The sequence below is a fragment of the Pseudoalteromonas luteoviolacea genome (genome assembly GCF_021654285.1).
Classification (GTDB): domain Bacteria; phylum Pseudomonadota; class Gammaproteobacteria; order Enterobacterales; family Alteromonadaceae; genus Pseudoalteromonas; species Pseudoalteromonas luteoviolacea_J.
Genome location: NZ_JAKFZS010000021.1, coordinates 1 through 57,671 on the forward strand (window position 1 = coordinate 1; position 57,671 = coordinate 57,671).

Here is a 57,671-nt window from a genome sequence, read left to right on the forward strand (position 1 = left end):
TTGAGATTAGCGCAAGGGCTTTTTTAAATTAATCGAGGGCAACGCGTCCAATCGAACAAATAAAAAACAAGTAGGAAGTTATTTAAACAAAACCGCTTGAAATTAATAAGCCGTACCCTCGAAAGGATACGGCCTGAAAAGAGTCAAATGAATACTGGATTAAAACTTGTATTCAATACCAAGACCTAAGTAATCTTCTTCCGTTCCAGCATCTTCATCAACTGAAGAATAGAAGGCATATAGTTTTGCCGCTTTCGCAAGCTTATGGTCAATACCAATGCTAATACCATCTACGTCTTTCGATGCGGCAGCATCGAAGTCTATCATTTGATACTGAATCTTAACTGTGTTTGCGCCAAAGCTATATGCAGCATTTAATAGGAAACCATCAGCAGTACCTGTTCCATCTACTTTTTCTTGCTTTTGGTACATAGCACCCAGTTTTAAATCATCTGTCGCTTTATACTGACCTGATAAACGCAGTGCATCATACCCTTTTACTTCACTGTCACCGGCAAGCGCAACATAGAACTTAGACTTTTTAAGCTTAGAATCACCATAAGTAATTGCGCCTGAGTAGCCATTTTCGCCATCAGTACCATCTTCCGCAATAAATGTACCTAACACTTTAAAGCCGTTGTAACTTGCAGATTTAAATGAAAGTGAATCCCCTAGGCGGTTTTCACCTTTCCAAATATTTTTAATATCTGCTTCTAAGTCATTAAATTGATCAAGCTTACCTTGAGAAAGTTTAAATGCAGTGTCATTTCGACCAATCACAACTTCACCATATTTGCCTTTTAAACCGACATATTGGTTACGAGCTGTAATATTGTCATCATCCCCTTTTGAGTCAGCATCTGATACATCAACTTGGAATTCTAACTTGTAGATTACTTCAAGTCCTGAGTCTAACTTTTCAGAACCTTTAAAACCAAAACGTGAAGCATTGCTTTTTACTTCAGTAAATGAGCCGTCCCCTTCATCAGAAGATTGTACCGACAAGTTCGCTTTACCATATACATCAACATCGGCATAAGCATTCAAAGATAGACCACTAAGAATCGAAAGTAGTAATGCTGATTTGGTCAGTTTCATGTGTATTTCCTCAATATCGCAACACGTAATTTATTAGACAGGCGCAGTCTGCCAGCACTAAGTGACAAAAATATTACACACAAAATAAAAATGACATTTTATTGAAACTGAAAATTCAGCTCCGTGTCATAAATGGGTAATCTTAAGTAAAACACTAAATTGAGTTTACTCCGCAATCGAAGCTAATAGATTTACGACTGTTTCTATGTGCTTTAATTGCTCATTCCCTTTATGATAGGCAACATAAACATCTCGAAAGCTACACTCCACAGACTCAACAAAAAACAGCTGCTGTTTTTGTATGAAATCTGCTGCGAGTAACTTAGGCAAAAATGCTGAACCACCACATTGCAAAATCAGCTCTAAGGCAATACGACCAGTGCTCGTGCGAAAGTAAGGCGGCATTGCCCCTTCACACCGCTTAGTATGCCAAAGTGAAAACGCGTTTCCCCAATCGACATAAACATACTGCTTGCCAAAAAAGTCATCTTTATTTGTATATTTAAAAGTACTGACTGGAATTATAGACAAATTTTTAACTTGTCTAACGATTAATTCATCTACCTTTGGAGGGTCAAATAGCACAGCTATATCTAAAGCTCGCTCTAACAGTAACCGGACACACTCTTGCTGAGCTTTCACTTCTGCCACCAATGACACGTCCGGCATTGACGAGACAATCTGGTTAATACCAAAATGTAAATAGGCATCCCACACATTAGCCGTACCAGAAAGTGAGAGCTGTTGTTGCCCATTATTTGCCAATGCCACATCCATTTTTGCTCTATGCATTGCAGTTAAAAGCATCTTTGCATGGGATAAAAACCTTTTCCCAGAGGCGGTCAGCTGAATGTTATTCCGCTGACGTACAAATAACTCAACACCTAGGTTCTGCTCCAACTGCCTAATTCTAAAGCTCACAGCAGATTGTGTGATATACAAGTTTTCTGCTGCACGCCCAAAATGACGAGTTTGTGAAACTTCGACAAAAGTTTTTAATAGTTCCTTGTCCATTCCCCTACCTTTCTATCAAAAATATTCGTTTAAAAAAGCCGCTTTGTTGGTTCATACTTTTTTAAACAATGTGAGGAAAACATCATGGATATGACTATAGCTGAATTAAAAGAAGCTTTTGCTGCACCTAAGCCCTTTTATGATGATAAGAACTTCCCCCGGGGATTTTCTAGAAGTGGACACTTTACATTATTGGAATCAGAGCTTTTGCAACAGCACGGATACCTCTTGACGCAGTTACTTCAGCAAAAACTTGAACCTAGAAACACGGCTCAACAGCAGTTTGTTATTACATTTTTAAATCAGAAGCAGCCGACTAACCGCATCGAAAAAGTTTGGGCAAAGTATTTAGACTTAACGACCCGCAAGCATAAAGTACATACCCTAAGTATCCAAAAGCCACTTGCTCATGTTCAAAATAAAATCGAACAGCAAGAGGTTGAACCAAGCCTTGAGTAGCTTTAATTAAAAATAGAGATACTCTATTAGAATTAGTAAAAGCACTGTTTGTTGGTAGAGTTTCTTGAGAATGTCGATTTTTAATTTAGGTCTTTAGATATGAATCTTAATTTCTTCATTGCTTTTTTGGCACTTTCAGTTAAAACTGAAGTAAAGAAAAGCTCTTAAGGTTGTGCATGTGTTGAGAAAAGTGCTGATAATAGAAGACACACCAACTATCGCAAAAGTCCAAAAACACATCGCAAGTTCAGTCGGGTACGATGTTGATGTGGCCACTACGCTGGAAAGCGCAAAACGACTCATCAACGACCACAACTATTTTTGTGCTGTTGTAGATTTTGTATTACCCGATGCAGCTAACGGCGAAGCCATCCCCTATACAGTCAAAGCAAATATTCCTACAATCGTGATGACAGGAAACTTGGAATCAAGTACCCGAGATACGGTTGATAAATACCCAGTCATTGATTACATCACCAAAGAAAACAAGCAAGCTTATCAGTATCTAAAAAGGCAACTACAACGGCTACCTCGAAACGAGCAAGTAAAAGTACTTGTCGTTGATGATTCAGCTGCCACTAGAAGACATATTAGCTCATTGTTGCAAAGGCATAAGTATCAAGTTTACGTCGCCGAAGATGGAATAAAAGCGTTAGCAACTTTGAATGATCACCCTGATATAGATGTCATTATTACAGATAATGAGATGCCAAATATGCGCGGTGAAGAGCTTTGCGCAGAAATAAGGCGCTTATATAGTAATGATGATAAAGCAATCATTGGTATTTCAGGCACAGACAATGCCTACTTATCGGCGCGTTTTTTGAAAAGCGGCGCAAATGATTATTTACGCAAGCCTTTTAACCCAGAAGAGTTTTACTGCCGGTTGAGCCAAAACGTAGATATGTTGGAAAACATAGCGACAATTCGGCGCCAAGCTAACACAGATTATTTAACCCAATTACCAAATAGGCGATATTTTTTTGAGCACGCCAGTAAGCAGCTAACGATGAACAGCCGTCAAAATCATGGCTGTATGCTAGCCATGGTTGACATTGACTTTTTTAAAAAAATAAATGACCAGCACGGACATGATGCTGGTGATAAAGTACTGCAATCTATTGGAGAGTGTTTCGAAAAGTTCTTTGAACATGATTTATACGCAAGGCTCGGAGGAGAAGAATTTGCAGTATTATTTCGTTCACAAGACAGTGAAAAAAATACTCAGCAATTAGAACAATTCAGACTATTTTTAGAAAAAAATAGTAGCTCTTTGACGCCTTACCACATTCCATTTACTGTCTCAATTGGTGTTGCAGACAAAGTAATCGAAAGCATCGACCCCTTAATTAAAATTGCAGACGAAAAGCTTTATGTCGCGAAAGAATCTGGGCGAAATCAAATAGCCTTCTAATCACTAATTGTTGTGAACTAGAAGGCTGAATATTAAAAAAAGTTTATTTCTTGAATGAGCTAGCCGACTTACTTGCTTTCAACGAATCAAAACTAAAGAGTAACAACGCACCCCAGATAAAAGCAAAAGTCACCGCTCTTTCCATATCAAATGATTCACCATAAAAAACAACGGCTAGCATAAGCATTAAACTTGGTCCGATATACTGGAAAAAGCCCAGTGTAGAGTATGGCAGCCTTTTTGCCGCAGCTGTGAAGCTGAGCAATGGCAATGTTGTTACCACACCAGCGGCAATAAGTAGCAAGTTTAGATCTAAACTATTGGCAAACATATCGCTTGTCGGGCTAGGCATCATAACAAACCAATAAATAGCTGCTATTGGGAGTAAAATGGCTGATTCAATCAACAATCCGGGTAAGGACTCCACTGCCATTTTTTTCCTTAAGAGGCCATATATTGCAAAAGAGCATGCCAGCGAAAAAGCAATATAAGGGAAAGACCCAAAGCTAATCAATTGCACCAAGACCCCCGTAGATGCAAGCAATACGGCAACCTTTTGAGCAGCTCTTAACCTTTCAGATAAAAATAGCATACCAAGAAAAACATTTAATAGAGGGTTAATATAATAACCTAAGCTTGCATCAAGCATGTAACCGTTATTAACCGCCCATATGAACAGTCCCCAGTTAAAGCCAAGTAATAATGCGGTAACTGTAAGCATCATTAAGAGCTTAGGGTTAACCAAAATACTACGCACTTTACGCCAATTATTTCGAACCCCTATTACAACCAAAACGAAAAGAACGGACCATACGACACGGTGCACAAGGATTTCGAGCGCGTCAACTTGTTCGATAGACTTAAAATAGATAGGTGCTAAGCCCCACATAATAAAGGCGAGTGTTGCATATATATAGCCTTGCTTCGCCTGCGAATCACCAGTCATTTCACTTCCCCAATTACCACCCATATGAGATGAAGGCGAGCATTATACAGATATAAAGAGGTATCACCATGCTGGTTTAAAATTAACACTAACTAGGTAAGCATTGCGTTCTTTACAATGGTGTATCGTTCTCCTGCCATCAAAACTCCTTCTGTACCTTTGGACATATACATCCCTGCAATTAGATTTGATTAAAAGTCCCGCAGGCCGACTTAAGAATAATCATAAAAGGAAGACAATTACACTAAAACACTCTAAAATGCGCGCAATGGAAACGCTAGCAACTCAACAATCGTTAACGCCCAAATCGGTGCTGAAAGAGTATTTCGGCTACACCACATTCCGTACGGGACAACAAGAAACTATCGAAGCATGCCTCAGTGGGCGTGACAGCTTAGTATTACTTCCAACTGGCGGAGGTAAATCTCTATGCTATCAAGTTCCAGCGCTTATGCTACCTGGGGTAACTATCGTTATCTCTCCCCTTATTTCTCTTATGCAAGACCAGGTAGCTCAATTACAAGCGCAAGGTATTGCCGCTGAGTTTGTGAATAACAGTGTTGAGTGGCAGCAACAACAACAAATCTATCAGCGACTGCACGCTGGTGAAATAAAACTGCTTTATGTTGCCCCAGAAAAAGTATTACAAAGAGAGTTTTTAGAACGCTTAAGTAGCTTACCATTAGCCTTATTTGCTATTGATGAAGCGCACTGCGTATCTCATTGGGGGCACGACTTTCGACCTCACTATTGTCGGCTCAATGAGTTAAAGCAAGCATTTCCAACCGTACCCACCATGGCATTGACTGCAACAGCTGATATGGCAACCAGAAATGACATTGTCCAGCAGCTGCAATTAAACAACCCATTTATTCATACAGGCAGTTTTGACCGTCCAAATATACGCTACACAATTGAAGAAAAGTTCAAACCACTTTCTCAGTTAATGCGATATTTAAAAACTCAAAAAGGTCAGAGCGGGATCATTTATTGTTCTAGCCGAAGACGAGTAGATGAAATCGCTGAAAAACTGTCTGAAGGTGGTTTTAACGCTGCTGCGTACCATGCTGGCATGGACAATGAACAACGTCAATTTGTACAAAATGCATTTGCACGAGATGATGTACAAATTGTCGTCGCAACAGTTGCATTTGGCATGGGGATCAACAAACCCAATGTACGATTCGTCCTGCACTACGATATTCCTAAAAGCATAGAATCTTATTATCAAGAGACTGGGCGAGCAGGCAGAGATGGGCTTGCAGCAGAAGCCATCATGTATTTTGACCCGGCTGATATCGGTCGAGTCAGACGATTCTTCGAAGATATCCCTGATGAGCAACGACGTAAAGTCGAGCAACAAAGGTTTAATGCCATGGCTAACTTCGCTGAAGCGCAAACTTGCCGTCGACAGATATTATTAAATTATTTTAGTGAATATCAAAGAGAGCCTTGTGGTAACTGTGATATTTGCTTGAACCCACCCAAACACTTTGATGCCACCATCGTTGCACAAAAGGCTTTATCTTGTGTATACCGAGCGGAACAACGTTTTGGGCTAGGCTATGTCGTGGACTTGTTACGCGGCGCAAACACTGCGCGGATCCGTGACAATCAACATCACAATCTAAGTACATACGGTATAGGTAAAGACCAAAGCAATGAATATTGGCTGAGTGTGCTAAGACAGCTTATACACCATGGCTTATTATCTCAAGACATTACACAAGGCGCGACTTTAAAGCTTACAGAAGCAGCCAGAGCAGTATTAAAAGGCGAGTATGTATTAAATTTAGCTGAACCAAGATTGCAAGCCAGTCACGTATATCAAGATAAACTCGCTCAGTTTAATTATGATAGGAAGCTCTTTGCTAAACTTCGTAGTTTACGAAAAGAACTGGCAGATCAGGATGATGTGCCACCTTATGTAGTATTTAATGATAAAACACTTGCAGAAATGGCTCAGAAAATGCCAACGGATGACAGTGACTTCTTAAAAGTGTCAGGAGTCGGTTTTACCAAACTCACGAAGTATGGCGCGCCATTTATGCAATTAATCCGCAATTATTTAGCCGCAGAATAAGCAGAGGGCCGCATGACAAATATCATTCAGCTAGATGATGAAAATACCTTGCAAATTATACCGAGTTTGTTTCCAGATAGTGATGACTTTGAATTATGGGGAAGTGTCTTTCTTGCAATTGACAAGTTGCAAACGATAGAGTTTAACGAAGGTGCAGATCGTCACCAATGGCGCTTTTCTTATTCGCAGCAATCATTTTCACTCAACTTTGAATACTACAGCGAAAGCATTTGGATCACACCAGAGGGTACTGAAGCAACAAGACTTTTACCTAGCCTCCGTGAGTATTTTTGCTTGAATTTACAACAATAAGATAGACTTGCCTAAGCAGGTATGCCTAACATGAGCCATACTGATTATAACAATGGCGTTAGGCGTATTTATGGTGATATTCAGGTTTTGCTTTTTTGTCTTTTTAATAAACTCTGCATCGAGTGTAGTCATAACGGCCGTGGCAAATGAGAACTCGACATCAAAAAGCCACTGTACAACACAAAAAAAAGTACCGCATAACTACAGCTTAGAACTCAGCTCTGAGTATTCCTTACCAAAAAAAGAAAATGCTAAGATCAGTGCCATTGAACTTCATCAGCTCAATGTCTTCGATACTTCAATACCAGAAGAAGACAATGCCTTATTTAGATTTGCAAATAGAGCGCATATTACAACCAAGCCGGATGTAATAAAAAGCGTCTTATTATTTAACGAACACAGCGACTATGATCCACAGCTTTTAATCGAATCTGAGCGGTTACTTCGACAGCAATCTTACTTATATGATGCGAGAGTTTTTGCTGAAGAAGACTGTAATGGAAACATGATAGTTACTGTGGTGACACGCGACCTTTGGACTCTGTTACCTGATCTGAGTTTTAGCCGCAGCGGTGGTGAGAATTCAAGTCGCATAGGCTTTAGAGAAAGCAACCTATTTGGCTATGGTAAGCGGCTATCATTGACACACATAGAAGATGCGGACCGAAGCGGTTATTTATTTGTTTACGATGACCCCAATATATTATCTTCTCGGTACCAAGGGAGGTTAGAATATTCAGACAATGACGACGGTGAACGCCATCACATTGGCGTTAACTATCCATTTTTCTCAACATATACACCAATCAGCTATGGCGTCTTTAACTATAGTAACAAACGTATTGAACCTCTGTATGAAAATGGAGAAACAGTCTCTGAGTTTGAACAAGATTCGCAAGTTAGTCAGGTTTATTACGGTATTGGTGAAGCCATGCATACTAATTGGACACGCAGAATCATTTTTGGCTACCGAGAACAACAAGATGCATTCAAAAAAATACAAGAAACTAACCTACCGATTGCAGAGCAGCGAAAACTCAGTTATCCCTATTTCCAAGTGCAGTGGCTACAAACTGACTATATTAAAGTCAGAAATTTTGACTCGATTTACCGCACTGAAGATTTAAATTTAGGCTGGAATATAAATACACAAGTTGGTTACTCAGATGAATCAATTAGCAATGACGATACAAGATGGGTATTCAACACAACACTCAGCAAGACCCACTACACCAGCACAAAAAGCCTAATGAGAATGCATTTTATCCTAGATGGGTACTGGAACCTCGAAAGTGATGAAGCGGAAAACCTCATTACACAACTCAATTTAGAATATCACTTCAATTCCGGTAACTATCAATCTTGGTACACTCAACTTAATATCACACATGGCAAACACCTCACAGAGGATAAACAACTAACGCTCGGTGGTGAAACTGGCCTAAGAGGATTCCCTGCACGATACTTACAAGGAGATAGACGTATCATTTTAAACATCGAAAAAAGATACTATTGGGAGTATGACCTTTTCCAGCTATTTAAAATTGGCGGTGCTGCATACTTTGATATAGGTCGTGTCGATGGGAAAACCTTATTTAACGCAAACCATAAGTTTTATAAAAACGTTGGGTTTGGTATAAGGATGGCACCGAGCAGAGCAAACTCAGGTTTAGTTTTGCATTTAGATTTAGCGGCCCCTATAGACAAACCTGAACGGGTTGATAACTTGCAGTGGCACTTTACGGTGAAAAATCGATTTTAAGATTAAGAAAATAGATACAATGCAATTTTACTGGCGCTCTCGACAGGGATCGAACCTGTAACTTAGCTTCCGGAGAGCCACGTGATATCCATTTCACCACGAGAGCACAGTACTTTAAGCGGTTCCATGATAATCACATCTCTATTGAAATACCAGCTCCGACGTGTTCGTATGCTCATTTATTAAACTAAATATGAAAAAACATTACTAACTACGCCAAAAGTCATATATTTAGCTATGATTAAAGTTCAAAAATAATAAATGTAATTAGATCTTAGTAGTTAAGCTACCAACATCATCTTGAGGATTTGTATTATGACCCCTATGACCACTGAGCAAGTTGCTGAATTTTTAAGTGTAAAAGTGGAGCGTGTAAGGCGCCTGGCAAGAGAAAACTTGCTCGTTGCCAAAGAACATGATGACAATGGAGAGCCAATTTTTGACAAGGAAGATGTTGAAAAGTATAAAGAGTTAGCCAAGAGACTAGGCGGGATATAACCTTCAATGCCTCGTTAAGCGTTCTCCTTACGGGGCACAATCTAAATTATGTCTATCACACCATGTAATAAATTGCTTCTCGACCATAATAGACTCATCTGTCATTTCTCTCTCTTTATACCAGGCAATACAAAGCAACAAATAAACACCTATATATACATCTAGCTTATTCTCAGCATAGCTAGGTACTGAGGCGCTATTAAAAGCGAAATACCGCGCTAACACCTCTGATAACTGGCTAGAAGATAAATCAAAAGAACAACTTAACGCTGCCAAGTCAAAATACAGATCATTTGCTTGCGCGTATTCAAAATCAATAAAACGTAGACCAGCAACCGTATTCAAGACATTTTCTTTGACTAAGTCATTGTGACAGTAACGTATCTCTGTCGGAAAAAAGCACAGCTGCTCAATTAAATAATTTCCAACCTGCGAAAGAGAAAGCCGTGCCGATGCTCGTTTAACTTCTGCTTGTAAATCTAGTGGATCCATTTCTGTGCAAGAGTAACGATGAACTTCTGTAAGTAACTCAATTAGATCACTTTGAAATATAACCGGCCCCTCCACCGATGTTAAATATTCAAATACAGCGACCCTTTCTCTCTCATCTATGTATATCACTTTTTGAGTCAATCCTTGCTGCGCAAAGCAATTTTGCGCAGCAAGGGCTGTCATTGGGATTTCGTTGTCAAAAGCTTTCAATAAACACGCATTATTATCTACTTCAAAATAGAAGTTGATATTGCTAAGTCCTTTATCCAATTTGTGAATACGCGCAATACTTTTTTCAGGAAACAATTTTCGCAATACGGCCAATGCGCAGTTTAAATCAAAGCTGCGCAAGAGGTTTTCCTTCTCTATTGCTATGCTCTTCGTACCACTTCATATAACCCCAACATGCCATAAAGGTATAAAAAACATATAAAGCAAGCGTTGGGTAATACCCTTTAAGGTAATAAAGGTACATTGATGCAGCATCAATAACGACCCAATACAGCCAATTTTCTAGGACTTTTTTGGCAACAAGATAGGTTGTTACCACAGCAAAACAAGTCGTAAAGCTGTCCAAATAGGGCAAGTCAGCATGGGTATAATTGTCTGTCATATACCCCATAAAAACCGCGATACAAGCCGTTACAATAATTATCTGCAAGTGTCGAAAGAATGACCAGGAGACTATTTTTGACTCAGTATTTTTATTCCCTGAACGCCACATCCACCAACCTACAAAGGCCATAACCAAATAGTAAAAATGTAACAAAGACTCCATGAGTAATGCACCATTCCAATACATTATGGTGTATATGAATGTACTAAAAAATGCGGCAGGCCAGCACCAGATATTTTCTTTTATCGCCAATAGCAAATAGAGTATCGATAGTACAACTGCAAGATACTCCCAATTGGACATCGCAGTAAACCCAGCAAGTGTTTGAGTGATAAAGTCCATTACGCCTCAGGAGATAAGTCGCCAGAAATAAACTTACAAACGAAGATGCATTTTCCAAACTGCTCAAACGATGCTCTCATTTCAGTCTGTATGACAGACATCACCACATCATAATCCCCAAAAACCTGCGTCGACATTGTATTTGTAATTACTTTTAAGTTTTCGTGTTGATTAAGACGCTCAATAAAAGATTTAATAAATGGAATATAATCAGAATGAAGTGGGTACTTACTAATTTCAACAGAGAGTTTCATTGAGAATCCTAACTTTAAAAATCAAATTAAATTGCTCAGCAGTTTACATGTAAAAGCGTTACAGAGGAAAATTATCTCACCTTTTGCATATTCAAATTAGACGCATTTGTCACAAAACTTCTTGGAAAGTAGTTAATCCAGTCTTGTTGGTAGATAATCAGCCCTTGCCGATTAAAACGCAGTACTGTTGTAAAGCGCCATGGACCAAGACTCTCCCCACCATAAACAAATGGATTAAATTGACCACGTAAAACAACCGTTTGTTCTTCCACAGATATGATGGTTTGCTCAATGGAAATGGTTTTGTTCGAATCTAAGACCTTAATAGGCTCTTTATCCCAATTGAAAAAGCTCGCTAACTGGCGCTTATTCTGTACTTTATGTCCATACATCATATCTTCAAGCACCACACTCTCAGCATAAAGCGATAAAAAATACTGAAAATCACTTCTTGCTTGGTAGGCCTTAATATAATCCTCAGTCAACTTTGTAAGCCGAGAATGATTGAGCTCTGTGGGTGTGCTAACACAACTCGTAAGCTGGAGCAGTAAAATTAAAAACACAATACGTGTAAACAATTGCTTTCCCCTCTAGCATATTAATTACAATATTTAAGCATAAAAAAAGCGCCTTTCTAGCGCTTTCTCAATTATGCTCCGACGATACCTAAAGGCGTTGCTGTTTTCCATTGCCCCCGAGTAAAATCAGGAATTGAAACAGATTCACTGCGATTAGCGACAGATTGTGCAGATAACGGAGAGATCACCGACCATGCTGCGCCATCATAGACATCTTGATCAAGCGGTTCACCGTTCCTCAGGCAATAAATCATTCGCCAAAACATCAAAAAGTCCATGCCACCATGGCCCCCATTACGCTCAGCTTCTTTGCCCATTTTAACCCATAGCGGATGGTCATATTTACCATACCAATAATTCATGTCTTCATCCCAGTCGTGGAATGAACCTCTTCCACCTTGTTCTAGCGCTATTCTGTTCGGGAAGCCAGCAAAAACACCATTGGTCCCTTGGATAAGGTTGTGACGAGAGTATGGACGAGGAGTTGTCGTATCGTGTTGAACAACAATAGAGCGGCCTTTAACGGTTTTAATCATAGTGGTATTCATATCACCACAAATGTAATTTAATTTATTACGCTGATGATCTGTAGGGAACTCTCTTTGAGCATAGGCTGCACGGCCTAATGCAGGTGAACTCATTGAAGTTAAGTAATCAAACCTGTCACCACGGTTAATATTCATGTACTGAGAAACAGGTCCTAACCCATGAGTCGGATACAGGTTTCCATCCCTTCTTGTGTGCCACTCAGTGCGCCAAGAACCAGTCTTGTGCTCTAACTCTTTCATTTGCCAACGTAGCTCATGTATGTAAGCTGCTTCACCGTGCAATAACTCGCCAAAAATGCCTTGGCGAACCATATTGAGCACCATCAGCTCATCTCGGCCATAGTTGACGTTTTCCATCATCATACAGTTTTTCTGTGTCCGCTCAGCGGTATCGACAATTTGCCACATCTCTTCAACTGTCAGCGCTAGAGGCACTTCAACAAATGCATGTTTACCGCTTTCCATTGTGTCTATGGCCATTGGTGCATGCCATTTCCAAGGAGTTGAAATGATCACAATATCAATGTCTTCACGTGCTAACATCTCTTTATAAGCAAACTCACCAGCACCATACAACGCTGGCTTTTTAAGGCCTTTATCCGTTAAAAACTTTGCAGAGCGTTCCAAAACTTCCTGATGTGTATCACAAAGTGCGACTATTTCAGCGCCATCAATGTGGCTCATGCGCTTAACATGACCATAACCGCGCTGCCCGACACCAATAAAAGCAACTCTTACAATATCCATTTTGGGGGCTATAAGGCCAATGACAGACTTGCCTTTTGGGTTTGTTGCTAATGTACTTTGCCCGTTAGTTTGTGCACAGCCAGCTACTACACCTGCTGCGGCTGCAACACCTGCGGCCTTTAGAAAATGTCTTCTGTTAATATGCGTCATCAAAAATCCTAAATTACAGCTTTATTTATTATTTATTGTTTTTAAGTACCGACAGTCTTCTCAGCACAGCGCTCTCTATCTGCATTTTACTTAAAATATTTGTCACAATGACAACGCTATCTTATGCGACGACAAGAAGCAAAGAGATGCGACTAAATAAATAGAAGTTCATCAACTATCGGGAATGAGCTTATAAAGTAAATGAAGCTGTTAGTAATAAACTATTGATAAGAACGATTTCTAACGCAAAGATTAGGTATGGGGGCTTTTAGTAGAAAAACCTGATGACAAAGTCACCAGGCATAATTAATACAGTTGCAAATTAGATTAGCTGATCAAGGCACTTAATAATTTCTCCTTGCGTAAAATGTCTTGGTAAAGCGCAAACTGGTTTCGTGCTCTTTCTAGGTTATGCTGTTCATGCTTTGTTGCAAAGTAATTATCACCGTCCAGATAATCCGTTAAGAAACGAATACCAATCATCAAAGGCATCACTTTAGCGCCTAAAATTAAGCTTTCCCTCTCCACATCTGTTAGCTTGTCAGAAACTTCAGCTATGTAGCCTTTGACAATTGCTTCAAAAATTTCAATGCGTACTACTACATTATCTAAGTTGGTAGAGTCTTCAGCCTCTGGAGAGCAAAAAGTTCGTACCATATCACCAAAATCATATAGCCAATAGCCAGGCATACATGTATCTAAATCAATAACTGCTTTGGCTTTATTGGTAGTAGCGTCAAACAACATATTATTAATTTTAGTATCGTTGTGACAAACGCGAAGTGGTAGTGCCGTTTCAGTCTGTTTCACTTCCTCTGCAAGATCAAATTGTGATTGGCAAAACTCGATATCTTTTAAGCAGCTTGAGGCTCTGCCTACAGGATCTTGCTTAATAATTGCTTGCAGCTTTTCAATTCTCATAGCCAAATTATGAAAATTAGGAATAACAGGGAATAACTGCTTGGCATCAAAATCATTTAAAGCATTAGCAAAGCGACCAAATGCACCGGCAGCTGTCTGGGCTTTTACGACACAATCAACAACATCTTCACTATAGCTCTTACCAATAAACTCAAGTGCTCTCCAGACTTCTCCTTGATATTCAACAAGGAAGTTTCCAGAATGTGTTGGCACATGTTTGATTATACCAAGCTCGTAAGCGCCGACCTTTGACTTAGCAACTAAGTGCTGCTCAATTAGACGCGCATTATCAACTAGCTGTGCAGGTTCAGGAAATACAGCAGTATTGAGTTTTTGAACCACTAGAACGCGTTCACTATCTGTTAAAAGCATTGTGGTATTAATGTGGCCACTACCTATAGGCTTCATCGAGATCTCATCACCACACAAACCATACTGTATTGCCAAATGCTCTGCGATCGAACGATATTCCATACTAACCCTATAAACTGGCTTTTTAACTAAACTTGCGGCTAATTCATCCGTGACGTAGTTCATAAATTTTTCCTGCGACACTATCTAATTCTTCTTTGTAAGTAACACCAAACCACCTATCTTTCGCGATATATACTCGGACGTTTGTTTGGTTCAAATTAATCATATGCTGAATACAATCGGGAAGATAATACTCCTTTTTGACATCGCTGTCATGAGATTCTAAGAATAGTTCAAACTGCGACTCTAATTTATCAAAAAGTGATTGAGTGACTCCCCAACAAGTCATCGAAACAAGGCTATTCTCATGAATTGGTGTTTCTAGATTGTCATAAACACCTATATAACCCTCATCGGCCTGACGTATATTTAAATACTCATGCACTTGCGTAAGGTAGTTTTCAGACAAAGCACATATACCTCGATTAACACCACCCAGTTCCGACATCGTCTGTGATATAGGATAGGCTACTATCGCCATTTCGCTAGTATTTTGATCTATATTACAAAAATGCGTGAACAACTGGGTGTAGGCACTTGCACCGTAATAGTCATCAGCAGTAATAACTATCGCGCTACCATCAATGAATGGTTTTGCACACAGCAAAGCATGCCCTGTTCCCCATGGTTTTGTGCGTTTATTTGCCATATTGCTAAATCGCGATGGCACCATATCAATTGATTGCTCAACCAAATCTACTTTCATAGATTTTGGTAGCCTAGGCATAATAACACGCTCTATTGCGGGCCTGACTGTTTCATTTATCACTAAAACAGCATGACGAACACCGGCTGAGTAGGCATCCTCTATACTGAGCTCCATGATTGTTCTACCTATTTTAGGTAGTTCAGCAATTTGCTTACCGCCGCCAAAACGGGTACCTAACCCGCCAGCTAGGACAACCAAAGTGGGTAGTTCTGCGCTTGTCATTTAAATTTAATTCAAAGTTGAAAACTAACGCGCAGTCTACCTAGCTTTTTTACAAAATTAAAGCAATTGCAAAAATTGCATTGTTCCAAAAACATTTTTTTCGGTAACGTGAATTATTTTATAATTAAAATTATTTTTTATATGTACTGACAAAAATACTTTGTCTCTAGATATTCATCGATGCCCTCTATGCCACCTTCTCTGCCCAAGCCAGACTCTTTCATTCCCCCAAAAGGCGCTGCGGGATTGGAAATTGCACCTTCATTAATACCGACCATACCAAAGTTAAGCGCGTTAGAAACACGTGAAACTTGCTTCATGCTTGAAGAATAAACATATGCAGCTAATCCAGCATCAACTGCATTTGCCAGTGAGGTAACTTGAGACTCAGAATCAAACTCAATAATACTAACTACAGGTGCAAATATCTCACTGTGGAATATTTTCATATCTGGAACAACCCTATCTAGTATCACTGGCGACATAAAAGCTCCAGTTTGCAGTTCTTCAGTACTTTTAACAATACAGTTTGCACCTGCAGCAATCGCATCTGCCACCAATTCACTGGCTTTTGCTTTCGCAGCCTGATTAATTAGTGGCCCAATATCTGAGTCTACAATTAAACCATTGCCAACTTTTAGGGAATCAACACGGCGTATAAGTTGTTCTAGAAACTCGGCTTTGATGTCACGATGAACAAACACCCGATTTGCTGCAATGCAGGTTTGCCCAGCATTACGGAACTTCGCAATCATTAGCCCGTCAATGGCAGACTCAATATTGGCACTTTCAAAGACAATAAACGGTGCATTACCGCCAAGCTCTAACGAAGCACGCTTCATAGTATCTACACATTGAGCATAGAGTAACTTGCCCACATGAGTTGAGCCTGTAAAAGTGAGTTTTCTAATGACTTTTTTACTATTTAAATGCTTAATTAATTCCTGTGGATTATCATTCACTAAAACTTGAAATGCGCCCTGCTCTATTCCTGCTTGAAGCGCTAACCTTGCCAATTCAATGGCACTTAATGGAGTCAACTCTGACGGTTTTAAAATAAAGCTGCACCCCGCAGCATAGGCAGGTGCGACCTTTCGGGTCACCATAGCCAAAGGAAAATTCCATGGCGTTATCCCAAGCACTACACCAACACCTTGCTTATGGGTGGTGATTTGATGATTCGGTGTGTGCGCTGGTATGACAGTGCCGCAAACCCTTTCTGCCTGTTGAGCAAACCAGCGTACATAGCCCGCCGCATATACAACCTCAGCCTTGGACTCTTGTATCGGCTTACCTTGCTCTAAAGTTACCAATTCAGCAAGGCGAGATTGGTTGTCCATGATCAGTTGATACCACTTATAGAGTATATTGCTACGCGCTTGAGCTGTTGTTGTTTTCAGTTGTTCAAGGCATTCGCTGGCAACCTCTACAGCAAAGTCGGCATCAACTGTATTGACCTGCGTTACTTTAGCCAATAACGAATCATCAGCAGGGTTGCGCACAGATAATAGCTCATGACTATGATGCTCTGTTCCATTGATGAGCGAGTACGCGGTTTGTCCTTTTTTAAACATCATTTTATGCTCCAAACAAAAAAGGCTGTAGTGGTTAGCTACAGCCTTTTAAAACAGTCTTTATGAATTAGTGCTCTTCATTCACGATATTCAGATTATACTTTGGTATCTCTACCACTAAATCTTCATCATTAATGACGGCTTGGCAACCTAGGCGCGATTCTGGCTCTAAACCCCATGCCTTGTCCAGCATGTCATCTTCCAGCTCATCACTTTCTTCCATTGAGTCAAAGCCTTCTCTGATAACAACGTGACACGTTGTGCATGCACATGACTTTTCACATGCATGAGGAATGCTGATCCCATTTTTTAACGCGACATCTAATACTGTATCGCCAGATTTTGCATCAATTGCCGCGCCCTCAGGACAAAGCTCTTCATGGGGTAAAAAGATAATTTGTGGCATATTAAACCTCGTCTACTGACTGACCTTGCAGTGCCTGTTTGATTGATACATCCATGCGGCGAGATGCAAATTCACTACTTGCTTCATCTACCACTTCAATTGCATGCTTAATTGCATCTGGATCAGACGCATTTTGGCGTTTGTCATCTAACATCGCCATAGCCTCTCTCAGGCTATTTAATTCTTGTTCATTTAATAAAGCTGATTCTGTTGCCAAAGATGCTTCTAACGCTTCAAGTACTCTGAGCGCTTCAACTTGCTGCTCTTTGAGCATACGCGCCTGCATATCCTCTTTAGCAAAACTCATTGAATCTTGTAGCATTTGAGCAACTTGGTCATCACTTAAACCAAATGATGGTTTAACTTGGATATCTGCTTGTACACCCGTCGACTTCTCACTTGCTGAAACGCTCAATAAGCCATCGGCATCGACTTTAAAAGTCACCCGAATGTGCGCAGCGCCTGCAGCCATCGCCGGAATGCCTTTGAGGCTGAATTTCGCCAGTGAACGGCAATCATCAACCAACTCGCGCTCACCCTGCAGGACGTGCAGTGACATCGCAGTTTGGCCATCCTTAAACGTCGTGAACTCCTGTGCACGCGCGACTGGAATTGTTGTATTGCGAGGAATGATCTTCTCTACTAAACCACCCATGGTTTCTAAACCTAAAGATAGCGGTAAAACATCCAATAACAGCATATCTGAATCAGGTTTATTACCCGCTAAGATATCAGCTTGAATGGCCGCACCAATTGCAACCACACGATCGGGGTCAATTGACGTTAGCGGTTCTTTTTCAAAAAACTCACCAACTGCTTCGCGAATAACTGGCATACGCGTTGAACCGCCTACCATCACTGCTTCTAAGACTTCTTCTTTGCTCACATCCGCATCTTTTAATGCTCTACGACAAGCGCGTAATGTCTGTTTTACGAGTGGCGCAACAAGCTCAGCAAATTGACCGCGCGTAACAGAAACTAGATGCTCTTCAGCGCGAAGTTCAAGTTTTACATTGACCGTTTCATACCCACTCAACGCTTCTTTACAGGCTTTCGCTTTTTGAATAAGCAAGCGCAGCTCTTGTGGTGTTAAATCACTCAGCTGTAATATTGACTTAAAATGTTCAACAAGCACTGCGTCAAAGTCATCACCGCCTAAGCTTGAATCACCGCCCGTTGCCAGTACTTCAAAGACACCTTGATTTAAGCGTAGAATTGAAATATCAAAGGTACCACCACCTAAGTCATAAACAGCAATCACACCTTCCTGGCCAGAGTCCAAACCGTAAGCGACGGCAGCAGCTGTTGGCTCATTTAATAGGCGTAGCACTTTTAAACCTGCGATTTCTGCCGCATCTTTGGTACTTTGTCTTTGCGCATCATCGAAATAAGCAGGTACCGTAATTACGCTTCCCACAATTTCTTGGCCTGCAAAGCTATCAGTTGCTCTTTGATGCAATGATTTTAGAATTTCAGCTGATGCTTGAATTGGATTGATTGGACCTGCCACAGTGTTTACAGCCAGTGCACCTTGGTGCTCCACGAACTCATATGGCAAGTTTTGATAACGAGAGGTTACTTCTGAAACAGATTTACCTAAAAAGCGTTTCACTGAAATAAGCGTATTTGTTGGGTCTTCTACAGCAGCTTGCTGCGCTTGTTGACCAACAGTAACGCTGTCTACATGATATCTAACAACAGAAGGCAACATGGCTTCGCCATTAATATCCGCTAGCGCTCTGGCTTCACCACTTTGTACTGTGGCCACCAAAGAGTTAGTAGTACCTAAGTCGATACCTATTGCCAATTTATGTTCGTGAGGTGCCGCGCTCTGCCCCGGCTCAGCAATTTGCAATAATGCCATAGTACTCTTTTAACTTAAGTGGTGACGCTAGATCAATCGAAAAGGCTATCTTCAATGCGAGACAGCTCTTCGCGTAATTTATATATGAATTTTAACTTGCGGATATTATCAGCTGCAACTTCTAATACAGCAATATCTTGGCTCACAAGCTGTTCTGCAAGTTGCGCACTATATTGCGTATCTAACTGCTTAATCTGCACTTCGAATGCTTCAATTTCATCTTCAGGGTCGCTGCTATGCTGAATGTCTTCCAGTGCTTCCCTCAGCTCCATTTGCTGCATTAAAAATGCAGGGTCTTGCAATGTTTGCTGCTCAGCTCGAATGTCGACACCTTGCTCACTTAGCATATACTCAGCGCGCTTAGCTGGATGCTTTAACACAGCTAGAGCATCATTGATCTCAGATGTCTTCTGTACAGCCACTAATTTTTCACGTTCACTTTTTCCTGCAAACTTATCAGGGTGGACTGCGCGTTGTAATTCTAAATAGCGTTGATTTAACAGGGTTAAATCAACGTCATAGCTCACTGGTAAATTAAATAATTCAAAATATCGCATAAGGACCTAATACAGCAAAGCCCTACCAAGGCAGGGCTTTAGCAAACTATCTATTACAGATGGTTAAACGGTGAAGCTTTCACCACAGCCACATTCGTCTTTCTGATTCGGGTTAATAAACTTAAACCCCTCATTGAGACCTTCTTTGGTGTAATCAAGCTGAGTACCGTCAATATAAACTAAGCTTTTTGCATCAACGATGATTTTAACGCCCATTTCTTCGAACACTTCATCACCTTCCGCAAGCTCATCAACGAATTCGAGTACATACGCAAGACCTGAGCAACCAGTCGTTTTAATACCAACTCGCAGGCCTAGACCTTTTCCTCGGTTTGCAAGGAATGTCTGCACACGATTTGCAGCTGCTTCAGTTAATGTCACTGCCATAATTTATCTCTTACTTCACTTGCTTATTTTTATAGTCTGCAATTGCAGCTTGAATTGCATCTTCTGCAAGGATTGAACAGTGGATTTTTACAGGCGGTAGCTCAAGCTCTGCTGTAATATCTGTGTTCTTGATTTCAGCAGCTTGGTCTAATGTTTTACCTTTCACCCACTCTGTTACTAGAGAAGATGAAGCAATCGCACTGCCACAACCATATGTCTTAAACTTTGCGTCTTCAATAACACCTTCATCAGACACTTTAATTTGTAGCTTCATCACGTCGCCACAAGCTGGCGCGCCAACCATACCAGTTGCTACATTAGGGTCGTTTTTATCCAACGTACCTACGTTACGTGGGTTTTCCACGTGGTCAATTACTTTATCACTATATGCCATAACTCTTTCCTCACTAACCGCTTATATACTTGCTACAGTCCATACAAGCTGTCTTGTTTAATGGTGTGCCCATTCAACTGAATCTAAATCAATACCGTCTTTAAACATTTCCCACAGAGGAGACATTTCTCTCAAACGACCAATTGAGTCTTTGATAAGTTTGATGGTGTAATCAATTTCTTCTTCTGTAGTAAAACGGCCAATACTGAAACGAATTGAGCTATGTGCTAACTCATCGTTACGGCCTAGTGCACGAAGTACATAAGACGGTTCAAGGCTTGCAGACGTACAAGCAGAACCTGATGATACTGCAATATCTTTTACAGCCATCAGAAGTGACTCACCTTCAACATAGTTAAAGCTGATGTTTACAATACCTGGTACAGATTGGTCGACAGTGCCATTAAAGTACACTTCTTCCATATCCATGATGCCATCGATCAGACGCTGACGAAGTGCGCTGATGTGTGCATAATCTTTTTCGAAATCTTCTTTTGCAATACGAAAAGCAGAACCCATGCCTACAATTTGGTGTGTTGCAAGAGTACCTGAACGCATACCACGCTCATGACCACCGCCATGCATTTGTGCTTCAAGACGTGCGCGAGGCTTACGACGAACATATAATGCGCCGATACCTTTTGGACCATACGCTTTATGGCCTGAGAATGACATGAAATCAACTTTAAGCTGCTTCATATCAATCGCTACTTTACCTGCGCTTTGTGCACCATCAACGTGGAACATAATTTTACGTTCACGACACATTTCACCAATTGTTGCGATGTCTTGAATAACACCTAGCTCGTTATTTACGTGCATGACACTGATTAAAATTGTGTCTTCACGAATTTCGTCTTCAAGCTTTTTCAGATCTAACAGGCCGTTTTCTTCAACGTCCATATAAGTCACTTCAAAACCTTGACGCTCAAGCTCACGACACGTGTCGATAACCGCTTTGTGCTCAGTTTTTACAGTGATGATGTGCTTGCCTTTCTTCTGATAGAAGTTCGCAGCACCTTTAATTGCTAGGTTGTTTGACTCAGTCGCACCAGATGTGAATACGATTTCGCGCGGGTCAGCATTAATTAAATCAGCGATATCATTACGCGCTTGGTCAATAAGTTCTTCGGCCTGCCAACCAAAACGGTGTGAACGGGACGCAGGATTACCAAAGTTACCATCCATTGTCAGGCATTGCATCATTTCATCTGCAACACGCTGATCAACCGGCGTGGTTGCAGCATAATCTAAATATATCGGTAATTTCATTTCTTTCTCCGCTAGACGCCAATTATAATTGGCAACTCACTTGAATATTATCTAATTGCTTCATCGCATCGCTTACGTTTCTATCCTGACGTGATGCAACTGATTGCACATCAGAGTTTGAAACAAGCTCGGCAAGGGAAATACTGTTTAAAAATTCTTCTATTCGCACACTTAAATCGGACCATAGCGTGTGTGTCAGGCAACGCATACCGCTTTGGCAACCACCGCCTTCACCGTGACATCGAGTTGCATCAACAGACTCATCCACCGCATTAATCACATCACCAACAGAAATCGTGTGTGCATCGCGCCCCAGTAAATAGCCACCACCTGGACCTCTCACTGAGCTCACGAGTCCATTTTTACGAAGACGTGCGAATAATTGTTCTAAATATGAGAGAGATATTTCCTGACGTTCAGAAATATCTGCCAGAGGCACAGGGCCAATATTGGCATGCAACGCAACATCGAGCATTGCAGTTACTGCATACCTGCCTTTTGAAGTCAGTTTCATACGCGCCTCTAGGTTACCTTCATCAAATGTCGCAAATTGTAATTACCTGACTAAGATAGTCAAGTATTAACGACATCTATTGCTTATAAAATAAGTTACTACTTACTCAGTGTCTTTACTCAAATACCTGACTAATTTAATCAGGTATTATTGGTATTGTAATTACCCGAGTAATTTAGTCAAGTATTACTGTGATGAAAGTATCTAATCTTGATGCACAACTTTATTTTGTCGATTTATTCACCGAGCTCAGAATACCACGTAGGATATTCAACTCTTGATCTTCAGGTCTTGCACGATTGAATAGGCGTTTTAGTTTGGTCATCACCATGCCAGGATGCTGCTTAACAATGAAGCCAGTATCGTTTAACGTTGATTCAAGGTGCTCATAGAATAAAGCCATTTGCTCTGATGTTGGGTATTTCGTATCGTCTTCTTCAGGCTTAGCATCTTGCGTATCTAAGAAGGTCATGCGCGTTTCATACGTTAATGTTTGCACTGCCATAGCCAAATTCAATGAACTATACTCAGGATTCGCTGGAATACAGACGTGATAGTTACATAACTGCAACTCTTCATTGGTCAAACCGCTATTTTCTCGACCAAACACAAGTGCAACAGGACCGTCAATAGACTCTGCGACCAACTTCTGTGCACACTCTCTTGGGTCTACCATCGGCCAAGATAAAGTACGAGAACGCGCGCTAGTGCCTATAACTAAACTACAATCCGCAATAGCATCTTCAAGCTTATCGACAGTGACAGCATCGCCAAGTACATCTGTTGCACCCGCAGCCAACGCGCTCGCGTGACTATCTACCTCGCAAGCAGGATCTACTAAGTACAATTTTGAAAAGCCCATGGTTTTCATTGCGCGCGCAACTGAGCCAATATTTCCAGAGTGTGAAGTGTTCACAAGTACGATTCTAATATCTTGTAATGCCATGCTATTTATCTCAGACAAAAATAATGTCGTAGTTTACCATAGGATGACAGGATCAAACCACCAAACCATTTGAACAAAAAAACACCAATCTTTTTATTGCAAAGTTATTTACTTTATCGAGAAAATCGCTAGAATACGCCGGCTCAGAAAATTTAGTTCTTTTACAATTCAAAGGTAATGCTATGCATCCAATGTTAAACATTGCGGTACGCGCTGCGCGTAACGCGGGTAAAGTGATCTTACGTGCAACTGAAGATCTGTCTCAAGTTGAAGCGACTCAAAAAGGCACAAACGACTTCGTGACAAGTGTTGATACAGAAGCTGAACGTGTGATCCGTGACACTATTTTAAAATCTTACCCAGATCACGCAATCGTTGGAGAAGAACTTGGCCACACAGATGGCAAAGATAATGATTACCTTTGGGTTATCGATCCACTTGATGGCACTACTAACTTCATTAAGGGTATCCCTCACTTCGCAATCTCAATTGCACTTAAAGTTAAAGGCCGTGTAGAACAGGCTGTTATCTATGATCCAGTTCGCAGCGAATTATTCACCGCTTCTCGTGGTCAAGGCGCACAGTTAAACAACAAACGCATTCGTGTCACTAAAAGCAACGAACTGGCTGGTAGCGTATTAGCGACAGGTTTCCCATTCAAACAAAAGCACCACTTAGATGCATACACAGAAGCATTTAAAGCGCTATTCATTCATACAGCTGATATCCGTCGTGCTGGTTCTGCCGCGCTAGATATGGCATATGTTGCAGCTGGCCGTATTGACGGTTTCTATGAAATTGGTCTTAAGCCATGGGATACAGCGGCGGGTGAGCTGTTAGTAAAAGAAGCTGGTGGCATGTTAATGGACTTTGCAGGTGGTGCAAACTACAACAACAGCGGTAACATCATTTGTGGTGCACCGAAACTGTGCCAAGCAATTGTTAAAGAGATCCGCCCTGTACTAACAGAGTCTCTACTTAAGTAAGCAAACGCATTCTTTGAATACAAAAAACCCAGGCAACGCCTGGGTTTTTTATTTACAAATAAAACGTGTTATTTGATTTCAACGCGTTGTGAGCGCATCACAACGTCATCATTCAATTCAATACCAATACCCGGCTCTTCCGATACTTTAAACACACCCTTTTCTGGCTGTGGATCTTGAAGGCACAGTTCTCTGTTCCACTTTTTAATTGCATAAGTATGGTGTTCATGGATTAAGAAATTCGGAATGGCTGTTTCTAAATGCAATGACGCTGCGGTTGCAACCGGGCCACCACATACGTGCGCTTGAATGCGGATATCAAAAATATCAGCATAGTCACATACTTTCTTCGTTTCAGTAAAACCACCACATAAACCAATATCAGGTTGCAATACATCAATGCTTTGATCTTCAAAGTAAGGTCTTACATCCCAGCGATTATACAAACGCTCGCCGCCGGCAATTGGTACAGCCGTTTTATTAGCAACTTTAGCGTGTAGTGAGTGGTTTAAGTAGTTCACTGGCTCTTCGTAGTACATGCAGTCAAACTCTTCTGCAATTTCTGCAATTTGAATTGCCGATGTTGCACCTGGCAAACTGTGACATTCAAAAATAATGTCCACTTCATCGCCAACCGCTTCGCGAATGGCTTTCATACGTGAACGATACAGTTTCATTTCACCACGAGAAATCAGCTTAGTACGATCGTAATATGTATTACCATCTTTATCATACATGATAGGGTCAACTTTCACCGCGTCATAGCCTTCAGCCAATGCTTTGTGTGCCGCTTCAGCATATTCATGTGGCTGTACAAGTGCTTTGAATTCATCATCCCAATCAAACTGTAGCTGTGATGCGTAAGTACGTAGTTCAGGGTTTACTTTACCACCTAGCAACTGATAAACCGGGAGCTTTAATGCCTTACCTTTAATATCCCAAAGCGCTGTATCAATCGCACTCATCGCTGCATACACCACAGGTCCGCCACCCAGTCCCCAAAAGCTCTCTCTCAACATACGAGACCACAAAAGCTCAGTTTGGAATGGGTCATGGCCAATCAAGAATGCTTCTGCCATCTCTTTAATCATACTTGCAGCAGCACTATGACCTAAGTCGTAAGCAAGTCCAGCTTCACCCACTCCTGAGATCCCTTCATCAGTGTGAATTCTCACAAAGACAGGGGTCCAAGCTGGTCTGTCTGGACAATGTATATCAAATACTTCGACGCGATTTACTTTCATTATGACTCCTATTGAGCAAAGCCCGGATCTAAGCGATATGCTTTTCTCAGCATTGCTGGCCAAGCAACTTGACCACCGGTACTGCCGCTGTGCACGACTTTAGCTTGTTTGTATATATTATCTTGAATTGGTTGTGGCACTTGTATCGCTGGGTGACCTGTCGACATAATTGCGACTTGAATTTCACACGCACGTTGTAAATCAAAAAAGCGCATGAAGGCGTCACCAATTGTTGGTCCCACTGTTAAACCACCATGGTTGACTAGGAGCATGTGATTAGTATCACCGAGATCCGACTGCAAACGAGCTCTTTCATCATCATTCACAGCAAGTCCCTCATAACCATGATATGACAGTGATGGCAACGAGAACATGCTATGCTGGCTCAATGGCTGCAGTCCACCTTCAAGACTAGCCACAGCTATCGTCTCTTTGGTATGCAAATGAATCACACAATGCGCATCCTCTCGAACTTCATGAATTGCACTGTGAATTGTGAAGCCCGCAGGATTTATTTCAAACGGTGTATCATCAAGAATATTGCCTTGCAGGTCTACCTTTACAAGATTAGAGGCAGTCACCTCATCAAAACTTAAGCCAAACGCATTGACTAAGTATTGATCAGTCCCGGGTAATCTGGCTGACATATGAGTATAAATTAAATCACCCCAACGGAAATGTTCTACTAAACGATAGCAAGCTGCAAGATCAACGCGTAGTTTCCACTCTTCTTCACTTACTTTTCCCTTTAGCTTTAACTCGGGTAACTCGAACATCACGGCTCCTTATACTCAACATGGTGATTTTAGATGTTTAGAAGTCTAAATCACAAAAAAAAATAGTTCAACACACAGGAGTCATCCTGCGTAAATTAATTCGGTACGAAAAAGCCACCCAAAGGTGGCTTTTATATTGATCCTAAATTTGAATCACTTATTTGACTGTTGATAGATACTCAGCAATTGCTTCAAGTTCAGCATCAGAGACACTTGCCACCATGGCCTTCATCGCAGCAGACATCCCATTGCTGCGTTTACCAGATTTAATGTCTTTCATCTGCGACAACGTGTACTCTTTGCTTTGCCCATTGACCTTTGGATATAGTGGCATAATAGGCGCCTTACCTTCTGCCCCATGGCATGTTTGACACATTTTAGCCGTGTACAAAGCCTTACCATCTGCCGCTGCCACATTGCCAGATGCCAACATAGTTACAGTCGTTACCGATGCGAACACAAATTGCTTTATCTTCATCATATCATTTCTCTTTTTTGACGGTTATTTAACCAGTGTAGTAGACCCAAAGCCGCTCTACACAATTACTTATTCGGATTTAAAAAATGAACCGAGTCAATAAAGAAAAATGAGATAAATAAACTACCAGACTAAGTCATCAGGGACTTCGAAATCCGCATACGGATCATCATCGTCCTTTTTATCACTGGCGTCTTCTACATGGAAAACAATATACTTTTCATCGACTTCGGCAATTTTTCTCGCAGGCTCATCTTCCAGTACATAAAACTGACTTTCCAATACACAAATGGCCAAGCGGCCTTTGGATAAAGCTTGCTGTGTCGACTCATTAACATCTAATTCCTTTACCTTATTTTCGAAAGTGAAGTTAAATGTGCGGTCGCCCCTAATTTCTTCTTGGTTATGATGCTCAAGAATTTGCTTCACACGAGCAACTTGCTCACGTTCTTTTAAATCATCTTGCTTTGCTTTATTCAGCGCTTCTGCTTTTTGCTGCTGTGCAAGCTTGGTCTGCTCAATATGCTTTTGCAGATCCGTTTGGTCGCTCGTTGCGCCTTTTTTCTTTTTCTTCTTTTGCTGTTTGCGCTTTTCCGTTTTAGCAACTTTCATTTTGTGCTCAGTTGTCAAACCGGCTTTTAACAGCTGATCCTGTAGAGAACCCATCATGTCACTCCATCAATCTAAACTTGCCGCCATTTTAATACCAAACTGGGCAAATCTCTAAATAATTTCTCTCATGACGCAGTAAAACAACCTGACAAATACAGAAAACAAAAACCTTCCCTTGCCCTCTGCCCACTAATCTACCAAGTTCATCGAAGTAATTTATGATGTATAACAAGTTTTTACTTCTTTTTAGAGCAAAAGCGTCGTCAAAAGTAGATAATAATATTGCACTCAAATTAAGAAACTAGAACATGCCCATATTTCATTTGCTATCGTGCTCAATCGTTGTATTTTTTGTGTTGTATGCCCCACAACCGTTATTGGCCATGTTCGCCGAACACTACCAAGTCAGTCCAGCCAAAGCAGGGCTATTAATGACAGTCACCATGCTACCACTTGCTGTAGCGCCTATTTTCTATGGTCTGGTTTTAACTCGGCGATGTAAGTTAACAATGTTGCGATACACCATGCTTGCGCTTGCAGTATGCTGCCTCGTCATTAGCGTCACTCAGCAATTCGAAATCTTCTTATTCATGCGATTTATCGAAGGCTTACTGCTTCCGGCGGCACTCACATCTATGACGAGCTACATTGGCCAAACTTGGCAGGGACAAAACCTTCGAGAAAAAATGACATGGTATGTGGGTAGTACCATAGTTGGTGGTTATGCAGGGCGCGCATTAGCAGCAAACTTTACTAACTGGTGGGGATTTGAGAGTTTTTACCTGTTCAATGCAGGGTTACTGATCGTGCTCGCGTTGATGATCCGTCCCACACCTAAAGAGCAAAACGATACCAAGCCAATTATCTCTCCAAAAGACTATCTAAAGCCGTTAAAAACAACTCAACTACTGCGCTTGTACAGCGCGGTATTTTGTATGTTTTTTTGTTTTTCAGCCTTACTTAATTACTTACCTTTTATTTTAAGTAATGAATATGACATAAAGGACCCATCTACCATAGCTTGGGTTTACAGCGGTTATTTAATTGGCGCAATTATCTCTATGTTAACGCCTTTTTTATCCAAGATCTCACGTAACAATTGGCTGATTTTAAGCGTCTTATTCGCCGTATATTCAACAAGTTTACTGATTATGCAGTGGCGTAATTTAGATACATTTGTCGCGATGTTCACATTGTTTTGCGCCTGTATGTTCATGATACATGCAAGCGCTGCGCCTTTGGCCAATGAAATCAGTACAGCCAATGCTGGTGTCACTAATGGTGCGTATGTATCATTTTACTACTGTGGTGGTGCACTGGGCACTTTTGTACCCGGCTTCATTTATCAACTTTATGGCATACACGTCTTTTTATTGAGTTTGTTGCTTGTCTGTATAACCGGGGGCTATTTAACATTGCTCAATTACCGTTCTGGCAAAGTAACCCAGCTAGGCTCGTGACCACTGTTTTGCCAAAAGACTTTTAAATCTTCCAGCGTTAGTACCCATGTTTTGTCATTTTCAAATGGGTGGCACTGCCATTGCTCAGCTTGAGTTAACTCCCTATCAAGCCATAATTCGACCTGCTTATGCTCATCATTGAGTGTTGCCAAGGCGGAAACACAGCCGGGCTTCACTTTTAAGTATTTTTCTAACCGCTCACTAGAGCAAAACCCCAACCGAGATATACCTTGTTGTTTTGACAGTGCTTTCAAGTCTAATTGTTTGTCGGACAATGTAATAACTAAAAAATGGCGTTTACCATAATTATCTCTCAGGAAAAGGTTTTTTAATCCTACCCCAGCTCTTTCAAGACCAATCTCTTTTGCTATGGTGCAATTAACCAAAGGCACATGTTGATAGCTAATATAGTCAATACCTAGCAGTGCTAATTGCTCAGCAAGCAATTCAGAGTTAGGTAAACTCACAAGCAATGCCCTCGCAATTGCACACTGCGTTGACGCCAGTACACATTGTCAATATTGTAACCTGCCTGACAATAGGCTTCGTCTTTTAGTGCTTGCTGTAATAGGCTGACCGCCTTATCTTCTAAAGCTAATTTTAACTCCGGCGATTCCTCAACCCGTTTAAACTCTGAGAATTTTTCTAGCTGTTTTTTTGTAATTGGTTTGTTTTTAGCTAATTCCATCTGCGGTGTGCGTTTTACCGTAACGACGAAAGCAAATTCCGACTGCCCGTTTTCATTCTTACGCTTATGCAAAGTTTGCTTTTCAACTTCGAAGGCTGGCTTTGGTACAGAGCTACAAGCTACCAAAATAGTTGACAAGAGCAACAAAAATAGACGACTCATAATTTTCCTATCCATAATTTTGCCCCAGTGTACCAAAGCTGGTCGTATTTTTGAGTTTTTTAAGAAAAAAACTTGACGCGAAGTGCAAAAGCCTTTAAATTTCGCATCGTCCAAAAGACATGTTGGGGCTATAGCTCAGCTGGGAGAGCGCCTGCCTTGCACGCAGGAGGTCAGCAGTTCGATCCTGCTTAGCTCCACCAATTTTTCTTTTAGACATTCCCAAATAAAGTGGGGCTATAGCTCAGCTGGGAGAGCGCCTGCCTTGCACGCAGGAGGTCAGCAGTTCGATCCTGCTTAGCTCCACCACTTTACTACCCTCTTATATTTCCAGATCCATTTACCAAATATTTTTCCGTCGTTAAAGACTCAAGACCCATTGGACCATAAGCGTGTAACTTGGTTGTTGCTATGCCAATTTCTGCACCTAAGCCTAATTGACCACCGTCACTAAACCGTGAAGACGCATTGACCATCACCACGGATGCATCCACTTGCGCTTGAAACTGTTGAGCCGCTTGCGCTGAGCTTGTGCAGATCACTTCTGTATGATGGCTACCGAATTGGTCAATATGCGCCAAAGCGCCGGCTAAATCCTCAACTATGCGAACTGCAATTTCAAGCCCTAGATATTCTTGACCAAATTGATCGTCAGCTAGGATATTTACACAGCTAAAATAAGCAGCCGAAGACTGACAAGCATGTACCTGAACCCCAGCCTGACTTAATACCTCACGCACTTTTGGTAAAAATATTGGTGCAATAGATTGATGAACTAACAAGCCTTCTAATGCATTACATACGCCTGTTCTTTGTGTTTTGCCATTCAGTAACAGCGCAATCGCCATGTCGAGATCAGCATCATTATCGACGTATAGATGACATACACCTTTAAAATGTTGGATCACCGGAATAGAGCTGTGTTTTGTCACAAATTCAATCAGTCCTTCACCACCGCGCGGGATCACCAAATCGATATCGTCTTTTTGCTGCATCAGCTCAAGCAGCAAAGCCCTATCCGGATCTGGTACAACCGTGATCAACTCAGTTGGCAAATCATACTCTCTCAGTACACTATGCAGCGTGTTAGCAATGGCTAACGAGCTGTTCAATGCTTCTTTGCCACCTCGTAATATTACCCCATTGCCAGATTTGAAACACAGTGCGCCCGCATCCGCGGTCACATTCGGTCTTGCTTCATAAATCATGCAAATAACACCAAGTGGTACACGCATTTTTTGCACTTCAATGCCACTTGCTTGTTTACCAAGTATTCTCTTTTCCCCCACGGGGTCTGGTAACTGCGCGACGTCCTCTAGCCCTGATGCCATATCTTCAATACGTGTAGGGTTTAAAGTGAGACGATCTATCATTGCTGTGGACAAGTGATTTTCACTGGCCGCTCGCAGGTCTAACTCATTGGCTTGCTGAATTTCACATTTACTTGCTCTAATCGCCGCAGCCATCGCATGCAGGATTTTATTCTTCTGCGCTGTATCCAATATAGCGAGCTTTTTCGCAGCAATAGCAGCATTTTTAGCTAAATTTGTAATTAACGTCATTCTCTTTTCTCTCATTCCTAGTACTTGAATGTAAGTATTTCAAACCCATTACACCCTCATTGATAATACGCATGTTCAAAGCTTTGGGTAAAGTGAATATTGTTTAAATGGTGCCCACTGTATAGATTAGTTCTAGCTTCTATCAAAGACATGAAACATGATAAAAAATCACTCAATTTTAATAACTTATTCTCTTTTTTGACTTATTTACTATGATATAACCGAGCTAACACTATACTAATATTCAATGAGCTAACTAGGCTGGAGAGTTTATGTCGGCTATTTATATTGCCGCGATTGCCATATTTTCTGTATTTGCCCAATGGCTAGCATGGGTCGCTAAAGTACCCGCAATCTTGTTTTTATTATTAACAGGCTTATTACTCGGCCCGGTATCCGGGGTGTTAGACCCTGACCAATTACTCGGAGACTTACTCTTTCCCGTAGTCTCTTTGTCTGTCGCCATCATTCTTTTTGAAGGCTCATTAACACTCCACTTTAGAGAGCTAAAAGGCATTGGCAAGGTGGTTCGAAACTTGTGCTCAATTGGCATGTTGACCACGTTTATCATCATTACGGCCTGTGCTATCTATGTATTAGAACTTGATTGGCCTGTGGCTGCAGTCCTCGGTGCTGTTTTAGTTGTTACAGGCCCTACAGTCATTGCACCAATGCTCAATGCCATGCGTCCAACCAAGGATATTGACAGAATTTTACGCTGGGAAGGAATAGTCATTGACCCTATTGGCGCATTATTCGCTGTGTTAGTATTCGAAGCTGTCAGCTTGGTTGGCAAAGATGGGGTTTTTAGTCACACCTTAATGGCTTTGTTTTCTACGCTCAGTGTCGGGCTCAGCGTAGGCATTATTTCTGGCTGGTTCACTAGCTTAATCATTCGCAAAGAGTGGTTGCCATTTGAGCTGCATAAATTTGGCATATTGGCGTTAGTGCTTATGAGCTTTACGTTATCAAATCACTTAAGCCATGAATCAGGATTACTTGCAGTCACTATTTTTGGAATATGGCTTGCTAATCAAGATGATTTAGAAATTGACGCTGTGCTTGAATTTAAAGAAGACTTATCCATGATCTTAATCTCTAGCCTATTTATTTTACTTGCAGCGCGCTTAAAGCTTGAGGAACTCATGATGTTAGACAGCGGCATCTTTTGGTTCCTAGCAGTGGTATTATTTGTCGCAAGACCACTGAGCATTGCCGTATCAACGTTTAACAGTGATATTCCTTTCAAATCTAGGCTCATGCTTGCCTGGATTGCACCTCGCGGTATCGTGGCGGCCGCAGTCGGCTCAGTCTTTGCTCTGAGCATGGCGCAATCTGGTCATCCTGATGCAGCAAAGATAGTGCCTTTAATTTTTACTGTCATCATAGTCACAGTGATCCTGCAAAGTCTCACTGCCACACCATTAGCTCGCTTACTCGGTGTTAGGCAACCAAGTCCAAATACGTTGCTCATCATAGGCGCTAATCACGTAGCCAGAGCCATTGCATGCGGACTAAAAGAGCAAAATATCGATGTCTACTTATCAGATCCCGCTTGGGAAAACTGCAAAATGGCAAGAATGGATGGATTACCTTGCTACTATGGAAACCCGCAATCTGAGCATGCAGAGCGCTATCTACCCTTGACCAGCCTCCACTCTGTATTGGCTTTATCACCCAACAGACACCATAACGCACTCGGTGTGCAATACTTTTCGCATCTGCTCGATGAGCAAAGCGTTTACTCATTAAAGTCTTCAACTAATCATGCAAAAGCCAATAAGGACAGCGCAACCTTTTTATCTCGTCAAATATTATTTGGAGATACTGGGAATTACGCCAAGCTCAGTAGCCTAATGGCAAAAGGCGGCAAAGTCAGTGCAACTCGATTGTCAGAGGAGTTTAGCTGGGAGCAATATTTAGAAGTGAATAAAGAGGCAATCCCACTCTTTATTATTTCTGAGCAGAAAAAAGAAGATGATCCGCTGTCTATTAGGCCTTTTACGTCTGAAGATAAAAAGCAACCAGAGCAAGGTGACAGAATTTTGGCTTTGCAGCCGCCAAAAATGTCAATTTTAAAGGACTCAGTAAATAAAGAAGTCTCTATTGGAGAAAAGCTCAATAGCTAAACTAATTCAACATTCTCGCTCGTTTGATCACACTCTCGGGCATTTTTTTTGCCAATTTTGCCAGTGCCATTTCAATTTGCTTATGTATTGCTTTATCAGCAACAACCGCGTGAAATAGCCAACGATAAGCATCCTCATAATCTCTCGGGCTGCCAAACCCTTGATTAAATAACCCCACCAAACGTAGCTGCGCCTTTAAGTTACCAAGTGCAGCAGCTTCACGTAAATACACGATGGCCATGGCTTTGTCTGCTTGTACAAGTTGACCAACATCATAATAGCGCCCTAATTGCTCCAGTGCTGCCGCTAAGCCTTGCTGAGCAGCTTGACGCATGTAATATAGCCCAAGCTCCACATCACGCTCAACACACACAGCATACGCTAACATATCACCATACAAAAATTGATACGAAGGCAAGCCCATTATTTCTGCTCGGGCTTCAATATCTTGTACTAATTGGCAATCATCTGCTTTTACTCGCTGTAGATGTTGGTTATTGTTGATTAAAGTGATCAATTCATCTTGCGTATACAAAGGAACAGCTTCAATTTGTTCATTGGCCAAAGCGTGTCCAACGAAACTGAAACCTAGCATTAATAGAGGGAGTCGAAGTGTTTTAATCATAACTTTTAGCATTTAATATGAGTCTAAAAATATGAATACAAAAAGCGTACCAAATTATCATCGGTAGCTTATTTCAGGCATAAAAAAAGCTGCCGTAGCAGCTTTTTTAACTTTAATTATTCACCGAATGGGTTGCGAACAATCATAGTCTCTACACGGTCTGGACCTGTTGAAATGATATCAATTGGTACACCTGTAATTTCTTCTAAGCGCTTGATGTAATTGATTGCAGCTTCAGGAAGCTGTTCAACAGAAGTTGCACCAAACGTATTTTCGCTCCAACCTGGCATCTCTTCGTATACTGGTGTTACCTTCTCGTAACCTTCAGCAGCTAATGGCGTTACGTTAGTAACCGTACCATCTTCAAGCTGGTAACCAGTACAAATCTTAATCGTCTCAATGCCATCAAGTACATCTAGCTTTGTTAAACAGAAGCCTGTGATGCTGTTGATTTGAACAGCACGGCGCATTGCAACGGCATCAAACCAACCAGTACGACGCAAGCGACCTGTCGTTGCACCAAACTCATGACCTTTTTCACCTAAGTGCTTACCAACTGGGTCTTGTTTGTCTAGACCATCGTAAAGCTCTGTAGGGAAAGGACCTGAACCTACACGTGTTGTGTAAGCTTTAACAATACCAAGTACATAGTCTAGGTTTAGAGGACCAAAACCAGCACCTGTTGCTACACCACCTGCCGTTGTGTTCGAAGATGTAACATACGGGTATGTACCGTGGTCGATATCAAGCAATGTACCTTGTGCACCTTCGAATAAGATGTTGTCACCTTTTTCACGAGTCTGGTCAAGCAGCTCAGTTACATCAACAACCATTGACTTAAGGATCTCTGCAATTTCCATCGCATCATCATATGTCTTCTGGAAGTCAACTGGCTCAACTTTGTAATAGTGCTCTAGTGAGAAGTTGTGGTACTCAATCACTTCTTTAAGCTTTGCAGCGAATTGCTCAGGGTTGAATAGGTCGCCAACACGAAGGCCACGACGCGCAACTTTATCTTCATAAGCTGGACCGATACCACGACCAGTTGTACCAATTGCTTTGTTGCCACGTGCAAGTTCACGCGCTTGGTCTAGCGCAACATGGTAAGGAAGAATCAGAGGACATGCTTCACTGATAAGAAGACGATCACGCACTGGTACGCCACGCTCTTCAAGCATGTTAACTTCTCTCATTAACGCATCAGGAGCTAGTACTACGCCGTTACCAATCACACACTTTACGTTGTCACGTAAAATACCTGATGGAATTAGGTGTAATACAGTTTTCTCACCATTAATAACCAAAGTATGGCCTGCGTTGTGTCCACCTTGATAGCGTACAACTAAAGAAGCCTTATCCGTAAGTAAGTCAACAACCTTACCTTTACCTTCGTCACCCCATTGGGTGCCTAATACAACGACGTTTTTACCCATTGCAATATCACTTAGAAAAAATTAGGCGCAGATTTTACCAGAAAAGGCAGGTGGAAATCACCCTGTTTCGAATGATTTTTCTTCAGTCAATTTGATATTAGATAAAACTGTTTGAAATAAATACAAAAAAGCCCGACATAATGCGGGCTTTTTATTTCAGTTAAATGACATTACAAGCACAAAGATTACTTACTGTCCTTTTGCTTCATGTAGTCAAAGAACTCACTATCAGGCGAAAGTACCATCACATCGCTCTTGCTTGTGAAAGTTTTCTTATATGCTTCTAATGAGCGGATAAAACCGAAGAACTCAGGGTCCTGGTTGTAAGCTTGCGCATAGATGTTTGCAGCTTCAGCATCCCCTTCACCTCGTACAGTACGTGCATTACGCTCAGCATCTGCCAACATAACCGTCACACGTCTATCAACCTCTGCGCGAATTGTTTCAGCTTTCTCTTGACCTTCAGAGCGATGCTCTTTTGCAACAGCAGTACGCTCAGCACGCATACGCTGGAAGATAGAGTTACTTACTTCATTTGGTAAGTTAATCTGCTTCACACGTACATCCAGTACTTCAATGCCTAGCTCTTGTGCACTCTCTGATGCCTGAACAAGTGCTTCGGCCATCAGCTCACTACGCTCACCAGATACAATCTCTTTAATGGTACGAGAACCAAAGTTTGTTCTTAGGCCGTTGTTCACTTTTTGCTTAAGTAGTGTTTCTGCGTATTGCTTATCACCACGCGCACGCAAGTAGTAGTTAGAGAAATCACTTACGCGCCACTTTACATAAGAGTCGACGATAAGGTCTTTTTTCTCACTTGTTACAAAGCGGTCTGGTGCGCCATCGAGCGTTTGAATACGCGCATCTAAGTGACGAACTTGGCTAAAGAAAGGCACTTTAAGGTGTAAGCCTGGTTCATACACAACCGCGTTATCTGAGCTGTCTTTTTGAACCTTACTGAATAATAATACAATCGCTCTTTGACCTTCAGTCACGACAAAGACTGAAGAGAACCCTAACAGGGCGAGAAGTATCAAAAAGATAAAACCAAAATTTCTCATCAATTATCTCCCGCTGTTAAAACGATCTTGTGAAAATCTATCACTGCTACTATTCACACTGCTATTTTGAGACTGACCCAGCGTTTGACGTAACTGGTTAATGTCATTTCGACTTGGCAGGGTAACAGGTGAAGACGATTGAGATTGCTGCATGATCTTATCAAGTGGCAAGTACATCATGTTATTGCCGCCTTTCACATCAACAATCACCTTAGAACTACGGCCTAAGATTTCTTCCATCGTTTCGATATACAAACGCTCACGCGTTACTTGCTTTGCTGCTGCATATTCAGGTAATAGCTTTTCAAAACGAGCTACCTCACCTTGCGCTTCTAGTATAATACGCTCTCTATAACCTTCAGCCTCTTGAGTCATGCGCGTCACTCGACCACGTGCTCTTGGCTCAATCTCTCTTGCATAGGCCTCTGCTTCACGGATGAAACGTTGTTCATCTTCTTGTGCAGCAATTGCATCATCAAATGCATCTTTAACTTCTGCAGGTGGGCGAGAGTCTTTAAAGTTAACGTCTGTGACGATCAAGCCAAGGTTATATGGCTCAATAATTTCGTTTAGCTCGTCCCATGTACGTTGACGAACAAGTTCACGACCGGTTGTCAGTACTTGGTCCATGCGAGAGTGACCTACAACATAACGTAGTGCACTATCTAGCGCTTGTTGTAAACTGTGATCGGCATCTGTAACGCTGAAGCGATACAAAGTCGGGTCGACTACACGGTACTGAACTTCAAACTCAACACTAACCACGTTTTCATCTTCAGTTAGCATAAAGCCTGATGCTGACAAAGAACGTACAGCCTCGATATCAATTGGAATAACACGTTCAATGAAGGTCATTTTCCAACGTAAACCTGGCTCAGCGATACGGTCAAATTGACCGAACTGAAGTACGATGCCTCGTTCAGCTTCTTTCACGGTGTAAATACCGCTTAGTGCCCATACAATTAAAGCAATGATGAAGATGAAGGTGATCCCTGCACCACCAATGCCGTTTTTATTATTTCCTGGCTTGCCGCCAAATATTCCGCCGAACTTGTTGTTAAACTTGCGGAATACCTCGTCCAGATCTGGTGGCCCTTGATCTCTCCCACCGCGATTTTTCCACGGGTCGTTATCATTGCCATTATTACCCGGTTCGTTCCAGGCCATAGCTATACTCCATTGTTATAAAATGAATTAAATTAAATCTAACAAAATTTGCCGCATTCTTATAGCGAATTAGGCTGAATTAGTAATTTTTTCAACTTTGAGCAATAAACTGCTCTATTTCCGGCCCCTGCTCTTTTTTCAACCGCTCCCAATCAGCTTGAGGCAGTCTCACATTCAGCAGCCAGTTACCTAACTCGTCATAACTCTCATCACAAACCGCATTCAGATTGAATAGCGCCCCGCGTAATTTCCCAAAAGCAGGAGGCACAACAAGCTGATTGCAAAACATCTTTTTTGCAAGCAACTCAGAAATTGCCTGTGACAGTAACTCAATACCTGTATTAGCCTGCGCAGATAGCCACACTCTAATTGGTACGCCATTTTCATCTCTATCGATCTTTGGTTGGATCTCTTCCACTAAATCTATTTTGTTATAAACCAATAGCTGAGGGATCTCATCGGCTTCAATTTCTTCTAAAACCGATTGTACCTGTTCAATGTTCTCTTTTCTTCTTTGATCAGCAACATCAACAACATGTAGTTGTAAATCTGCTTCACGTGTCTCTGTTAATGTTGCTTTAAACGCTGCAACAAGATCGTGAGGTAGATGTCTTATAAAACCAACAGTATCAGCTAAAATTACTGGCCCAACATCATCGATGTCTAGCTTACGCAGCGTAGGGTCAAGTGTCGCAAATAGCTGGTCCGCTGCGTATACGTCAGAGTTAGTAATTCGATTGAACAGCGTGGACTTGCCTGCATTCGTATAGCCAACCAGTGATACGGTCGGAATTTCATTTCGGCTTCTTGCTCTGCGCCCCTGCTCTCGAACCACGGCTACTTTATCAAGCCTTTTTCGAATACTCTTAATGCGTTCTCTAAGTAGTCGACGGTCCGTTTCTAACTGTGTTTCACCAGGGCCTCGTAAGCCAATACCACCCTTTTGCCTCTCTAAGTGCGTCCAACCTCTGATCAGGCGTGTCGAAATATGCCTTAGCTGAGCTAGCTCAACCTGCAACTTACCCTCGTGTGTTCGCGCACGCTGTGCGAAAATATCTAAGATAAGGGTCGTTCTATCAAGCACACGACAGCGACAAACATGCTCTAAATTTCGCTCTTGAGAAGGACTAAGTTGGTGATTAAATATAATGACGTCTGCTTTATAAGTTCTGACAATCTCGGCAATTTCTTCTGCTTTACCCGTACCAACAAATAGCTTGGGATGCGGTGCTTGACGGCTGCCTTGCACAACCGCCACGCTACTAACACCAGCAGAAGATACTAGCATTTCCAATTCTTGCAGATCTTCTCGATCTCCTTCGTTAGGAAACTCTATGTGCACTAAGACTGCCTGTTCGCCGGCTTCATAACGGTCAAACAAGCAATATGCTCCTAATATCTATTAAAAATTTCCATCTTCGTTTTGTTCTGCGCCTTCATTTCCTTGTGTATTCTGGAAATTAACAGCTCTAGCAGGAACAACCGTTGAGATAGCATGTTTGTAAACCATTTGGTTTACGGTATTTTCAAGTAAAATCACAAATTGGTCAAAAGACTGGATTTTGCCTTGTAATTTGATGCCGTTAACTAAAAAAATTGAAACTGGAATGCGCTCACGACGCAAGACATTCAAAAACGGGTCTTGTAACGATTGGCCTTTTGCCATTTTCTTATCCTTCGTTCTAGGTGTTATTATGTTGAGTTAGTTGAATAAATTAAAACAAATTATTGGTTCAACTACTATTAGCTTAGCGAACTTAAAATTCGTTGCAAGTTTTCTTGCTCTCCGGTCTCTAGCCAAGTTACATTTGGCCAACTACGAAGCCAGGTCAACTGTCGCTTTGCAAGTTGTCTGGTAGCGGCTATACCTCTGAATACCATTTCATCGTAATCGCATTCACCGCTTAAATGTTCCCACATTTGCCGATATCCTACACAACGGATAGAAGGCAAATCTGGATGCAAATCATCTCGATTATATAGGGTCAAAACTTCGTTTTTAAACCCTTGATCAAGCATTATTTTAAATCTTTCCTCAATTCGCTCATGCAATATTTTACGATCATTTGGCGCAATGGCAAACTGATAAAAAGTATAAGGCAACTCAGGTTGTTTTTGCTTTTGCAATAACGACATGGGCTTGCCTGTTATACGATACACCTCAAGCGCGCGATTAATTCGCTGCGAATCATTTTCAGAAATTTTCGCAGCTGCTTCTGGGTCTATTTGCACAAGCTCCTCATGCAAAGCTGGCCAGCCCTTTTCTGACGCTTCTTGCTCAAGCTTTGCTCGAACAACTTCAGATGCCTCAGGTAAAGGAGATAGTCCTTCTATGAGTCCTTTGAAATACATCATGGTGCCACCGACCAAAACGGGCACCTTGCCTTGTGCATGAAATTTGTCTATCAGCGCAATCGCATCGCGGCGGAAGTCTGCAACTGAGTAACTCTCTCGAGGGTCGATTAAATCTATCAAGTGATGAGGTGCTTGAGCGAGCTCGTCTGCGTCAGGCTTTGCGGTACCAACATCCATACCCTTGTATACTAGCGCAGAGTCAACACTGATAATCTCAGTATCTAAATGCTTACATAGCTCAATGGCCAGTGCAGTTTTTCCTGCTGCGGTTGGCCCCATCAGCGTAATAACGGGTTTATTCTGCAAACTAATACCCTTTTGGTAATAAATCTAAAATATATTTTGGCTCTATTTTAACGGCTTTTGCCATAATTGCTGCTCTGCTTTTTGGTTTTTTTAGCATTTTTTCACGTACTTTTAGAAAATGCTGCGATGCAAAATAACCTTGTGGTGTATTTTTCAACAGCCACTCAACCCAAAAGTCTAAATTATCTAACGCGCTCTGATGCTCAACACATGTCTCAACAAGCAGGGAAATACATTGACCAACATCCAAGCTATATAAGCTCACGGGCAACTTTTTCACCATCACATGCGAGCCTTGAAAGCTCAAATCAAAGCCTAATAACGTCAACCAAGAGTCCACTTTTTCTAAGCTTTGCGCTTCTTGCTTATCTTGGCTTACTCTCACAGGCAACAGCAAAGCTTTACCTAATAATGTACCGTCCGTTTCGATTTGCTCCAGCCACAGCGATAAGAGACCTTCACGCGTATGACCAACCAATAGCGTGTTTTCATCTTGTAGTAACACAGCCCCTTCCGGTAATGCCATCCAGTGCATCTGTGTAATACTCTGTTCTGTGTCGCCTTTTAAGGCTTGGATATTGTAAGTCGACTCAGCGTTCTTAACAGGACGATTGTCAGCTTCAGTTGTGAAAGCTTGATAAAGCTGATTTACATTAACTTGCTTCGTCTGACCAGCAGATGACCCCAAATCACTGCGCGGCGCATGATAATTTGAGCGACTAGCTCCATTCGTTTGCCTTACACCGCTCTCAAAGTGAGCCTCACTTGAACTTGGCATTGAAATATTAGGGGTAGGTGTTGCTGATGCTTCTTGTCGCAGCGGTGTCCGGTAGGATTGATGCTGTTCTTCTTGATGCGTTGCAATGTTTGGCTCATTGAGCGTAAGACTAGGCTCAGGTCCTACCTCATCATCGATATGGGTATAGGGCAAAACTGAAGATCTGGGTTCTACAACTTGCTTTACAGCTTGAACAATAAAATCATGTACTAATCGAGCTTGATGGAATCTCACCTCATGCTTAGCTGGATGAACATTCACGTCAACCTGTCTTGGATCTAATTCGACGTAAATTACAAACCCAGGTGTCTCTGGACTACCCGTCGCCTCTTCAAAAGCTTGTCTGATCGCATGCAAAATCAGCTTATCTCGCATCATGCGACCGTTCACATACGTGTATTGTGGCTGTGTATTACTACCAAGAGGCAATACCCACCCATATAGCTCTAACCCTTCATAGCCGGACTCAATAAAGCTTGCTTCGCGCTGAAATACTCTCCCAGCAACTTGCGCAACCCTTTCGATACTTCGCGGATCTTGTCTCGCCCGATATTGACGCACCACCTTTTGGTTATGTGTTAGCGTAATAGCCACGTCAAAACGGCTCAGCGCGATTCTTTTAACCAATTCATCAATATGGCTAAACTCTGTTTTTTCCGTACGCAGAAATTTCCGACGAGCCGGTGTATTAAAAAACAAATCTTTGACTTCAATGGTGGTACCGTTTGGGTGCGCTGTCGGTTGAACTTGCACAGCCATATCCCGCCCTTCCGCACACGCTTGCCATGCTGTATCTTGAGCTTCAGGTTTAGAGCTCAATGTAAGTCTTGATACGGAGCTAATCGACGCAAGTGCCTCACCTCTAAAGCCCAAAGAAGCAATCGCTTCAAGATCGTCTAAATTCTTGAGCTTGCTGGTTGCGTGTCGAGATAATGCCAGCGCCAATTCATCTTTGTAAATTCCTGAGCCATTATCTCGAATCCGAATGAGCTTATGACCGCCTCGCTCAATTTCAACTTGAATGCGGGTAGCGCCAGCATCAATGCTATTTTCTACTAGCTCTTTAACCACGGACGCAGGACGCTCAACTACTTCACCTGCTGCAATTTGGTTAGCCAGCCTCGCTGGTAAAATCTCAATAGCCATGTTTTACGCCCTGGGAATAGTCAGCACTTGACCAATATGTAATACGTTATTCTTCAATCGATTAGCACGCTTTAGTGCTGATACTGTGGTGCCATATCTCGCCGCAACAACGCTCAATGACTCCCCTCGCTTCACTTTATGCTTTAAAGGCTTTTTCTCTTTCAATCGAGCAAATAAAGAGTCATCGGGCGGATTCTTCTGATAGTAGCGCTTGATGGCCGTAAATACGGCATTGGCCAATCGCTGTTGATGATAAGCCGTTTTTAATTGCTTTTCTTCTTGGGGGTTCGAAATAAACCCTGTTTCCACCAAAATAGAAGGGATATCAGGTGACTTTAGTACCCCAAAGTTTGCAGCTTGCGGCCGCTTTTTATGTAACTTGGCAACTTTCTGTAACTCGTCCACCACTTTTTCAGCGACCTGAAACCCGGTTGTCATGGAATGATCCATAGACATATCGAGCAACGTTTTAGCTAGATACTTTTCATTTGCGGTGTTTTTGATCACCCCGGCAGCGCCACCCAGTAATTGAGATTGCTTTTCCCTATTCTCAAGCCACTTACCAATTTCTGAATTGGCACGACGCAATGACAAGGTCCACACAGAAGCACCTCTTGGACGAGGGCTAGAAAATGCATCCGCATGAATTGAGACAAAGAAGTCTGCACGTTTCTTTCGTGCTTTTGCTGTGCGGGTATTGAGTTTTAAAAAGTAATCCCCTGAACGAGTCAATTGCGCCCTCATTCCCGGCTGTTTGTTAATTAACCTTTCCAGTCGCTTGGCTATTTGCAGCGTAATATGCTTTTCGTACGTGCCTGTTGGGCCAATAGAGCCCGGATCTTGCCCGCCGTGGCCAGCATCAATGGCGATAATGATATCTCTGTCACGCTTACTATTTCGTTTTGTACTCGCTGCTTTAGTTACTGGCGGCTTTTTTTGTCCATATAAATCAACAACTAACCTATCAGAACTCTTGCCTGTGGGGGCCAAGGGAAAAATGACGGGCTTTGTTGGGCGACTTAATTCAAATACAACCCGTGTACTAGTGCGCTTTTTTGGTGAGCTATAACGCATCTTTTTAATAACACGGTGTTTCTTTGGGATCGCTGGTAATGTGGGAAGTCGCTTTGTATTCTCAAAGTCAATCACCAGGCGCAGTGGCTTTTGCAATACAAAGTAGCTGAACTCAGGTTTTTTTGATAAATCAAACACCACCCGCGTACTTTCAGCCGATGGGCTAATTCGCACATTTTTTATGGTGTTTTTTGCAAATGCCTGTGCTGCAAACGCCAGCAGCACAAACATTGTAACTAAATAGCTATATTTAATGATAACACTACGCATAACTACCAATGGTCAGTAATACCTGTAGCCCACGTTCATTATGCGCTTTTAAAGTCACCTTTCTCGCATCACCATCATAAGCAAGAAAGATATCAATATCTGGTTCAGGAATAAAACCTTGACCTTTTTCTGGCCACTCAACAATACATACCGCATCAGCAGCAAAGTAATCACGGATCCCCATGAACTCAAGTTCCTCAGGGTCGCCTAAGCGGTATAAATCAAAATGGTAAACTGACTTTTCAGGTAATTCGTAGGGCTCTACAAGTGTATAGGTTGGACTCTTTACATTGCCCGTATGCCCAAGCCCTTGCACAATTCCTCGAGTCGTGGTTGTTTTACCAGCACCTAAATCACCATGCATATAAAACACCGCACCTTCCACAATTGAAGATGCAAGCTTTTTACCTAACTCGACAGTCGCTTCTTCATTGGCCAAAGAAAGCGTTAAAGTACTGTTTTGGCTCATCCCATAATACCTCTAATATGGACAAATAAATCACTTGCTAACGTACCGAGCTGCCCATCTAGAGCTGCCTGCTCAGCTGCAAGGCCATGAATATACACACCAAGCGTCGCCGCTTCAAATCGGCTTAAGCCCTGTGCTAATAAACCAGCGATTATACCAGATAATACATCCCCCATCCCAGCACTAGCCATGGCAGAGCATCCTGAGCGGTTAATATTTATTCTCTTTCCATCAACAATTAAACTTCCCGGACCTTTTAAAACAATACAAGCCGCATATTCTGCACTAAGTTGCTCAGCCATCTCGAACCGTTTAGAAGTATTAAAGGTTGAATTTCCCAACAGGCGTTTTGCTTCACCAAAGTGAGGCGTTAATATCGCACGATGCCATGGCAGATGGGACTGAGCAAGTAAGTTGAGTCCATCCGCATCACAGACAACTAATCCTTGATATTTTTTAACCGCAGCATACATTTTTTTCGCCCATGCATCTTGACCAAGCCCTGGGCCAATCACGACGACATCTGCTTTATTAAGTAGAGCTTCCAATTCCGCTGCGACCGCAACACCATGCACCATTAATTCATAGCGGCCATGTAAAACAGCAGATTGATTTTCAGGGTGTGTCGCCACACTTACCAAACCAGCCCCCGTCCTTAAGCAGGCTTCTGCCGCTAATCGAATAGCCCCTGCCATGCCTTTTCCGCCACCCACAAGTAATACATGGCCACATTGGTTTTTATAACTGTCATCCGCTCGAACAGGACGTAAAGAGCGTAAGTATTTGCCACCGGGGTAACAACAATTAGTATGAGATAGTTCAGCAAATGCATCCGCAATGCCTAAATCCGCTAACAATAACTCACCACATAGGCTCGGTGCATTGCCAGTCAACATGCCTTGCTTCAGCGCAATAAATGTCAACGTTGTATCTGCTTGAAAGCTATCTGGAGATACCTCTGCCGTTGTGCCATTCACCCCACTTGGGATGTCAACCGCTAACTTCCACGCTTTACTGGATTTAAAATGGTTGAATGCTTCTTTAACCTGCTCAGGTAAAGCTCCTCGAAACCCTGTGCCAAATACCGCATCAACAATGGCATCATAGCTGTGGTCAATGCACGAGCGTAGCGACACCACACGACCACCACTGCGACAAAACAACTGGTAAGCTTCAGCTGCGTCTCCTTTGAGCAAAGTCGGTTCAAATAGCGCACACACAGTGACATGAATTTGTGCATGTAAACATCGCTTTGCAAGCATAAAGCCGTCACCGGCATTATTGCCTTTGCCTGTAAAAATTAAAATATTTTTGACGTTTCTATTGCGTACTAATTCAAATAACGCATGACCCGCTCGCTGCATCAATTCGCTTAATGTCGTACCAGAGTTAAGCGCTGCCTGTTCCTCATGCAGCTTTACTTCTTGGGCGCAATAAGCAATTTGTGGTAAATTATGAGTGTATTGACCTTGCAAAATAGACATTCCGTGAATAAAGCCATATCTACTATTAACTATACTGAACTTGCCGAAAAAATTAAGTGTTGGGGCAAAGAATTAGGCTTTGCTGAAGTTGGGATCACCGATATTGACCTCAGTGAACATGAACAGCAACTCCAACGCTGGCTGGATTTAGGGTATCACGGAGAGATGGAGTATATGGCGGCACATGGTATGAAACGTGCTCGACCAGCAGAATTAGTGCCTGGCACAAAAAGTATTGTCTCAGTAAAAATGAACTATCTCCCACCTGATGCCAGCTTTGCGCGCGCCTTAAAAAATAGCACAACCGCCTATATCAGTCGCTACGCACTCGGGCGCGATTATCACAAGGTTTTGCGCAACCGACTAAAAAAACTGGGCCAACGTATTGAGCAAGAAGTTGGCCAATATGGTTTTCGTCCATTCGTCGACTCAGCGCCCGTGCTTGAAAGGCAGGTCGCCGAAAAAGCAGGCCTTGGCTGGCGCGGTAAAAATAGTTTACTTATTCACAAACAGGCCGGTTCATGGTTTTTTCTTGGCGAGTTATTTGTCGATTTACCCCTTCCACCAGACCATAAGCAGGTAGAAGAAGGGTGCGGAAAGTGCAACGCCTGCATTAGCTTATGTCCTACAGGGGCGATTGTAGAGCCTTATGTTGTCGATGCCAGACGCTGCATTTCTTATCTTACGATTGAGCAACAAGGCGCTATTCCTGAAGAGTTTCGCCCTTTATTAGGCAACCGCATCTATGGATGCGACGACTGCCAACTCGTCTGCCCTTGGAATCGTTTTGGACAATTGACCGACGAAGAAGACTTTCATCCAAGAAAAACGCTTAAAGACCGAGAGTTATTAGAATTGTTTGCATGGGATGAAAGTACCTTCTTAAAAAATACCGAAGGAAGCCCAATACGACGGATAGGCCATGAAAGGTGGCAACGTAATTTAGCTGTGGGACTTGGCAATGCAAATTATGACGAGCAGATAATCGCTGCACTCACTGAAAAGCTGCCACATGTGAGTGAGCTGGTTCAAGAGCATATACACTGGGCACTTGAACAGCAAAAACTCAAGCTACATGACGAACGTAAAAAAGCACGCCTCATTCGCATCGTTGAAAAAGGCTTGCCTCGGGACGCCTAAGCAAAGCAAAACTGCGGTCATTGCTCATCCGTTGTCAAATTGCATAGATCGTGCTCAATCTCTGCAAATGCATCTTTGACTTGGGCAATGGCTTCTTCTCTTGCAACTGAGCTTTGAATTGCTTCATCAATGTGGGTAAAAATAAACACTTCTTGATCTTCATCTAGTCCCATAGAAGGGATGCGAGACTCAAATAACTCTTGCAGCCGTTTAAAAATAGCCTCATTTTGAGAGCGGTTATTATTGAGCATCGACAACAGACCGGTAAACTTACTGTGGATCGTTTTTATCGCACTATTGAGTTCCCGCTGTTGGTTTATCAAGGTATTTTTAGTCAATATAGATAGCAACTGCTGTTCGGTAACACTGACAATAAAGCAAATATGATCACGTATTCGTCCATGTTTATCAGGATCATCAGACGGCATATTGAGTATAAGCACACTTAACAGCTCATAGTTAACCAAAATTCGATTAGTAAACTCATGTAACCGCCCTTTGGAGTGTAAAATTTCAAACAACTCTATCACAATTGGTGAGCATAGCCCGGCGGTAGAATAGTGTAGCTTATCACTATCAACTCGTATTTCTATATTGCAACTCAAACCGAAATTCGCAAGACAGTTAATTAATGCATTTGCCAACTCAGAAACATCTTGGATAGTACCAACCTGCTCGACAAAATTTACAATCTGCCCCATTTCACTGCTTGTTGCCATCGCACTGAAAGCAGTTGTGGTCGCATCTTCTATTTGCTGCTCCAGAATATCTTTTTCTAACAACATTTGTCCTAAATGCAGCAGTTTTGCTTTGAGCTCACTATGGCCAAATGGTTTGACAATATAATCTTCCGCGCCAACGGAGTACCCTTCCATGCGCTCTTCGACCGACCCTCTGGCAGAGACAAACATAACTATAATATGGCTCAAGCTTGGATTGGCTTTGATGGCTTTACATACTTCATAGCCGCTCATTTGCGGCATACTCACATCCAGTAATATGACCTGTGGGTCATAAGACTCAACAATCTCAAGACATTCTTGTCCACTGGTGGCAGTTTGCACTTCAAAGTCTAAATCTTCTAAGATTTCTTCAATAATTTCGAGGTTAAATGGCTCATCGTCCACTGCTAAAATTCTTTGTAATGCCATAATTTAAGTTCCTTGTGCTCCTTTCCTATAGTTATAGTCACTGATTTAGCTTGTCGCTAGTCACCCTTTGAATTGGGCAGCTCAACAACAAACTCAGCACCGCCACTTTCGCTATTTCGTGCGTAAATACAGCCTTTGTGCAACAGCACAAACTCTTTACAGATCGCTAAGCCTAGCCCAGTCCCGCCAGCCCCACTATTGGTCTTGCTGCTTTGTGCGAATTTATCAAAAATATGCTCCAGTTCATCACTTGGGATCCCAACACCTTGGTCGCAAATTGTTAAACAAATTTGCTCTTCTCTTTGAGATAAATAGACTTCAACATGACTTTGCTTAGGGCTAAACTTAAGTGCATTGCCAAGTAAGTTCCTGACTACTTGGACCATTTGATCTCTATCACACTCGATGTTTACCCCAGACTCTGGCGCATGCAGATTGATAGAAATACACTTCTCCATTGCCAACCCAGACACATCTTCTACCCCTTCAGCAAGAATGGATACAAAGTTATGCTTTGCCGGGTTAAATGGAAAACGTCCAGCATCTAACTTAGATAAATCAAGTAAGTTATTTAATAACAACAACAACCTTTCACCACTGGTTTCAATGCGCGATAAGTATTTGGTTAACTTTTCTATCGGCGCTTCATTCACCGCTAACTTATCTAAACCAAAACGGGCAAAACTTAAAATAGAATGCATCGGCGTGCGCAATTCATGAGACATATTAGCCAAAAACTCAGACTTGCTAATGTTGGCACGCTCAGCAGCCTCTTTGGCTGATTGCAACTGTGAGGTTCTCGCTTGTACTTCGGCTTCGAGTACTTCTTTGGCTTCCTCTAGCAGCTGTTGCTTGCGCTTTAAATGAGCAACATTTTTAAAAATAGCCGCCAGTGCAATCTCGCCATGATGATCAATTTCGATGAAGGTGCCCATTAACGGAATAGACAAGCTATCTTGTCTTGGCAGCACTAAGTCACAATCAAAATGCCGTGCGATGAGCCCTGTTTCAATTCGACTTTTCAGCGCTTCCACAGACTGGCGCTCAAATAGATTAAAAATAGAATGCGACTCGAGCTCTTGCGCATTGAGTCCAAATAGGTTTAAACACGCATCATTTGCTTCAATCACAAACCCTTTGAGATTGAACAACATAATAGGGTCAGGGGTATGTTTATAAATAACGCGCAGCAAACTATCACGCTCAATTAATGCGTCTACGGTATCTTGCAGACGCTCTACTAATTCTTGGTTATGTCGACGTAGCAGCTCCGTTTGCCAAAGCTTGTGAAGTGATTGCAAGAGCGCATTTTCATCAACGGGTTTTGTTAATACATCTTCAACCCCCTGCCGTATGGCTTTCAACGTATCTACTTGGCTTTCTCGAGAGGTCATTAATAAGCAGCGACAGTTAATGTGATACAAACGCACTTGCTCAAATACATCCAGCCCAGTTTCATCAACTAAATTAAAATCACAAATTAATAAATCAAAATGATGACTCTTTGCTAACAGACCCGCCTCTTTTGAGTTAGTTGCCGTTTTGACATCGAGCTGTGCCCCACGCAAGCTGATAGAAAGCTGCTTGAGTCTTGTCGAGATGTGATCTACCAGTAATACCTTAGGCAATAATAATTGTGCTTGTTCACCAATTTCTAGAACCCGCTCTAACAATCCCGTGATTTCTTTATTACCAAAAAATGGGTAAATAACTATCGCATTAGAAAGCACTCTGTTAAGTTGGCTAAATGCAGTAAGATGCTCTGAATTTTCAGGCTTGGGCGCTAACAAGATGATTTTTTCATGCTGACTCAGCTCATCTAAAATCTCAAAATACTCTGGCGGGATCCCATGTGCTATCGCAATGACGTCAAAGTGTGAAAAGCAAGTTTGACTGTCTAACGTTTCATAATGAATGTGCTCAACTTCACTACCTAACAGTTCAAACAACACCTTAATGCGCATAGCTAGCACACTATTACTGTCTATGATCAATACCTTATTTGACATGGCGACACCCTTTTTCCGTGGTATCGATTAGTGTAGCCCAAATTAGCAAATGCAAAGGACTAATCAAACATACATCACAGTATACGCGCGTGCATATATCACCTTAAAGCCGCTCCTGACTTGAATACCGTTACCAATATAGAGTAATAACTCTTTGTCATCTTTTGTGATAACCTAATTGTGCTTTACATGGCCCCAGATATGATGATTAATTTACGATTCAGCGTATTAAAGCGGGCCCTAATTTTCTAACAAAATGAACTATTTCTTTTGTCACTCGTAAATAAAAATAAACAACGGAACTTATCATGCTAAAAAGAACGATTATCAGCCTTGCTTTGGCACTGAGCAGCCCTTTCGCCTTTGCAAATTGTAACGACTTTACTGATGTTGACGTTAGAAAGTTACGCTCAAAAGAAACAGTAAACCTATGCCAGTTTAAAGACAAACCTTTGCTTCTGGTTAATACGGCAAGCAATTGCGGATTCACAGGCCAATTTAAAGACCTTGAAGCACTTCATCAAAAATATAAAGACAAAGGCCTAGTAGTCGTCGGTTTCCCCTCGGATGATTTCTTCCAAGAGGAAAATGATGAAGCAAATACCGCAAAAGTGTGTTTCGTCAATTACGGTGTGACATTTACTATGATGGCGACGAGCCCAGTGCGCGGGGATGATGCTAATCCGATATTCAAGCACCTGGGAGAGCAAGCAGGCTCACCAAAGTGGAATTTTTATAAGTATCTCGTTTCTGCAGATAGAAAAGAAATTCAACGCTTTGGCAGCCGTACCAAGCCACTGTCTGATGAGCTAACCAGTGCAATTGAAAAGCAAATCAGGTAAAAGCATGCGTTTTTACCACTTTTGCATTAGAATAAGGTATGAATAAAAATCAGGCAAGGCATGGAGAGAAAATGACATTAGCAAGTGCAAGACATATTTTAGTAGATAGCGAAGCACAATGTTTAGAATTAAAGCAGCGGATTGCTGGCGGTGAAGACTTTGCAGACTTAGCAAAAGAGTTTTCTAATTGTCCATCTGGGCAAGATGGTGGCGCACTTGGTGAGTTTGGACCTGGAATGATGGTACCAGAATTCGATAAGGTTGTATTTTCTGCCCCGTTAAATGAAGTGCAGGGACCTGTACAAACACAGTTTGGGTATCACCTGCTTGAGGTGACGTCCCGTCAGGACTGAATAGTAAGAGGGTAGTTAATAAGCTACCCTTATTTCTTTCAAGATTATCTCAGTCAAAAATATATAATATCAACTTCTCTCTAACTCGAAACCATGTCGTGCTACACTCATAAACAAATAATTTATGAGGGAACACACTGTGATTTTATACGGCTCCGATACATCTCCTTATGTCAGAAGATTAAGAATCTATTGCGGTATTCACAATCTCACCGTTGATTATAAGCCCATTGATATCTTCAACGCACAAGACAGAGAAATACTCATCAAGCATAATCCTGCGCGTAAAATTCCATTTTTAATCTGTGCCGAACAGGCGATATGTGATTCAAATGTGATTGTCAGATATCTACAAGATAAATTTTCTCTCCCACATCTAAATTGGCAGCAAGAGAACTTGCTTACTACCATCAACGCCTGTAATGACTCACTAATTGAGATACTGCTTGGACAACGCTCAGGATTTGACACCCAATCAGATGTTTTATTTTTTAATTTACAGCGAGAGCGTATAACTGAAACATTGGCTTATTTAGATAAGCAATGTGCAACAGACGTATTTTTGAACTGCGAGTATTTGCAGATCAGTTTATACTGCTTGCTAGACTGGATCCGATTCAGAGACCTAGCTGATATTAGTCATTTACATGGACTACTCTCGCATCTAGAGACATGGCAGCAAAATACATTCGCCCAAGAAACGGATCCCCGCAGTTAATTTTTTACTGGTAACTAATATGAATGATCTTGAATTAGAATCTGAAGTGGTCAATTTTGTCACTGTCGTTAAACAAAGTGAGCAATTATGGGCACTTGGTGCTGAAGATGGCGGCTTTGTCATTGTAGAATCAAATCAATTTGAAGAGTCTGATGTTTTGCTCTTGTGGGGTGACGAAGCCGCTGCACAAGCGCAATGTAAAGATGAATGGGAAGAGTTTAAACCCATTGCTATCGAACTAGATCCATTCCTTGACGAATGGGTTGAGGATTTAAGAGATGACAATGCACTGGTTGGAATTAATTGGAATGATGACAATGTATGCGTTGAAATTGAACCTGTTAGCCTAGCTCGCGCACTCGCTGACTAAAGCAATAAGCGTCCCTTCTATTGCGCGTACATATGCTTGTATATGTACGCCTTTTTGACACGGTGCAGATAGAGGCTCAGCGCCAGCTGCAACTGCCTTGTCATAGCAACTCGATACATTTTCACAGCCGAGCGTCAACTCAAACCCGAGAGCTGGTTGCTTTGGTTGAGAGCGAATATACGTTTGTTTAAACTGAGATTGTGCAACTGGATGCGTTGCAAACGCAAGTAAGACATTGCCAGTGTCCAACTCTCCATAGTCACCATTCTCTGTTACAGAATGTGCACTGAGTCCAAACGCTTGAAAGTAAAAATCCAAAACCTCTTCGACATCATCGACATAAATGACTGTTTTAAGAAAATGCATCACAACAATATGTTAAACAAATATATCATTAATAAAGCATAATTAATGAGCAGCGTAAAGACCACTATCAATTCAATGACACTATTTTGCTAGCTCAGCAAAAGTAAAATAAGCTGTTGAGACACATACTCATTGAAAGCACGCTTTGGTAGAAATGAAAATGGCGCAATACGCGCCATTTATTATGTTTTGTTTCTCTGCTCTTTCGTAAACGCTCGCAGTTTACGTTTTTGCGATAAGGTCATTTTATTAGTTCGACCTGAGTAAGGGTTATCCCCTTCTCTGAACTCTATTTTTATTGGCGTGCCCATAATATTCAACGCTTTTCGATAATAGTTCATCAAATAGCGTTTATAGCTATCAGGTAGATCATGTACCTGGTTACCATGAATAACAATCCTAGGTGGATTATAACCACCGGCGTGAGCATATTTAAGCTTAACACGACGACCACGTACTAGAGGTGGTTGGTGATCTGCTTGAGCCATATCCATAATACGTCTAAGCATCGCTGTGCTAACACGCTTAGTCGCAGACTCGTAAGCCTCATCAACTGACTCAAATAAATGACCAACACCCGTGCCATGTAATGCAGAGATAAAGTGTAACCTTGCAAAATCAATAAAGCCTAAACGGCGGTCCAACTCAGACTTAATACGCTCTTTAACATAGTTATCCAAGCCATCCCATTTGTTCACAGCAATAACCAGAGAACGACCTGAATTTAGTGCAAAACCAAGTAAGCTTAAGTCCTGATCAGAAATACCTTCTCGTGCATCAACCACCAATAGGATCACATTCGCGTCTTCAATTGCTTTCAACGTTTTAATCACTGAAAACTTTTCAACCACATCACTGACTTTTTTACGCTTACGAACACCCGCTGTATCAATTAACACGTACTCTCGGTCGTTGCGCGTCATCGGGATATAAATAGAGTCTCGCGTTGTGCCAGGCATGTCATAAACAATAACACGCTCTTCACCTAGAATGCGGTTTGTTAGTGTTGACTTACCTACGTTAGGGCGGCCAATGATCGCTAATTTTACTGGTTTGTCTTCAAAACCTGTTTTCCCCTCTTCTGGCGCTTCTTCGCCTTCAAGGTAAAGTTCTGTAATACTTTCATCGTCTTGTTCAATATCATCTTCTTGCTGTGCAAGTTCAGCAATCGTTGGACCTAGTGTTGCGTCCAATAATTGCGTAACACCGCGCCCATGCGCAGCCGCAATTTGATGAATATCACCCAAAGCAAGTTGATAAAACTCAGCACAACTAGAATCAGCGTCTATGCCATCTGTTTTGTTGGCAACAATGAAACTTTTCTTTTCTTGCTTCCTTAAATGTTGTGCAATGGCTTGATCAGCAGCTGTCATACCAGCACGAGCATCTACTAAAAATAGCACGACATCAGCTTCTTCAATCGCCAAAAGCGACTGCTCAGCCATCTCCGTTTCAATGCCTTCTTCACTGCCATCAATACCACCTGTATCAACAACTATGAATTCGTAACCATCATAATCAGCCTGACCGTATTTACGATCGCGTGTTAGACCAGGAAAGTCGGCAACAAGTGCGTCACGAGTACGCGTTAAACGATTAAATAATGTGGACTTACCCACATTTGGTCGCCCTACCAGAGCGATCACAGGAAGCATAGACTACCTCTTCTTTAAACAACAAAAGGCTTCGCAGTGCGAAGCCTTACTAAAACCTTTACGTCAGGGATGATTAAGGGATTTTTATCGCACTGATCTCACCATCTCGGGTGTACACGATCAACTTATCATCAACGATAATGGGTTCAACAAAAAAGCCTGAACTATCAAACTCTTGTCTAGAAACTAAATCACCAGTTTGCTTATCAAGCCAGTGTAAGTTACCTTCCTGATCACCCACTACAACATAATTACCGGCAACCGCTGGAGCAGTTAGGTACCAGCCTCTTAAGCCAGCTTGACTCCAACGTTCGGTGCCTGAGTCTTTATCTAGAGCATAGAGCACACCATCACTATCTACCAAATAAATAGTATTTAATTCAATCGCTAAATCACGATAGCTACTGTACTCACGATCCCAAACTACGTTGCCATTACGCACATCAATGGCTGCAAGCTTTCCATTATACGCTATCGTGTAGACATACGCACCGGATACAACAGGTTTTGTGTCAACATCAACCAAGCGCTCGAACTCAGACGCACCTTCCGCCAGTGCAACATCCGTACTCCAAGCTGTAAATCCACTCTCAGCGATCAGTACACTCAGCTTACCGCTTTCTTCACCAATCAACACACCGCCATTAGCAGACGTAGGTGAGCTCAAGCCACGAAGTGTTAAAGCAGGCACTTCTTGCTCATAGCTCCAACGCTCTTCACCTGTATCTGGGTGCAAAGCAAGTAACTTACCAGAACCCAAGTTGACATAAACCAATCCATCACCAGCACTTGGAGAAGATAACGCTTCACCTGGTACCGACTTACGCCAGACTAATTCACCTGTTTCACGGTCAAGGGCAATTACCTCACCATGCTCTGAGCCTATGTATATTTTGCCATATGCTTGCAAAATACCACCCGATAACTTCGCAGAGTCATCGTCAGCCCAAGGCCAAATTGAGGTGTCTTGTCGCGTATCAATTTCCCACAACTGATCACCGCTTTCTACGTTATATGCTGCGACTCGACCTTTTCGCTCTGCCGCAAAAATTCTGTCGTCATGCGCAGTCGGTGTCAAACGCGAAAAATAATGCTCAACACCGTCACCCAGTGATTCTTGCCAAACTGTTTGAGGTTCAAATTGATTGACAATCTCAGGGAGCACCAGCTCCTCTTCATCATCACTCGATGAACAACCCATTAACGATGCCATACACAATGCCAGTGAGGCCATTGTCAACTTCTTCATGGCTACTCCTTAGTTAGATGCGATTGCTAAGTCATCCAATTTTATTTGCAGTAACGCATTGTTCTCTGCGCCACCTGCATCAATTGCTGTTTGATAATGCTCACGCGCCTTATCTTTATCGCCTTGCGATACGTATATATCACCTTTGATCTCTGCAATTTGTGCATTAAAGCCAGCAGGAACAGGTTGAGACAACGTTGATAAGGCTTGCTCTGCATTGCCTTGAGCGACTTGTACACGTGCTAGGCGAAGTACAGCAGTTGCTTTTAATTCTGGACTTTTTACAGTATCGACAATGAACTGTAGCTTTTCAGTTGCTTGTGCTAACTCACCTTTATCAACCGCTTCTTTTGCTGCAACAAATGCCGCCAGTACTGAATAGTTAGAGTCCGTATTCTCTGCTAAAAACGCATCGCTTTTAGAAAGTACTTCACCGCTCTCAATTAACGAGTTATACGCTTCTGAGCTTGCTTCAGCTGAAGAAATTTGATTCTGGTTGTATGCTTTCCAACCATACAATCCACCTAGACCTAAAACAGCACCAATTACTAACGAAGTCCCGTTTTCTCTAAAAAAATTCTTTATCGCTTCAGCTTGTTGTTCTTCTGTTGAATAAATTTCCATTCTAACCTCTTACCCTACCAACTCGGCTAGCACAGCGTGCGCTTCAGCCATTGGCAAGATCAATTGTTCTTTTTGTTCGCGTAAATACTTTATTGTGACTGTACCGTTCGCTATTTCGTCTTCACCAAAAATAAGCGCAACAACTGCACCGCTGTTATCAGCGCGCTTTAGTTGTTTTTTGAAGTTACCTCCCCCGGCATGCACTTGCACTCTCAGCCCTGGCACTGCATCACGTAATTGTTCAGCAATTGCAGGTGCTTGAATACTTGCAGCATCTCCCATCGCAGCAACATACACATCAACATTGCGACGAATTTCACCAACACTGTTAAGCTCTTCTAGTAATAAAACTAGACGCTCCATACCCATAGCAAAACCAACCGCTGGTGTGCCTTTGCCACCAAGTTGCTCAACCAAGCCATCATAACGGCCACCGGCACAAACAGTACCTTGTGCGCCAAGGCTGTCAGTAACCCACTCAAATACAGTACGGTTATAATAGTCCAAACCACGTACCAAGTTTTCATTAACCTGATATTCGACGCCAGCGGCGTCTAAACGTTCACATAAATTTGTAAAATGTTGTACTGACTCTTCATCCAAGTGCTCAGAAAGCTTTGGAGCATCAGCAACAACCGCTTGTACTTCTGGGTTTTTGCTATCTAAAACACGTAGCGGATTAGTGTACATGCGACGAAGTGAATCTTCATCTAGTCTATCTTTATGCTGTTCTAAATATGCAACTAGCACTTCTTTGTATGCCGCACGTGCTTCATTCGAGCCCAATGAGTTTAGCTCTAAACGTACATGCTCAGAGATGCCAAACGCTTTCCATAAGCGCGCAGTTAGGATAATAACTTCAGCATCAATATCTGCTGTGGCAACACCGAAAGTCTCTACACCAAACTGATGAAACTGACGATAGCGGCCTTTTTGCGGACGTTCGCGACGAAACATAGGGCCCATATACCAAAGTCTTTGCTCTTGGTTGTACAGTAAGCCGCCTTCGACACCCGCGCGTACACACACCGCTGTACCCTCAGGACGCAAAGTCAGAGTATCACCGTTGCGGTCTTCAAATGTATACATTTCTTTTTCAACGATATCAGTTACTTCACCGATAGAACGTTTAAACAAATCTGTCGATTCAACCACCGGAAAACGAATTTCCTGATAGCCAAAAGCGCCCATTGTATCTCTTAATGTCGCTTCAATTTTTTGCCAGATCTGAGTCGTGCCTGGCAGGCAATCTTTCATGCCACGAATTGCCTTAATTTGCTTTGCCACTGAAATTCCTAATTTTTAACTATTCTTTTCTCAAAATTACAAGCGCAGGATACAATAAAACCCTGAATACGGTACGAGTAAATGCCTCT

58 protein-coding genes and 3 tRNA genes are annotated in these 57,671 nt (G+C 41.9%); 16 read left to right on the forward strand and 45 right to left on the reverse strand.

The window, feature by feature from the left end:
• Positions 1-159: 159 nt before the first annotated feature.
• Positions 160-1,098 (reverse strand): porin, encoded by a 939-nt coding sequence (locus L1077_RS18455; RefSeq protein ID WP_237138415.1) that lies wholly within the window; start codon positions 1,096-1,098, stop codon positions 160-162.
• 165 nt (positions 1,099-1,263) lie between these two features.
• Positions 1,264-2,112, reverse strand: coding sequence for a LysR family transcriptional regulator (locus L1077_RS18460; RefSeq protein ID WP_237138416.1), 849 nt, complete (start codon positions 2,110-2,112; stop codon positions 1,264-1,266).
• An 84-nt stretch (positions 2,113-2,196) separates the two neighbouring features.
• Between L1077_RS18460 and L1077_RS18465 the strand changes: the two genes are divergently transcribed.
• On the forward strand, positions 2,197-2,571 hold the full coding sequence (locus tag L1077_RS18465; RefSeq protein WP_237138417.1) for a DUF413 domain-containing protein: 375 nt from the start codon (positions 2,197-2,199) through the stop codon (positions 2,569-2,571).
• Between the two features lie 178 nt (positions 2,572-2,749).
• A complete protein-coding gene (locus L1077_RS18470) occupies positions 2,750-3,985 on the forward strand; it encodes a response regulator (RefSeq protein ID WP_237138418.1) in 1,236 nt (411 codons plus the stop codon).
• A 43-nt stretch (positions 3,986-4,028) separates the two neighbouring features.
• On the opposite strand, the gene rarD is transcribed toward L1077_RS18470, so the two are convergent.
• On the reverse strand, positions 4,029-4,931 hold the full coding sequence (gene rarD / locus L1077_RS18475) for an EamA family transporter RarD (RefSeq protein WP_237138419.1): 903 nt from the start codon (positions 4,929-4,931) through the stop codon (positions 4,029-4,031).
• A 259-nt stretch (positions 4,932-5,190) separates the two neighbouring features.
• Between rarD and recQ the strand changes: the two genes are divergently transcribed.
• From recQ to L1077_RS18490, 3 genes are all read left to right on the forward strand, one after another.
• A complete protein-coding gene (gene recQ, locus L1077_RS18480) occupies positions 5,191-7,014 on the forward strand; it encodes a DNA helicase RecQ (RefSeq protein WP_440589551.1) in 1,824 nt (607 codons plus the stop codon).
• A 12-nt stretch (positions 7,015-7,026) separates the two neighbouring features.
• A complete protein-coding gene (locus L1077_RS18485) occupies positions 7,027-7,326 on the forward strand; it encodes a DUF3630 family protein (protein WP_237138421.1) in 300 nt (99 codons plus the stop codon).
• Positions 7,327-7,396: 70 nt separating this feature from the next.
• Positions 7,397-9,088, forward strand: a complete 1,692-nt coding sequence (locus L1077_RS18490) for a ShlB/FhaC/HecB family hemolysin secretion/activation protein (RefSeq protein ID WP_237138422.1) — start codon at positions 7,397-7,399, stop codon at positions 9,086-9,088.
• Positions 9,089-9,119: 31 nt separating this feature from the next.
• On the opposite strand, the gene L1077_RS18495 is transcribed toward L1077_RS18490, so the two are convergent.
• Positions 9,120-9,194, reverse strand: a tRNA-Arg gene (locus tag L1077_RS18495).
• A 209-nt stretch (positions 9,195-9,403) separates the two neighbouring features.
• Between L1077_RS18495 and L1077_RS18500 the strand changes: the two genes are divergently transcribed.
• Positions 9,404-9,586: a helix-turn-helix domain-containing protein gene (locus L1077_RS18500; protein ID WP_237138423.1), complete on the forward strand. Its 183-nt coding sequence runs from the start codon at positions 9,404-9,406 to the stop codon at positions 9,584-9,586.
• A 27-nt stretch (positions 9,587-9,613) separates the two neighbouring features.
• On the opposite strand, the gene L1077_RS18505 is transcribed toward L1077_RS18500, so the two are convergent.
• The 16 genes from L1077_RS18505 to trmJ all read right to left on the reverse strand — a co-directional run bounded on the left by L1077_RS18505 (position 9,614) and on the right by trmJ (position 23,553).
• Positions 9,614-10,429, reverse strand: coding sequence for a phosphotransferase (locus tag L1077_RS18505; RefSeq protein WP_237138424.1), 816 nt, complete (start codon positions 10,427-10,429; stop codon positions 9,614-9,616).
• Positions 10,416-11,036 carry a nicotinamide riboside transporter PnuC gene (gene pnuC, locus L1077_RS18510; protein WP_237138425.1) on the reverse strand — a complete coding sequence of 207 codons (621 nt, stop codon included), beginning with the start codon at positions 11,034-11,036 and terminating at the stop codon, positions 10,416-10,418. The genes L1077_RS18505 and pnuC overlap by 14 nt, the downstream gene beginning before the upstream one ends.
• Entirely contained in the window at positions 11,036-11,290 is a 255-nt protein-coding gene (locus L1077_RS18515) for a hypothetical protein (protein WP_237138426.1), read from the reverse strand. The genes pnuC and L1077_RS18515 overlap by 1 nt, the downstream gene beginning before the upstream one ends.
• 71 nt (positions 11,291-11,361) lie before the next feature.
• Positions 11,362-11,868 (reverse strand): nuclear transport factor 2 family protein, encoded by a 507-nt coding sequence (locus tag L1077_RS18520; RefSeq protein ID WP_237138427.1) that lies wholly within the window; start codon positions 11,866-11,868, stop codon positions 11,362-11,364.
• A 71-nt stretch (positions 11,869-11,939) separates the two neighbouring features.
• Complete coding sequence (locus L1077_RS18525) at positions 11,940-13,313, reverse strand: Gfo/Idh/MocA family protein (protein WP_237138428.1); 1,374 nt, start codon at positions 13,311-13,313, stop codon at positions 11,940-11,942.
• Positions 13,314-13,640: 327 nt separating this feature from the next.
• On the reverse strand, positions 13,641-14,708 hold the full coding sequence (locus tag L1077_RS18530) for a phosphotransferase enzyme family protein (RefSeq protein WP_237138495.1): 1,068 nt from the start codon (positions 14,706-14,708) through the stop codon (positions 13,641-13,643).
• Positions 14,709-14,751: 43 nt separating this feature from the next.
• Positions 14,752-15,639, reverse strand: coding sequence for a sugar phosphate nucleotidyltransferase (locus L1077_RS18535; RefSeq protein ID WP_237138429.1), 888 nt, complete (start codon positions 15,637-15,639; stop codon positions 14,752-14,754).
• A 137-nt stretch (positions 15,640-15,776) separates the two neighbouring features.
• On the reverse strand, positions 15,777-17,213 hold the full coding sequence (locus L1077_RS18540; protein WP_440589552.1) for an NAD-dependent succinate-semialdehyde dehydrogenase: 1,437 nt from the start codon (positions 17,211-17,213) through the stop codon (positions 15,777-15,779).
• Between the two features lie 67 nt (positions 17,214-17,280).
• Positions 17,281-17,619 (reverse strand): ISC system 2Fe-2S type ferredoxin, encoded by a 339-nt coding sequence (fdx, locus tag L1077_RS18545; RefSeq protein WP_046357978.1) that lies wholly within the window; start codon positions 17,617-17,619, stop codon positions 17,281-17,283.
• A 1-nt stretch (position 17,620) separates the two neighbouring features.
• Entirely contained in the window at positions 17,621-19,483 is a 1,863-nt protein-coding gene (gene hscA, locus L1077_RS18550; protein ID WP_237138431.1) for a Fe-S protein assembly chaperone HscA, read from the reverse strand.
• Between the two features lie 32 nt (positions 19,484-19,515).
• Positions 19,516-20,040, reverse strand: coding sequence for a co-chaperone HscB (hscB, locus tag L1077_RS18555; protein ID WP_237138432.1), 525 nt, complete (start codon positions 20,038-20,040; stop codon positions 19,516-19,518).
• A 63-nt stretch (positions 20,041-20,103) separates the two neighbouring features.
• Positions 20,104-20,427, reverse strand: coding sequence for an iron-sulfur cluster assembly protein IscA (iscA, locus tag L1077_RS18560; RefSeq protein WP_039611802.1), 324 nt, complete (start codon positions 20,425-20,427; stop codon positions 20,104-20,106).
• A 10-nt stretch (positions 20,428-20,437) separates the two neighbouring features.
• Positions 20,438-20,821 carry a Fe-S cluster assembly scaffold IscU gene (iscU, locus tag L1077_RS18565; protein ID WP_237138433.1) on the reverse strand — a complete coding sequence of 128 codons (384 nt, stop codon included), beginning with the start codon at positions 20,819-20,821 and terminating at the stop codon, positions 20,438-20,440.
• A 57-nt stretch (positions 20,822-20,878) separates the two neighbouring features.
• On the reverse strand, positions 20,879-22,093 hold the full coding sequence (locus L1077_RS18570; protein WP_039611804.1) for an IscS subfamily cysteine desulfurase: 1,215 nt from the start codon (positions 22,091-22,093) through the stop codon (positions 20,879-20,881).
• Positions 22,094-22,115: 22 nt separating this feature from the next.
• Complete coding sequence (gene iscR, locus L1077_RS18575) at positions 22,116-22,607, reverse strand: Fe-S cluster assembly transcriptional regulator IscR (RefSeq protein WP_039611805.1); 492 nt, start codon at positions 22,605-22,607, stop codon at positions 22,116-22,118.
• Between the two features lie 223 nt (positions 22,608-22,830).
• Entirely contained in the window at positions 22,831-23,553 is a 723-nt protein-coding gene (gene trmJ / locus L1077_RS18580; protein ID WP_237138434.1) for a tRNA (cytosine(32)/uridine(32)-2'-O)-methyltransferase TrmJ, read from the reverse strand.
• Positions 23,554-23,735: 182 nt separating this feature from the next.
• Here trmJ and suhB point away from each other — a divergent pair, with 182 nt between their 5' ends.
• A complete protein-coding gene (suhB, locus tag L1077_RS18585) occupies positions 23,736-24,539 on the forward strand; it encodes an inositol-1-monophosphatase (RefSeq protein ID WP_039611807.1) in 804 nt (267 codons plus the stop codon).
• A 68-nt stretch (positions 24,540-24,607) separates the two neighbouring features.
• Here the strand turns inward: suhB and L1077_RS18590 are convergent, their stop codons facing one another.
• From L1077_RS18590 to L1077_RS18605, 4 genes are all read right to left on the reverse strand, one after another.
• Positions 24,608-25,783 carry a mandelate racemase/muconate lactonizing enzyme family protein gene (locus tag L1077_RS18590; protein WP_237138435.1) on the reverse strand — a complete coding sequence of 392 codons (1,176 nt, stop codon included), beginning with the start codon at positions 25,781-25,783 and terminating at the stop codon, positions 24,608-24,610.
• An 8-nt stretch (positions 25,784-25,791) separates the two neighbouring features.
• Positions 25,792-26,559, reverse strand: a complete 768-nt coding sequence (locus L1077_RS18595; protein ID WP_237138436.1) for a class II aldolase/adducin family protein — start codon at positions 26,557-26,559, stop codon at positions 25,792-25,794.
• 157 nt (positions 26,560-26,716) lie between these two features.
• Positions 26,717-26,992, reverse strand: a complete 276-nt coding sequence (locus L1077_RS18600) for a c-type cytochrome (protein WP_237138496.1) — start codon at positions 26,990-26,992, stop codon at positions 26,717-26,719.
• A 168-nt stretch (positions 26,993-27,160) separates the two neighbouring features.
• A complete protein-coding gene (locus tag L1077_RS18605) occupies positions 27,161-27,703 on the reverse strand; it encodes a DUF2058 family protein (protein WP_237138497.1) in 543 nt (180 codons plus the stop codon).
• Positions 27,704-27,957: 254 nt separating this feature from the next.
• On the opposite strand from L1077_RS18605, the gene L1077_RS18610 reads away from it, so the two are divergent.
• Entirely contained in the window at positions 27,958-29,109 is a 1,152-nt protein-coding gene (locus L1077_RS18610; RefSeq protein ID WP_237138437.1) for an MFS transporter, read from the forward strand.
• On the opposite strand, the gene L1077_RS18615 is transcribed toward L1077_RS18610, so the two are convergent.
• Both L1077_RS18615 and L1077_RS18620 read right to left on the reverse strand, forming a co-directional pair.
• Positions 29,073-29,576: a prolyl-tRNA synthetase associated domain-containing protein gene (locus L1077_RS18615; RefSeq protein WP_237138438.1), complete on the reverse strand. Its 504-nt coding sequence runs from the start codon at positions 29,574-29,576 to the stop codon at positions 29,073-29,075. The genes L1077_RS18610 and L1077_RS18615 overlap by 37 nt on opposite strands.
• A complete protein-coding gene (locus L1077_RS18620) occupies positions 29,573-29,959 on the reverse strand; it encodes a hypothetical protein (RefSeq protein ID WP_237138439.1) in 387 nt (128 codons plus the stop codon). The genes L1077_RS18615 and L1077_RS18620 overlap by 4 nt, the downstream gene beginning before the upstream one ends.
• Positions 29,960-30,083: 124 nt before the next feature.
• Between L1077_RS18620 and L1077_RS18625 the strand changes: the two genes are divergently transcribed.
• Positions 30,084-30,159: transfer RNA gene (locus L1077_RS18625), tRNA-Ala, on the forward strand.
• A gap of 30 nt (positions 30,160-30,189) precedes the next feature.
• Positions 30,190-30,265: transfer RNA gene (locus L1077_RS18630), tRNA-Ala, on the forward strand.
• 5 nt (positions 30,266-30,270) lie between these two features.
• Here the strand turns inward: L1077_RS18630 and L1077_RS18635 are convergent.
• Positions 30,271-31,518 carry a glutamate-5-semialdehyde dehydrogenase gene (locus tag L1077_RS18635; protein ID WP_237138440.1) on the reverse strand — a complete coding sequence of 416 codons (1,248 nt, stop codon included), beginning with the start codon at positions 31,516-31,518 and terminating at the stop codon, positions 30,271-30,273.
• A 272-nt stretch (positions 31,519-31,790) separates the two neighbouring features.
• Between L1077_RS18635 and L1077_RS18640 the strand changes: the two genes are divergently transcribed.
• Entirely contained in the window at positions 31,791-33,647 is a 1,857-nt protein-coding gene (locus tag L1077_RS18640) for a cation:proton antiporter (RefSeq protein ID WP_237138441.1), read from the forward strand.
• Between the two features lies 1 nt (position 33,648).
• On the opposite strand, the gene L1077_RS18645 is transcribed toward L1077_RS18640, so the two are convergent.
• The 11 genes from L1077_RS18645 to L1077_RS18695 all read right to left on the reverse strand — a co-directional run bounded on the left by L1077_RS18645 (position 33,649) and on the right by L1077_RS18695 (position 45,818).
• Positions 33,649-34,242, reverse strand: coding sequence for a tetratricopeptide repeat protein (locus L1077_RS18645; protein ID WP_237138498.1), 594 nt, complete (start codon positions 34,240-34,242; stop codon positions 33,649-33,651).
• 146 nt (positions 34,243-34,388) lie between these two features.
• Positions 34,389-35,705 carry an adenylosuccinate synthase gene (locus tag L1077_RS18650; protein WP_063360943.1) on the reverse strand — a complete coding sequence of 439 codons (1,317 nt, stop codon included), beginning with the start codon at positions 35,703-35,705 and terminating at the stop codon, positions 34,389-34,391.
• 185 nt (positions 35,706-35,890) lie between these two features.
• Entirely contained in the window at positions 35,891-36,769 is an 879-nt protein-coding gene (gene hflC / locus L1077_RS18655) for a protease modulator HflC (RefSeq protein WP_063366885.1), read from the reverse strand.
• Between the two features lie 3 nt (positions 36,770-36,772).
• Positions 36,773-37,936: an FtsH protease activity modulator HflK gene (hflK, locus tag L1077_RS18660; protein WP_237138442.1), complete on the reverse strand. Its 1,164-nt coding sequence runs from the start codon at positions 37,934-37,936 to the stop codon at positions 36,773-36,775.
• A gap of 91 nt (positions 37,937-38,027) precedes the next feature.
• Positions 38,028-39,317, reverse strand: a complete 1,290-nt coding sequence (hflX, locus tag L1077_RS18665) for a ribosome rescue GTPase HflX (RefSeq protein WP_237138443.1) — start codon at positions 39,315-39,317, stop codon at positions 38,028-38,030.
• A 21-nt stretch (positions 39,318-39,338) separates the two neighbouring features.
• Positions 39,339-39,602, reverse strand: a complete 264-nt coding sequence (gene hfq / locus L1077_RS18670; RefSeq protein ID WP_039611821.1) for an RNA chaperone Hfq — start codon at positions 39,600-39,602, stop codon at positions 39,339-39,341.
• Between the two features lie 77 nt (positions 39,603-39,679).
• Positions 39,680-40,570 (reverse strand): tRNA (adenosine(37)-N6)-dimethylallyltransferase MiaA, encoded by an 891-nt coding sequence (miaA, locus tag L1077_RS18675; RefSeq protein ID WP_237138499.1) that lies wholly within the window; start codon positions 40,568-40,570, stop codon positions 39,680-39,682.
• A 28-nt stretch (positions 40,571-40,598) separates the two neighbouring features.
• On the reverse strand, positions 40,599-42,521 hold the full coding sequence (gene mutL, locus L1077_RS18680) for a DNA mismatch repair endonuclease MutL (RefSeq protein ID WP_237138444.1): 1,923 nt from the start codon (positions 42,519-42,521) through the stop codon (positions 40,599-40,601).
• A 3-nt stretch (positions 42,522-42,524) separates the two neighbouring features.
• Entirely contained in the window at positions 42,525-43,865 is a 1,341-nt protein-coding gene (locus tag L1077_RS18685; RefSeq protein ID WP_237138445.1) for an N-acetylmuramoyl-L-alanine amidase, read from the reverse strand.
• Positions 43,858-44,334: a tRNA (adenosine(37)-N6)-threonylcarbamoyltransferase complex ATPase subunit type 1 TsaE gene (gene tsaE / locus L1077_RS18690; protein ID WP_237138446.1), complete on the reverse strand. Its 477-nt coding sequence runs from the start codon at positions 44,332-44,334 to the stop codon at positions 43,858-43,860. Before tsaE ends, L1077_RS18685 begins: the two co-directional genes overlap by 8 nt.
• Positions 44,331-45,818 (reverse strand): NAD(P)H-hydrate dehydratase, encoded by a 1,488-nt coding sequence (locus L1077_RS18695; protein ID WP_237138447.1) that lies wholly within the window; start codon positions 45,816-45,818, stop codon positions 44,331-44,333. The genes tsaE and L1077_RS18695 overlap by 4 nt, the downstream gene beginning before the upstream one ends.
• On the opposite strand from L1077_RS18695, the gene queG reads away from it, so the two are divergent.
• Positions 45,789-46,958 carry a tRNA epoxyqueuosine(34) reductase QueG gene (gene queG / locus L1077_RS18700; RefSeq protein WP_237138448.1) on the forward strand — a complete coding sequence of 390 codons (1,170 nt, stop codon included), beginning with the start codon at positions 45,789-45,791 and terminating at the stop codon, positions 46,956-46,958. The two genes, L1077_RS18695 and queG, sit on opposite strands and share 30 nt — an antisense overlap.
• 17 nt (positions 46,959-46,975) lie before the next feature.
• On the opposite strand, the gene L1077_RS18705 is transcribed toward queG, so the two are convergent.
• Both L1077_RS18705 and L1077_RS18710 read right to left on the reverse strand, forming a co-directional pair.
• The gene (locus L1077_RS18705; RefSeq protein WP_237138449.1) at positions 46,976-48,109 is read right to left on the reverse strand and encodes a response regulator; all 1,134 of its coding nucleotides are present in this window, start codon (positions 48,107-48,109) and stop codon (positions 46,976-46,978) included.
• Positions 48,110-48,165: 56 nt separating this feature from the next.
• A complete protein-coding gene (locus L1077_RS18710) occupies positions 48,166-50,118 on the reverse strand; it encodes an ATP-binding protein (protein ID WP_237138450.1) in 1,953 nt (650 codons plus the stop codon).
• 308 nt (positions 50,119-50,426) lie between these two features.
• On the opposite strand from L1077_RS18710, the gene L1077_RS18715 reads away from it, so the two are divergent.
• The 4 genes from L1077_RS18715 to L1077_RS18730 all read left to right on the forward strand — a co-directional run bounded on the left by L1077_RS18715 (position 50,427) and on the right by L1077_RS18730 (position 52,401).
• Positions 50,427-50,960, forward strand: a complete 534-nt coding sequence (locus L1077_RS18715) for a glutathione peroxidase (protein WP_237138451.1) — start codon at positions 50,427-50,429, stop codon at positions 50,958-50,960.
• A gap of 71 nt (positions 50,961-51,031) precedes the next feature.
• Positions 51,032-51,313: a peptidylprolyl isomerase gene (locus tag L1077_RS18720; RefSeq protein ID WP_063360954.1), complete on the forward strand. Its 282-nt coding sequence runs from the start codon at positions 51,032-51,034 to the stop codon at positions 51,311-51,313.
• A 139-nt stretch (positions 51,314-51,452) separates the two neighbouring features.
• Positions 51,453-52,031 (forward strand): glutathione S-transferase family protein, encoded by a 579-nt coding sequence (locus tag L1077_RS18725; protein ID WP_237138452.1) that lies wholly within the window; start codon positions 51,453-51,455, stop codon positions 52,029-52,031.
• A gap of 19 nt (positions 52,032-52,050) precedes the next feature.
• Positions 52,051-52,401, forward strand: coding sequence for a DUF2750 domain-containing protein (locus L1077_RS18730; protein ID WP_237138453.1), 351 nt, complete (start codon positions 52,051-52,053; stop codon positions 52,399-52,401).
• On the opposite strand, the gene L1077_RS18735 is transcribed toward L1077_RS18730, so the two are convergent.
• The 5 genes from L1077_RS18735 to hisS all read right to left on the reverse strand — a co-directional run bounded on the left by L1077_RS18735 (position 52,378) and on the right by hisS (position 57,582).
• Positions 52,378-52,767, reverse strand: coding sequence for a VOC family protein (locus tag L1077_RS18735; RefSeq protein WP_063360957.1), 390 nt, complete (start codon positions 52,765-52,767; stop codon positions 52,378-52,380). The two genes, L1077_RS18730 and L1077_RS18735, sit on opposite strands and share 24 nt — an antisense overlap.
• Before the next feature lie 182 nt (positions 52,768-52,949).
• The gene (gene der / locus L1077_RS18740) at positions 52,950-54,422 is read right to left on the reverse strand and encodes a ribosome biogenesis GTPase Der (RefSeq protein WP_237138454.1); all 1,473 of its coding nucleotides are present in this window, start codon (positions 54,420-54,422) and stop codon (positions 52,950-52,952) included.
• A gap of 73 nt (positions 54,423-54,495) precedes the next feature.
• Positions 54,496-55,671 carry an outer membrane protein assembly factor BamB gene (gene bamB / locus L1077_RS18745; protein ID WP_237138455.1) on the reverse strand — a complete coding sequence of 392 codons (1,176 nt, stop codon included), beginning with the start codon at positions 55,669-55,671 and terminating at the stop codon, positions 54,496-54,498.
• A 9-nt stretch (positions 55,672-55,680) separates the two neighbouring features.
• Complete coding sequence (locus L1077_RS18750; RefSeq protein ID WP_237138456.1) at positions 55,681-56,295, reverse strand: YfgM family protein; 615 nt, start codon at positions 56,293-56,295, stop codon at positions 55,681-55,683.
• Between the two features lie 9 nt (positions 56,296-56,304).
• Positions 56,305-57,582, reverse strand: a complete 1,278-nt coding sequence (gene hisS, locus L1077_RS18755) for a histidine--tRNA ligase (protein ID WP_237138457.1) — start codon at positions 57,580-57,582, stop codon at positions 56,305-56,307.
• Positions 57,583-57,671 lie beyond the last annotated feature (89 nt).

Excerpts from the sequence above, each read along its gene's own strand:
- L1077_RS18720 (WP_063360954.1), top strand. The coding sequence starts at position 51,032 with ATGACATTAGCAAGTGCAAGACATATTTTAGTAGATAGCGAAGCACAA.
- L1077_RS18640 (WP_237138441.1), top strand. The coding sequence starts at position 31,791 with ATGTCGGCTATTTATATTGCCGCGATTGCCATATTTTCTGTATTTGCC.
- rarD (WP_237138419.1), bottom strand. The coding sequence starts at position 4,931 with ATGACTGGTGATTCGCAGGCGAAGCAAGGCTATATATATGCAACACTC.
- iscU (WP_237138433.1), bottom strand. The coding sequence starts at position 20,821 with ATGGCATATAGTGATAAAGTAATTGACCACGTGGAAAACCCACGTAAC.
- L1077_RS18590 (WP_237138435.1), bottom strand. The coding sequence starts at position 25,783 with ATGAAAGTAAATCGCGTCGAAGTATTTGATATACATTGTCCAGACAGA.
- hscA (WP_237138431.1), bottom strand. The coding sequence starts at position 19,483 with ATGGCATTATTGCAAATTGCTGAGCCGGGGCAGAGCGCGGCACCTCAC.
- L1077_RS18735 (WP_063360957.1), bottom strand. The coding sequence starts at position 52,767 with ATGCATTTTCTTAAAACAGTCATTTATGTCGATGATGTCGAAGAGGTT.
- L1077_RS18500 (WP_237138423.1), top strand. The coding sequence starts at position 9,404 with ATGACCCCTATGACCACTGAGCAAGTTGCTGAATTTTTAAGTGTAAAA.
- L1077_RS18535 (WP_237138429.1), bottom strand. The coding sequence starts at position 15,639 with ATGACAAGCGCAGAACTACCCACTTTGGTTGTCCTAGCTGGCGGGTTA.
- L1077_RS18595 (WP_237138436.1), bottom strand. The coding sequence starts at position 26,559 with ATGTTCGAGTTACCCGAGTTAAAGCTAAAGGGAAAAGTAAGTGAAGAA.
- L1077_RS18715 (WP_237138451.1), top strand. The coding sequence starts at position 50,427 with ATGCTAAAAAGAACGATTATCAGCCTTGCTTTGGCACTGAGCAGCCCT.
- L1077_RS18455 (WP_237138415.1), bottom strand. The coding sequence starts at position 1,098 with ATGAAACTGACCAAATCAGCATTACTACTTTCGATTCTTAGTGGTCTA.
- L1077_RS18465 (WP_237138417.1), top strand. The coding sequence starts at position 2,197 with ATGGATATGACTATAGCTGAATTAAAAGAAGCTTTTGCTGCACCTAAG.
- L1077_RS18645 (WP_237138498.1), bottom strand. The coding sequence starts at position 34,242 with ATGCTAGGTTTCAGTTTCGTTGGACACGCTTTGGCCAATGAACAAATT.
- L1077_RS18530 (WP_237138495.1), bottom strand. The coding sequence starts at position 14,708 with ATGGAATATCGTTCGATCGCAGAGCATTTGGCAATACAGTATGGTTTG.
- L1077_RS18635 (WP_237138440.1), bottom strand. The coding sequence starts at position 31,518 with ATGACGTTAATTACAAATTTAGCTAAAAATGCTGCTATTGCTGCGAAA.
- L1077_RS18460 (WP_237138416.1), bottom strand. The coding sequence starts at position 2,112 with ATGGACAAGGAACTATTAAAAACTTTTGTCGAAGTTTCACAAACTCGT.
- queG (WP_237138448.1), top strand. The coding sequence starts at position 45,789 with ATGAGTGTATTGACCTTGCAAAATAGACATTCCGTGAATAAAGCCATA.
- L1077_RS18650 (WP_063360943.1), bottom strand. The coding sequence starts at position 35,705 with ATGGGTAAAAACGTCGTTGTATTAGGCACCCAATGGGGTGACGAAGGT.
- iscA (WP_039611802.1), bottom strand. The coding sequence starts at position 20,427 with ATGGCAGTGACATTAACTGAAGCAGCTGCAAATCGTGTGCAGACATTC.
- recQ (WP_440589551.1), top strand. The coding sequence starts at position 5,191 with ATGCGCGCAATGGAAACGCTAGCAACTCAACAATCGTTAACGCCCAAA.
- L1077_RS18695 (WP_237138447.1), bottom strand. The coding sequence starts at position 45,818 with ATGTCTATTTTGCAAGGTCAATACACTCATAATTTACCACAAATTGCT.
- L1077_RS18685 (WP_237138445.1), bottom strand. The coding sequence starts at position 43,865 with ATGCGTAGTGTTATCATTAAATATAGCTATTTAGTTACAATGTTTGTG.
- L1077_RS18730 (WP_237138453.1), top strand. The coding sequence starts at position 52,051 with ATGAATGATCTTGAATTAGAATCTGAAGTGGTCAATTTTGTCACTGTC.
- L1077_RS18490 (WP_237138422.1), top strand. The coding sequence starts at position 7,397 with ATGGTGATATTCAGGTTTTGCTTTTTTGTCTTTTTAATAAACTCTGCA.
- L1077_RS18485 (WP_237138421.1), top strand. The coding sequence starts at position 7,027 with ATGACAAATATCATTCAGCTAGATGATGAAAATACCTTGCAAATTATA.
- L1077_RS18705 (WP_237138449.1), bottom strand. The coding sequence starts at position 48,109 with ATGGCATTACAAAGAATTTTAGCAGTGGACGATGAGCCATTTAACCTC.
- L1077_RS18605 (WP_237138497.1), bottom strand. The coding sequence starts at position 27,703 with ATGGGTTCTCTACAGGATCAGCTGTTAAAAGCCGGTTTGACAACTGAG.
- hflK (WP_237138442.1), bottom strand. The coding sequence starts at position 37,936 with ATGGCCTGGAACGAACCGGGTAATAATGGCAATGATAACGACCCGTGG.
- L1077_RS18610 (WP_237138437.1), top strand. The coding sequence starts at position 27,958 with ATGCCCATATTTCATTTGCTATCGTGCTCAATCGTTGTATTTTTTGTG.
- hscB (WP_237138432.1), bottom strand. The coding sequence starts at position 20,040 with ATGCGATATTTTGAATTATTTAATTTACCAGTGAGCTATGACGTTGAT.
- L1077_RS18750 (WP_237138456.1), bottom strand. The coding sequence starts at position 56,295 with ATGGAAATTTATTCAACAGAAGAACAACAAGCTGAAGCGATAAAGAAT.
- L1077_RS18515 (WP_237138426.1), bottom strand. The coding sequence starts at position 11,290 with ATGAAACTCTCTGTTGAAATTAGTAAGTACCCACTTCATTCTGATTAT.
- L1077_RS18710 (WP_237138450.1), bottom strand. The coding sequence starts at position 50,118 with ATGTCAAATAAGGTATTGATCATAGACAGTAATAGTGTGCTAGCTATG.
- trmJ (WP_237138434.1), bottom strand. The coding sequence starts at position 23,553 with ATGGCATTACAAGATATTAGAATCGTACTTGTGAACACTTCACACTCT.
- L1077_RS18620 (WP_237138439.1), bottom strand. The coding sequence starts at position 29,959 with ATGAGTCGTCTATTTTTGTTGCTCTTGTCAACTATTTTGGTAGCTTGT.
- pnuC (WP_237138425.1), bottom strand. The coding sequence starts at position 11,036 with ATGGACTTTATCACTCAAACACTTGCTGGGTTTACTGCGATGTCCAAT.
- miaA (WP_237138499.1), bottom strand. The coding sequence starts at position 40,570 with ATGGGGCCAACCGCAGCAGGAAAAACTGCACTGGCCATTGAGCTATGT.
- fdx (WP_046357978.1), bottom strand. The coding sequence starts at position 17,619 with ATGCCACAAATTATCTTTTTACCCCATGAAGAGCTTTGTCCTGAGGGC.
- L1077_RS18570 (WP_039611804.1), bottom strand. The coding sequence starts at position 22,093 with ATGAAATTACCGATATATTTAGATTATGCTGCAACCACGCCGGTTGAT.
- L1077_RS18540 (WP_440589552.1), bottom strand. The coding sequence starts at position 17,213 with ATGTTTAAAAAAGGACAAACCGCGTACTCGCTCATCAATGGAACAGAG.
- hfq (WP_039611821.1), bottom strand. The coding sequence starts at position 39,602 with ATGGCAAAAGGCCAATCGTTACAAGACCCGTTTTTGAATGTCTTGCGT.
- hflC (WP_063366885.1), bottom strand. The coding sequence starts at position 36,769 with ATGAGAAATTTTGGTTTTATCTTTTTGATACTTCTCGCCCTGTTAGGG.
- suhB (WP_039611807.1), top strand. The coding sequence starts at position 23,736 with ATGCATCCAATGTTAAACATTGCGGTACGCGCTGCGCGTAACGCGGGT.
- L1077_RS18525 (WP_237138428.1), bottom strand. The coding sequence starts at position 13,313 with ATGACGCATATTAACAGAAGACATTTTCTAAAGGCCGCAGGTGTTGCA.
- L1077_RS18600 (WP_237138496.1), bottom strand. The coding sequence starts at position 26,992 with ATGTTGGCATCTGGCAATGTGGCAGCGGCAGATGGTAAGGCTTTGTAC.
- der (WP_237138454.1), bottom strand. The coding sequence starts at position 54,422 with ATGCTTCCTGTGATCGCTCTGGTAGGGCGACCAAATGTGGGTAAGTCC.
- mutL (WP_237138444.1), bottom strand. The coding sequence starts at position 42,521 with ATGGCTATTGAGATTTTACCAGCGAGGCTGGCTAACCAAATTGCAGCA.
- bamB (WP_237138455.1), bottom strand. The coding sequence starts at position 55,671 with ATGAAGAAGTTGACAATGGCCTCACTGGCATTGTGTATGGCATCGTTA.
- iscR (WP_039611805.1), bottom strand. The coding sequence starts at position 22,607 with ATGAAACTGACTTCAAAAGGCAGGTATGCAGTAACTGCAATGCTCGAT.
- tsaE (WP_237138446.1), bottom strand. The coding sequence starts at position 44,334 with ATGAGCCAAAACAGTACTTTAACGCTTTCTTTGGCCAATGAAGAAGCG.